This is a genomic window from Paenibacillus sp. MT86, assembly GCF_058792535.1.
Genome location: NZ_CM179499.1, coordinates 5385634 through 5443304, shown reverse-complemented (window position 1 = coordinate 5443304; position 57671 = coordinate 5385634). Strand labels below are relative to the sequence as shown.

Genomic DNA, 57671 nt, shown 5'->3' with positions numbered 1-57671 from the left:
GGATTTGTACGAGGACATTGCGGCAGAAGAGAAAGCGCGCGCTACATATCAATGGCTCATCGACATGACCGACGACGTGGATTTGCAGGACAGTCTCAAATTTTTGCGGGAACGGGAAATCATTCATTCCCTCCGCTTCCGGGAGGCCGTTGAGATTATCAAGGAAGATCGGGAAACGAAGAAAATATTCTAGGGTGCGTACATCGTTAGCCCCACCTGCAAGTGAATCGTTCATGACAGGCCCGGCCGATAGCGGCCGGGCCTGTTTATGGTTGAAGGAAGATATGGCGGCCGTTAGGTCCCGCGCAGCTCCTGGTCCGAATCATGATACGGCAGCCGGACCGTAAAGGTGGTACCCTCCCCCGGCTTGCTCTCTGCCTGAATCGTTCCTCCATGAGATACGATGAATTCCTTGGCAATCGCAAGACCTAGTCCCATGCCGCCTTGATGCCGCGCACGCGCTTCATCCGTGCGGTAGAAGCGGTCAAAGAGATAAGGAAGATGCTCTTCTTCAATCCCTGGGCCCGTATCCCGAATATCGATCCGAAGCATGCCGGATGGGGACTCCTCTAACAGCGAAACATGGACAAGCCCGCCATGGGGCGTATACCGGATCGCGTTGACGAACAGATTCAGGAATACTTGGGTGATTCGACTAGGATCAACGGGTACGGAGGTGCGTTCCGTAGCGCTCGTCAGTCGCAGGGCCAAGTTTTTGGCCTCCGCCTCAGGCTCTACCCGTTCCCGGATTTGACTCAGCAGAACCAGCATATCGGTTGGTTTTCGAACCAGCGGCAGCTGCTTCGCTTCGGCTAAAGATAATTGATGGAGGTCACCCACGAGCCGGGTTAAGCGAATCAATTCGTCCTGGATGGGAAGCAGCAGTTCGGGTTCGATCGGCTGCCGATTCTGTTGAAGCAGATCCAGCTTTCCCCTCACGATGGTCAGCGGTGTGCGAAGCTCATGGGCGACGTCAGCCACCAAATTGCGGCGGACCATTTCCGATTGTTCGAGCTTGGAAGACATTCCGTTAAAAGCGACGGCGACCCTCCCGTATTCGTCCTCCGAGGTGACGGGGGCCTTAATGCCGTACTCGCCTTGACCGAGGCGTTCGATGGCCGGGACGAGTTTGCGCAGGGGCGCCGTGAGCCTTCGCGATATCCAGTATGCCGCCCCGAGGGATAGCAGGACGAAGAGGATGGTGCCTCCGCACAGCAGAATGATGATGGATGTGGGCGTGCCGATCCGAAGCTTGGTCAGGTTTTGCCACGTCCGTATCATAATAATACAGCTCCGCGACCGCGTCGCCTTCAACATGCAACGTCCGCTTTACCCCCAGACGTTTGATCAGCTGCTCTACAGCCTCCCCCTCATGCAAGAGGGTCGTTTGTTCCCCTGATACCAGCAGGATGCTCTCCTGGCGGTCAGCCGAACGGGGACTGTCCGCTAACCATGCCTGATCCTGAACGGCACGAAAAGTATGCCCATTCTTTACGTAGTAGCCGACCAGCCGGTCCTGGAGCTGATCCAGCTCTTCTTCGCGCGAGGTTTGCAGCATGACATCCATGGAATCGCGGATCACGATATAAGTAAGAAGGACGAAGACGGTGCTGAAACCGATAATGAACGACGAGAGGACGATGAAGATTTTGCGGCCCACGCTCATGGCTGCTGCTCAAACCGGTAACCGAATCCATACACCGTTTTGATAAAAACGGGCTCGGCCGGGTCATCTTCGATTTTTTTGCGAATCCGGCTGACATGGGCGTCCGCGGTCCGTTCATCATTGTGGATATCATCCTCCATGGCCGCCTGAAGCAGCTGCAGACGGCTGTATACCACGCCAGGCCTGGATGCAAGGGTCAGGAGCAGCTTGAATTCGGTAGGCGTAAGCAAGATCTCCCGGTCGTGTTTCCATACCCGGCATTGGGTTTCCGAGATCGTTAAATCGCCGCGCTTAAGCATTTCTTCAGTAACCGATTCGCCTTCTATTCTGCGAAGGACCGACCGGATACGCGCAGCCAGCTCCCGCAGGGAGAAAGGCTTGGTCATGTAATCGTCTGCGCCTACCTCCAGCCCGATCAGCTTATCGGTTTCCTCAATCCGCGCGGTAACCATAATAATGCCGACACGGCTTGATTTTCTGAGCTCCCGGCATACTTCAATGCCGCTTAATTCCGGCAGCATCCAATCCAATACGACCAGCGACGGCTTGGCGTCTCTCGCTTTGGCCAAAGCCTCCGTGCCGGTCGAAGCGGTAATGATGTGAAATCCCTCCTGCCGAAGGAACGGTTCCATAAATTCAATGACTTTCCGTTCATCGTCCACAAGAAGCAAGGTATGTGCCATGCAAGCATCCTGCCTTTCCATTGATTCGTTAGGTTCAGCGGTAAATCCACCCCATTATATACGGTTTCCAGCCGCAATTGGAAAATTTCACGGAATCCGCAAGCCATCATCACAAGATCGCAACATTTCGATGATAGGATGATCGTATCTGCCGTTTGTTACCTCGGCATGGTACGCCGCTACGTTAATGATCTGGCGGCCGCGCCCGGAATTTGAACAATAACGCTTCGTTCCGGCGCTACCCTTCAACCGCCAGCGAGATCCAAACGAACAAGATATAGAACAGGATCGGTATCGCAAACCCCAGGGACAACAGGCACCATACGAGCGGTGTCCGAACCATCTCCTTCACCAGGGCGATCGGGCTTCGGACATATCGGCCCTTCTTAAGCCGGTTAACCATCCTCTTGAGAATGGCGGCTTGCTCTAGGGGATCATACCGTTCCAGCTCTTCCAGCAGTTCGGCTTCCAGCAGCCCGATGGCCGATGCTTCACCAGACTCCCTTGTTTCCGGCAAGTTCATCCTCTCCTTTCTTCGCACTTATTGTATATATAACAACGTTAAAGCCTCCTTGGTTACGCATGATGACATAGACAAAAAGCAGCAGTTATGGGGGAATGGGATTTGCAGATGTGATATGGTTCCTATATGATGAGGGGAGATTAGACTAGAATCAGATTATATGGAGCGAAGGGAAGGACAAAATTGGAAAAAACAGCTACGTTAATCAAGCCGGAAGCGATGATATTTGACATGGATGGAACGCTGTTTCAGACGGAGACCCTGCTGCTGCCCGCCTATCACAAATTGTTCGACATTTTGCGCGAAGAGGGGCACTACGAGGGAGAAACGCCGGATGAGGAGCTCATGCTTGGATGTCTGGGGATGCTGCTCGAGGACATTTGGAAGAAGGTCATACCGGATGCGACGCCGGCAGCCCATAACCGTGCAAACGAGCTGCTGCTGCAGCTGGAGCTCGAAGGTTTAAGCGATGAAGCAGCCGTTTTGTATCCTGAGGTGAAGGAGACGCTGGAGGAGCTTCATCGGCGCGGCGTCCGATTGTTTGTTGCCAGCAACGGACTGGAGGATTACGTGAAGGGCATCTCCCAAGCGAGGGGGCTTATGCCGCTTTTTGAAGGGGTCTACAGTGCCGGAGAGCACGGAACGGCTTCGAAGGTGGATTTGGTCAGATTGCTGCTGGATCAGCATGAAATCAAGGATGCCTGGATGGTAGGAGACCGGTCATCGGATGTGGAGGCAGGCAAAGAGAACGGACAAACCGTCATTGGCTGCCGCTATGCAGGTTTTGGCGAGGATCAGGAGCTGAAGGGATCGGACGTTGTCATCCATTCTTTTTCACAGCTGCTGAAGCTTCATGACCAAGCCGAGTAGATTGGATAGGAGTCACAAAGGCTGTTTCCAAGGGTAGCATGCAACCCTCTTGGAAACAGCCTTTGTGCGTTTTTTCGGATTCTAGTATTCGATTTTCCAGGGTTCGGCCTTAAGCATTCTTCGCGGATTTTTTTTGACTGTAGACCCACATGGCATATTCTAAGGGCTTCACCATGGATTCGCGGTAGGCAGCCATATCGCCGATCTGCGAGAATACTTCCCTTGATGGCTTAGGATTCACCTCCAGGAGAAGAACCCTTCCGGTTTTATCCACTGCCAGATCCAGCGCAAGCTCGCACAAGCCTCCATATTGACCGTCGAGAAATTGGGCTATGGCCACGCCGAGGGAATCGGCTTCCTCGCGGATGCTGGCGCGCTTTGCCGGATCTGCGATCCATTTGCTTAACAATTCTTCCATCATCGTCGCGCTTCCGCCGCCATGCAGGTTGGAGGTTACGCTCTTCGGCGCCCCGACGCGTCCCACGCAGCCGGTCACCTGCCATTGACCGGCTCCGTCTTTCTGCACGAGCATTCGGTAGTCATGCACTCTTCCGTCCGGCAGCTCCAGCTGTATTCCCTCTTGGACGAGATATCGGTCTTTATTGCCCCAGCCCGATAAATATTGCGCCAAATGGCCCGATGGCATCCGTTTCGGTTTAATGATGCTCCGATTGGAATTGCGTCCCCGGATTTCATACGTCCCCGTAACGCCCGGCACCTTCGCAATCCGCAGGATTCCGCGTCCGCCCGTTCCGTTGATCGGCTTAAAATAAACGACAGGGTGAACATGGAGCATCCGGTGAATGTCACTGGTGCTCGTAACGATCCGGGTGTCCGGCAGATGGGGACGGAAGCGTTTCTTGGTGGATAATACTTGATGAATCGTCCATTTGTTGCGTAAAGGTCTGTTCAGAAACAGTAAATGCCGATAGCGTGAACGAAAGCGCAGCAGCTGTTGAAAGCGGGGGCTCTTTTGAATGCGGCAGCGATCAAAGATCATATTGGGAAACGAGCGCCATCTGCGGCCCCATCTCCGGCGATCCGGATCGTATTCCATGGCGTTGATCAGGCCTTGCGCACTGTTAACGTCAGCGGGGGTGAAGACGTAAACGTCAAGGCCCATCGCTTTTCCTTCCCTGATCATATGCTCGTAGATATGCCGCTCCTCCAGCGTTTTCCGTTCATCCAAGTATAACGTCATAATACCTAAGACGGGTTTTGACACAGAAGTTCACCTTCTTGAACAGAGTCAGCACGAGATGCTGAAGAACTGTGGAATGGGTGCAGGGGAAGGGTTCCGCTCATAACGAGCGTAGGTTTGCCCGTCGGACCTTGCTCAAGCGCTATGGCCTGTAGCCCTGCATGAAAGCACATTTGCAAACTTGCCGAATGATCGGCGGCTACTTTGCATCGCAGCCGCCCGAATTTGGATAATTGTGAGCGGATCAGGGAAGAACCGATATGCCGGTTGCGGTATAGAGGGTGTACAGCAACCATGCAGGCACCTTCCCCATAATCCGCCGCAAAGCACACCCCCACAGGTATGCGGCCGACATCGCTTCGAACCGTAGCGGCCATGATCGAGGTACCGGGCTGCAGCAGCTCGTCATAGGATAGCAAGGCCAGGCGCTGGTAACCTTCGCGGGTTAGGCGTTTGTTGCTGTACCGCCGGAAGAATTCGCTGCACTGCTGTCTGGCATGCGGCCATTCTTCCGGGCTTGAGAGAGCTAGACATGAGATTTCCACACGATCCCCTCCTTTCATGTCTTTCTTAACCGTTGCTCTGGCTGATGCAGGGCCTACCTTTGATTGATCAGGTATTCGGAATATTGAAAAATCCGCTCCAGTGACTTTTTCCGGATCGCGGGTTCGTCAAATTTCATGGGTCTTGAATTGGCTTCGAAGAACCAGAGAACGCCTTCGCTATCAATTCCGAGGTCCATGGACATTTCGCCATGGATCTGACCAGAGCTCTTCTCAATCTGCCGTGCCATATGCACGGCTGCTTTTTTAACTTCGCTAAGGATGGCGTCAGACCGTTCCTGACCGAACACGATCGGCAGCAGCTTCTCCGGATCCTCAATCGTTCCTCCGCGAGGAACATGTGTGGTGATGCTTTTGGCGCCTGCCATTCGAGCTCCAATGCCTGTAACTGCCCAGGAGCCGTACTCGTTCTTTTGCACAAGTATGCGGAGGTCGAAGGCGCGACCGTGGACTTGGGCCAGCTCGATTCCTTGCTGGATCAGGTATGAGCTTCCTTTAGTCTCCTGATAAACACGGTTCCAAAGCCGCTCTAAGGAGGCTGCTTTGTAGGTGGTGCTGTTTTTGTTGTTCTGTATTTGTATGCGGTAGGGGAGCGATTTGTTTTTCTGATACCGCACCCTCATGATTCCTTGCCCGGCCTTGCCGTCCTCTGGTTTAAGATACAGGTAGGGCTTCCGCTTGATCATTTCATATAAAGTAGGGTAACCCTTCAATCGCTTTGTCAAGGGTGCCCACTTTTTGGTTAACCGTGATTTGTTCAGCCAAGCAAAGAGACGCCACTTATTGAAGAAGTGTGGGTTATAGATATCGATATGGGGATGTTTTTGGCATTCCTTGATTTTGCGTCGGACCCAGGGAAGGGCTTCATCCTCTCGGTAAGGGATCCGGTTATATATAACCTGGGGCAGAGGGCATAGCCTCTGCTCCCAGGAATGGTCGCTGTTCAGGATATAGCCTTTGACAGTACCCGTATCAAGCTTCAGATCACGTACGGTGACCACATAGACGATAAAGCCCATATCCTTTCCCGTTTTGATGATTTCCTGAAAGTTTTGCCGGTTGCCTCTGAACATCGTATGCGAGTCGTGCATGGTCAGGATGGCTACAACCGGTCTTCCATCACTCTCCACTCGGTTATTCACGAGTCATTCCCCCTGTGGAAGCCGCTGAGATACATACTGTGTTCAAATATATGCTCCACCGATGCTTTTCCTTCCCCTTTAAGAGAAGGGTGGTTGAATATCGATCGGCCCGGCTTCGAATTCGCTTCAAACATCCATATCCTCTCGTTATCATCTATTCCTATATCGAACCCGATTTCTCCTAACAGATGCGGATGATGATTCTCGATGGCCTCCGACATCGCGATGGCGGCGTCCTTGGCACGCTCCAGCACATCCCGAGCTTTGGAGCCGAAGGCCCGGCTGAGCGCCTGCTCCGGCGTCATCAAGGAGCCCCCGTTCTTGATATGCGTTGTGACGCTGCCCCGACCGGCTTTTTTGGCGCCGATACCAACCACGGACCACCGGTTTTTGCTGTTCTTATGCATATGAAATCTGAAGTCGATAGGGCAGCCATCGATTTCAATGAGGCGGATTCCTTGCTGGATAACATAGTTACGCAGCTTGGAGCCATGCTTGGCCTGTAGCATACGCATCAGACTGTTAAAGCTTGGGAACTTGAGAAGGGTGTTACCCCCGTTTCCGTGATATCGCGCAAAGTATCCTTTTTTGGGAAGATAGGTTAACCGGTAAATCCCGAGGCCTAAGCTTCCGGCTGAGGGCTTATAATATACAAAGTTATGGCGCTCCATCATATCCTTAATCCGCTCGGGACTAGGATTGTTATGCGTTTCCGGCAAATATTTGCCTGCCTGCACGTCGCCGTCCAGCTGGGAGTACACATCGGATTTATTGAAGAAGGCCCAGTTGAAAAATTTAATGTTGCGCTTCAGAAACCGATCTCTCAGTTGATTGGTAAAAGGGGAGAAGTCGGTTTTTCGGCTAGGCAGGCGATTATAGACGACATTAGGGAGCGGAACGGTTTTGCGGACAAAACCGCCGCCGGAACCGAGCATATAGGCATGCACCGTTTCGCGCTGCCAGTTGATATCCCGGGGGGCAAAGGCATATACAAACATTTTTTTGTTGCCCTCACGAAGAAGCTGACGAATATACGAGGTTCGGGCTCCAAAGGGGCTGGATGGATTATGCGGTCCGTCGGAGAGAACCCCAACCACGGGCCCCAGCTCGATTTCTCCTTCACGGGGGGAATGGATATAGACAGGGCCCTGTCTGGGAACGTGGATACCGTTGCGGACACCGTTGCTTAAATAGATGTGTTTCCCCGATCGATCGATCGGTTTTACAGCAGCGGACACCGTGTTGGTCCCGATGCGTAGCTTAATCGATTTCCTGCTTGATAGCCCCAGGCTCTTTAGAAGCGAACCGGATAAAAAGACGACTTTTTCGGGCTGCTGCGAGAAATGAATATTTCCGAAATTCAAACTCATGTATTTACCCTCCTAAGTTGTCGAAGCAATAAATAACGGGCGTATTGAATCGGATGTTCGACGGACAGCCGGGCTGCGTGACCATCTCCCGTTAGTGTAAATGCGCGGCGGCCCGGTTTGGAATTAACCTCCAGGATCCAGACCCGTCCCTTTGTATCCACGCCAAAATCGATTCCCAGCTCGCCAAGTCGGCCGAATCCTTCTTCGAGCAGAGATGGAAGCTGAGCGGACAGATCTCGGATGGTCTGAATGATCTTCATGGCCTTTTCTTCTCCGAAATCGGCCGTTAGATAGGGAAGGGCCGGAAATGCGGTGCCTCCCCCGTGAAGGTTCGAGGTCAGTCCTTGGCTTACGCCTTGCCGTGCAGCGATTCCTGTGATGGACCATCTGCCGCGGTCATTCTTTTGAACCAATGACCGAATATCAAACGGATCTCCGTTACGGTTATGAAGCTCCAGATAGGGTTGAATGATAAACCGGCGTCGACCGGTAAATCGACTCACCCATTCGTTCATCTCTTGTGCGGGAATAGTCTGCTGGAACATGCGATTGCTCCGGTTCCTTCCTTGCAGTCTGACACGCTGTTGATCTGTCAAAGCGAGGTACAAAGTATGACGACCCTGAGAGCCTCCGCTAGGCTTCATGAAAAGTCCGCTGCCAAAAGCCAGCAGGGCCCTGCTCAGTGATTCCGCTCCGGTATAACTTAAGGTTGCCGGCAGATATGGCCTTAAGGCGGAGGAGCGCTTTAATAGTTGATGCACTTTCTGCTTGCCGGGCAGACCGCGTGCCCACAGTCTTACGCCCTGCTGCAGCATTCGGTTCAGATACGCACCGGCGGCAGCCGTTTCCTCACCGTTTCGGTGCAGACATCGGTCATAGATGACGTCTGGAGGAGGAAAGGTGCCGAAACTCCAGCCTTTTCCAGGATTGAATTGATATCCTTGTATCCTGTCTATGGAGCTTTCAACACCAGAAGCAGGAGAGGCATCATCCGGACAAAAAACAAATACCTGCATGCCGAGTCCCTTGGCCTTCGAGCTAAGTTCACGGAGGAATTCCTTCTCTGCGAAGGGAGGGAAGCCCGGTTTGCGGCATACCATGACACCCAGGGTGCCTATCTTGTTTGACGACATAATGTTCTCCTTTTTTAGAACCCCGTCAAGTATTGACAGTACTGAACGAGCCGGACGGCTGACGGTCTTACTTTGGAGTCGGCATTCAGCGGTGCATTTTCACCTTTGGACGGCTTGGAGTTGACCTCCAGGAGCCAAATGCGGCCAGCCGTATCAATTGCCAAGTCAATGCCGAGCTCCCCGAAATGATAGGGAATGGCAGCCTCCAGTCCATGAGCAATATCGAGCGCCGCTTGATTCATTCGGGCGGGGGCTGTTTGTTTGGAGCTTAACGGAATACTGCTCATGGCAAGTGCGTCCTTGACGGAAGATAGCGTACCGCCTCTGGCAAGATTGGAAACAAAATGGTTTCCGCCGGCAATACGGGCCACGACCGAAGTCACTGCCCACTTGCCGTTTTTGTCTTTATGAACAAGCGCGCGAAAATCAACGTTTCGCCGGTTGATGCGGATCAAATCCAGCCCTTGCTGAATTTGATAACGCGTTTTTTTTATTTTCCCAGATAAGCTGCTGAACAGCTTTGGAAGTGAGGAGTAGGTATTCTTCTTGCTTCCTTCAAGAGAGGTGGTCATCGTTTGATATTTGCCGTTCTCTTGGCGGGATATCCGGATGATCCCTTTCCCCAGACTACCCCGCACCGGTTTCAGGAAGACCGTCCGATAAGTGGCGCACATTTTTTTGAGCGTCGGATAACCGCTGAGCAAATAGGATTCGGGCAAATATTTCTGCAGTTTCACATCAGGCCCGAGTGCCTCGAAGACATCCGATTTATCGAGAAATTTCTCGTTAAAGATTTGGGTGCCGAATCGCGATTTTACTTCTCTCATAAAATGCTGTACGCTAGGACTATTCTCCAGTTTGCGGGTAGACAGCCGGTTATTAATGACGTCCGGAGCTGGAACGCTGAGCTTTTTCCATCCCGCGTCATAAGCAATGGCTTCAAGTGTCGACGGGTTCGAACCGATCATGTCAGGTGTGAAAAAATATACATATGCGCCCTGTTTTTTGGCCGCGTTGACCATTTCCAGGCAGAAAGCTGAGATTGATCCGAAAGGTTTATCAGGTTCATCCGGTTGATATCGGCTGACCATGATCCCGATAAGCGGACCGAGCTTCAGCGTTCTTTCCGTTGGATAATATTTGACATTCATGACGGTACGAGGAAGAAGTCCCGAATGGCTGAATACCGAAGGGCTTAGGGCCAGCGAATTCGATTTTCCTCCTGAGATAACGCGGACTTCCTGCTTGAAGGAGCCAAAGGCAAGCTGTACCTTCGAATCTGTCGGGATACGGAGCTGTCTGATGAGCCGGTCACCAAGCTTGATATCGTTATCCGAAAGCTGGGCTGAGCGGATTAATTGAGTCGATATCTTGGATTTGGTGTTGGATTTGATCTTGGATTTGCGCATGATGGATCTCCTTCCGACAACAACTGGATACTTAAGTGAACAGACAAAAGACTTCATCTGATCATTGCATGTAATGCATCATATGAGGACATATATCCCTTGGTGATTGTACTGCTCGGGAAAAAGGAGTGCTGAAAATGCAGAACTGGCTGTTTATTTTGGTGAACGTGTGCGTTGCTGCTTTTGTTGGCGGCATCACGAACCACTTTGCAATAAAAATGCTGTTTCATCCCCGTGAAGAAAAAATCATCCTGGGCCGCCGCGTACCCTTCACGCCAGGGCTCATTCCAAAGCGCAAGGACGAAATAGCCGAGTCGTTGGGACGTGTGGTCTCGGATTACCTGGTGACAAGCGAGGGCTTGCAGGAGCTTATTCGAAAGCCGGTGTTTCGGGGTAAGATAGAGGACAGCCTCTATCGGAAGCTGGAGGAATGGAGCCAGTCGGAGCTGAGCTTCGGAGACTTGGCGCTTAAGGTATGGAGTTCCGAACAGTGGGAGCAATTGAAGGTCCGTGCCGAACAATCGGCCCGCCAGCTCACAGCCCGGGGTGCCGCAGCAGTATGGCACGGATACGGATTGGAGGCAAAGCCGCTGAAGGAGCTTGTTCCCGGTTGGTCCGAGGAAACGATCCAGGGCTGGAGCGGGGCTGCCGCCGATATTGTGCTGAAGGAGCTGAGGAGCACGCTGTTGTCCGCGAAGGGGCAGCTTATGCTATCGGATGTGGCTTCTTCACTCATCGATAAGGCAGGCGGATTTTTGGGGACGATGGCTTCGATCTTTGTGGATGAGGATAAACTGGTCCAGAAGCTGACGCCCATGCTGATTCAGCAGTTGGAGGGTGAGAAGATCCGCAAGACCATCACGGATATTATCTCAGGAAAGCTGTCGTATTACGGTGAGATGCCGCTGGGGAATATCATCGAACATGCCGCTGGTGAGCCGGGCCTCGCTTGGATCTCCCGCACATTGGATGACAAGCTTCCTTGGTCCAAGTGGATGAAGCAAATCGAGTCTCTTCGCGTAGGCGAGCTGATTGGACCGCGAATGCCTGCCATCGAAGCAGCTCTGCCTGGACTGCTCGATAAGGGACTGGGCTTCCTTGAGCGAAGCATCCCGGCGGCCATGAAGGCTGTAAACTTACCGCAGCTCGTTCAGGAGCAGGTGGAGAAGTTCCCGATTGAGCGGCTGGAAGAGATCATCCTGAGTGTGTCCGGCCGCGAATTCAGGGCCATCACCTGGCTTGGGGTGCTGCTGGGCGGAGTGATCGGATTGTTCCAATCCATGCTGACCATACTGTGGAGATAACAATTTTGATGGAGTAAGGATTAAGGCAAGAGGCGAATTCAAATACGGCGTTTAAGCCGAATATATTGGAGGAATTACGAATGAACATTTATGACAAGGCACATGATTTGGCAAAAGCGATGAAGGAAAGCAAGGAGGTAGAAGAAATTACCTCTGCTATGAAACTCGTGGATGCAGATCCGGAGAGCAGACGCATGCTGGATGACTTCCGACAGCGCCAGATGGAACTTCAACAGCGCATGATGTCCGGCGATATGCCGGCACAGGACGAAATGGAGAAGATGGAGAAGCAGTTTGAGGTGCTGAGCCTGAACCTGAACATCCGCCGCTTGTTCGACGCTGAGCGCCGTCTGAGTGTCATCATCGAAGACGTGAACAAGATTATATCGGATAGTCTTCAGCATCTGTATGGTCCAGCCCAACCCTAGACGTTCCCTTTTTTAAGGCTGCGGACAATAAACATCAACACAAATTCGGTACATTTTTAAAAACTTGTCTCATAAATTGCGCAAGCTCCTCATAGAGTAGAAATATAGATTTCAGAGAGTAGAGGAGCTGCGTTTACAATGAAAAAAAAGAAGAACAAGTTTAAACACACCGCTTACTTATTGGTTGCACTCGGCATGTTGATATACGCCCTTCCCAGCATTTCTTTCTCTGGCGGGTTCTCATGGGTTTCGCTGTTCGGTGCAGTCTGGGCAGGATTTGCCCTGCTTGTGATCGGTTCGCATCTCTATTACCTTATCGGTGTAGATGAAGCGAAACAGAAAGCGCTCGATGAGATCCGCAAGGAGAAATTGCGTCAATGGGAATTGAAATGGCCGGAGGAACAGAAGAGCCAAGAAGCCAATTAAGCGTTGGATCACAGCGAGAGCTGTGACGAACAAAAACCTCCCTTTAAGGGGTACGGTTGGATCGCCCATCCGTTAACCTTCAGGGGAGGTTTTTTTGTGTCTGACGGGTATGGGAGCTTCATAGGACGTGATATAATAGATACAGTATGGTACAGATAGTGTTCTGGGGGTGTAACAGTTGGACGTTCGAGATGATACGATTACCAAACACGAGCAATTGGTTCAGCATATTGAAAGTTTGAAGGTTGGAAGCAAAATCTCGGTACGACGGTTGGCCAAAGAGATGGGCGTCAGCGAGGGAACCGCTTATCGGGCGGTAAAGGAAGCGGAAAGCCTGGGCATCGTGGTCACGAAGGAACGGATCGGCACGGTTCGTGTGGAACGGAAGCCGCGTAACATATCCGAGCAGCTTACGTTTGCCGATGTCGTTGAAATTGTGGAAGGGCATGTGCTTGGCGGTGCGGAAGGGCTTAATAAAAGCCTGCATAAATACGTGATTGGCGCCATGAAAGTGGAGGCGATGATTCGATATATCGATGCCGGAAGCCTCATGATTGTCGGTAACCGCGAAGATGCCCATTCCCTGGCACTCGAGCAGGGGGCGGGCGTGTTGATTACGGGCGGTTTCGGAACCAGCCGGGAAGTGAAACAGCTGGCAGACCAGCTGCATCTGCCCATTATATCGTCCAGGCATGACACGTTTACCGTCGCCTCCATGATTAACCGCGCCATTTTTGACCGATTAATCAAGAAGAAAATTATGCTGGTGGAGGATATCGCTCATGATAAGCCGAAGAATCACCAGTTGAAAAACTCCGTCACCGTTCGGGAATTCAAACGGATTTCACAGGCGACCGGGCAAATCCGGTATCCGGTAACAGACGAATGGAACCGGGTCATCGGCATCGTCGGGGTTCGGGATGTGGAAGGGCTCGCCGAAACTCAGCCGATCGAGAAAGCGATGACCCGCAATCCGGTAACGGCAAGCATGAAAACGTCGCTCGCATCTGCGGCGCAGATTATGATGTGGGAAGGGATCGATTTTCTTCCGATTGTGGATCGGAACCGCAAGCTGCTTGCAACGGTTACTCGTAAAGAAGTGTTAGGAGCACTGCGGGATGCGCGAAACCAGCCTCAGCTTGGCGAGACGTTTGATCAGCTGATCTGGAATGGGATTGCAGAGGATCGGGATGAGGAAGGGCGTTTGTTCTTTCACGGTTTTATCACGCCCCAAATGGCTTCAGAACTTGGAACGATTTCGCAAGGGGTGCTCACGACCGTCATGAGCCAAGCTGCGGTTAAAGCGGCCAAGGATATTAGCGGCTGGGATCATGTGCTGGACCATCTGTCGACGTATTTCATCCGGCCCGTGCAGATCGAGGATCCGATCGTCATTATGCCAAAATTGCTGGAGATCAGCCGCCGTACCTGCAAGATGGAGATCGAGATCCAGCATCAGACAAACCTGATTGCAAAAGCGGTCATGACGATGCAGGCGATCGATCACGGCTAACGTTAAACTCCGGACAAAATAAAGGGGCATCCCGCAGGTCTTCATGGACCTTGCGGGATGCCCCTGTTCCGTTCAATTTATTTTAGCTGGCCGTTCTTGAATTCTTCAGTCTGCTGTAATAGGTGCGGCTTCTTATGCCGGCAAATATATTAAATGCGCCAAGCACCAAGAACACGGCTTCTACAATGACAGCCGGCGTGGAGCCGCTGAACAGAAACATGCAGACCAGCGAAAGGGAAACCAGCATAATGCCCATACAGAGGTTCATCATGGACATATAGATGCCGCGGTCCGCGGGATCCGCTACTCGGCGTGCGCGAATGCTATAGAGCGCGGCAGCTACGACGGACAGGACGAGGATAATGTACAGGATATAGTGGATGACGGTTATCATGGAATGGAAGGCTCCTTCATATTCGGTAACATGCTCGCAATGTGGTGTTCATGTGCTGCTTCGTGATCTAAAGATGACTTTTTGAACAAACTCTAAAAGCATGTTAGATTCGATCATTTACAATAGTATGTATTGTATCATGATCCGGTTGACTTTGCATCCACATGATCAACGCTAACCCAGATTTGCAGCACGCCTTCCATGACGAGCATGGTCTTGATTTGGACCTTGTAATCTTTCTCGCGGACGGTATAAATTTTGTCGCTGAGGAGTGAGCGCGTCAGCTTGCTGTCTGCGTCGATATCAAACACGTTGCGGCCGCGAAGGGCAGCCAGATCTTCGCTCATAAGCCTGACGAGCTCTTTGATGATGACGGGATCCAGCGGAACCCTGTCGTTTTGTTCGCTGCGGATCTTGATTTCCTTGATGACCGTGGATTGTTTATTGTATTTTTTTAACGACTCGATATCTTCTTCGTATTGCGTTATTTTGAGCTGCTGCTCCTGATTCGTTAACCATAATTTATTGTAGGCTGCATGATAAACCGAATTGTAGACGATGCTGCCGACAACCATTCCCAGCACGAAGATGGATGCGATCTGATAGAAGGGGCGGAAGCGGTGGGCTGGAGGTACGCGCATCATTCAGCTCCGGCTGAAGCACACCCATTTGACCAGCTCGCTGCCCATATGTGCTCCAAGAAATGCAAAACCCAGATATAAAACCTGCTTGATGGCAGGGGATAAATTCCCGTCAAGCACGTTGCTTTCAATGACCCGCATCGGATCAATGGTGCCCCCGATCGCGGCCGCAAGAGCCCATATTTTAATCCGGTCGGCCACTTCAACCATGGTCAGGGTCGGGGGCTGCAGGGACAGCACGGCGCCCACGCCTCCCACCATGGCTCCCCCCAGCACGATGCCGAAGGCTATAAAAAAGTCCAGGATCGCTTTGGATAAAAAAACGCTCATGCCCTCATGTCTCCTTTCTACTCTCGGTGGATGTTATGGCAAACGCCTGTCCACGTACTCCCTAGTTTCATTCTATGGGCGGGCCTAGCGGGATTATGATAAAATGGTATAAAGACTTTTTCAGATATTTCTGGATGGATTTCAAATATACATGTACCGGCGAAAGGAAGGCGTTACGATGAGCTCTTTCGTGCATTTGCACGTGCATAGTGAATACAGTTTGCTCGATGGAGCGGCACGTATCGGTGACCTGGTGCGGGAAGCGGCGGCGCTTGGCATGAAATCGCTGGCCCTGACGGATCATGGCGTGATGTATGGTGCCATTCCGTTCTATAAAGCCTGCCTGGCGCAAGGCATCAAACCGATTATCGGCTGCGAGGCCTATATCACGGCAGGCTCCCGCAAGGAGCGGGGAAGCCGCAAGGATCAGCCGATCTATCATTTGATTCTGCTTGCCAAGAATGAGACCGGCTATCGCAATTTGATGAAGCTGTGCTCGATCGGGCATTTGGAGGGGTACCATTACAGACCCCGAATCGATATGGAGGCGCTGGCCGCCCATCATGAAGGCATCATATGTCTCAGCGCTTGCTTGGGCGGCGAGGTTCCCCAGCATCTGCTTCACGGACGCGAAGCGGAAGCGAAAGCTGCCGCGCTTCGTTATCAGGCGATTTTTGGAGAAGACTACTATCTGGAGCTGCAGGATCACGGAATTCCGGAGCAGAAACGCGTGAATCCCCAGCTGATTCAGCTTAGCCGTGAGACCGGCATTCCGCTGGTTGCGACCAACGATGTGCATTATCTGACCGAGAGCGATGCCGAGGTACAGGACGTCCTGATCTGCATCGGCACGGGAAAGACGGTCGAAGATGAGGATAGGCTGCAGATCCAGACGAATCAGCTCTATTTGAAGAGCGGCAGCGACATGGAGCGATTATACCCCCATGTGCCTGAAGCTATATTGAATACGGCTAAGATTGCGGACCAATGCAACCTGGAGCTGGAATTCGGCAAGTCGATTTTGCCGGAATACAGCTCGCTCCCGGAAGGGAAGAATGCAGCCGAATACCTGCGGGAGCTCTGTTTGAACGGTCTGCAAGAACGTTACGGGAATACGGAGCGGTGGCAGGATGAAGCAGAGCGCAGCGAGCTGGAGCAGCGACTGAACTATGAGCTCGGCGTCATCGAGAACATGGGCTTCAGCGATTATTTCCTGATCGTATGGGACTTTATCGCCTATGCCCACCGGCAAGGCATCGCGGTTGGACCGGGCCGGGGTTCATCGGCGGGCAGCCTGGTGGCCTACACCCTTCAGATTACGAATGTGGACCCGATGAAATATAAATTGTTGTTTGAACGCTTCCTGAATCCGGAGCGGATAACGATGCCGGATATTGATATCGACTTCAGTGACGAGCGCCGGGAAGAGGTCATTGATTATGTGGTGGATAAATACGGGAAAGAGCATGTCGCCCAGATTATTACGTTCGGTACGATGGCGGCAAGGGCGGCCGTCCGAGATGTTGGACGTGCGCTGAATGTGCCGTTCGGGGATGTGGACAAGGCGGCCAAGCTGATCCCTAACCATCTGGGCATCAGCATCGCGGGAGCGATGGAGCAAAGCCCGCAGCTGAAGGAGCAGTACGAGACGAAGCCGAAGGTGCGCGAGCTGATCGATATGGCGATGAAGGTTGAGGGCATGCCCCGTCATGCTTCGACGCATGCAGCAGGCATTGTCATTTCCCGCGATCCGCTGACGGATGCGGTTCCGCTGCAGGAAGGGAGCGAGAAGACGGCGCTGACGCAGTATTCCATGGAGAATCTGGAGAGCGTGGGCCTGCTCAAGATGGATTTTTTGGGTCTGCGGACGTTATCCATCATAGAGCGTACCCTGAGATGGATTCAAGAATTGACCGGCAGAACACTCGATTTCGAACAAGTGCCGGATGACGATCATCTGACGTATGAGATGCTGGGACGCGGCGATACCACGGGCGTATTTCAGCTTGAATCCGCGGGCATCCGGCGGGTGCTGAAGGATCTGAAACCTTCGGTGTTTGAGGATATCGTATCCGTGAATGCCTTGTACCGTCCGGGTCCCATGGAGTTTATTCCGAAGTTCATTCAAGCCAAGCACGGCCGGATTGAGCCGGAGTATCCCCATTCGGACCTGATCCCGATATTAGGCGATACGTACGGCATTATCGTCTATCAGGAGCAGATCATGCAGATCGCTTCGACGATGGCCGGCTTCTCGCTCGGGGAAGCGGATTTGCTGCGAAGAGCGGTGTCGAAGAAGAAGCGCGAAGTACTGGACCGGGAGCGGAGCCATTTCGTTTCAGGCAGTCTCAAGCTCGGTTATAGCGAGGATGAGGCCAACCGCGTGTACGATATGATCGTCCGGTTCGCGAACTACGGATTTCCCCGTGCGCATGCCGCCGCTTACGGCGTGCTGGCCTTCCAGACGGCTTATCTTAAGGCGCACTATCCGGTTCCGTTCATGGCTTCCATGCTGACGGCCGTTATGGGCAGCCACCGGAAGGTGGCCGAATACGTGCTGGAGGCACGGCGCCTCGACATCGAGGTCATGCCGCCGGACGTCAACGAAAGCGGAACGTATTTTACCCCGGTCATGAGCGGTTCTGCTGCCGAGGGCGGTGATGATGAAGGCCAACGTCCGGCCGGAGGCGGAATCCGATTCGGGCTAGCCGCGATCAAGAACGTAGGCACGCAGGCAGTGGAGAATATCGTCGAGATCAGGCGTGAAAAGCCGTTTGAAAGCCTGCTCGATTTTTGCCGCCGGGTAGACCTCCGCGTATGCAACAAGCGCGTGATCGAGTCGCTTATCCAGGCAGGGGCTTTTGATTCCTTGCAGGGACACCGTTCCCAGCTGGTTGCCATGCTGGACGAAACGGTCGAAGCGGCCGTGAAGTGGAGAAAGGAACGGGATGATCTCCAGATTCAGCTCTTCGACTTCGTGGAAACCACGAATTGGGACATCGAATATCCGGACATCCCGCCATATACCACAAGTCAGCAGCTCGAATTCGAACGCGAGCTGCTGGGCATGTATTTGTCCGGCCATCCGCTGGACGGCTTCGAAGATGCGCTGACGGAGTCCGGAGCTGATCGGTTAATGGATCTCCATGAATCGGAAGATGAATCGATGGCTACGGTTGCCGGTATGGTGGTTACACTGAAGACCATTACGACGAAACAGGGAAAGGCGATGGCCTTCATGGAGTGCGAGGATCAAATTGAGCGCTGTGAGGTCGTTCTCTTTCCTGAAGTGTGGAAGCGAAGCGCGCATCTGATTGAAAAAGGCGCGCTGCTGGCGATCCGCGCGAAGGTTCAGCTGCAGGACGAAGGCTTTAAGCTGCTGGCCGAAGAAATCGCGCCGCTTGAGCCGCAAACCTTGAGTCAACTGGTTCACCGGAGCAAGGTTCGGGGAGCAGCGGGCGGCAGAGGAAGATCCGGCGGAGAGAATACCGGCCGTAGTGGTAAATCGGGCGCCGGCATCCAGCCGGTTTCGGCCGGTAATCCATCGACAGTCCAGACTCCGGAGCGGCTTGCCGCCCGGAGTGGACAGGATTCGACCTCTATCCGAAACGAGGCGTCGGGTGGCAGCCTATCGCCCGAGAAGGAATCTCGTACCGTCGTATCGAATCATAAGGCTGAGCAGCGTGTGTTTGTGAAAATAACGGCCGATGCGGAGCAATCGGAGCTGCTGGTGAAGCTGAAAGAGCTCCTGCAGCAGCATCCGGGGCATGTGCAAACGGTGCTGTTTTATGAGCGAAGCCAGAAGGTGCTTGCGCTTAGCGAAGCCTATCGAATCAAGCCTTCCACAGAGCTTTTTGCCGAAATGGAAAGCATGCTGGGCAAGGACACCGTTAAAGTGAAGTAACATGAAAATTTAAGAACGTTTCGCATCCCTCCCGCATACAATTAGGACACTACAGGTAATGTTGGCCGAGTACTCGCATGAAGAAGGCTCTTTCATGATAGAGAAGGATTGAAAGAGCGCGGCCAAAGACGCGGGGGGGATTTGTGATGTCAATGGACTTGGCAGAGAGCATGCTCAGCCGCAGAGGAGTCAGCGTAAGCTCCATCGCGGATATTGTGTTGAAGCTTCAACAGCGTTATCATCCGAAGTTAACCATCGAGCAGTGTGAAGAAAGCGTCCGGGCCGTTCTCGGCAAGCGCGAAGTGCAGTATACGCTGTATACAGGCATTGCGCTGGATGAGTTGGCCGAGAAGAAGCTGCTGCCGGAGCCGCTGCAATCGATTATGGAGCAAGACGAACCGCTTTACGGAGTGGATGAGACCATGGCGCTTGGCGTCACGAGCATTTATGGCATGATAGGACTGACCAGTTTCGGTTACCTGGACAAGGAAAAAATGGGTGTAATCGAGATATTAAATGAAAAGTCGGACGGGATCCATGTGTTTCTGGATGATCTCGTTGCAGGCATCGCCGCTGCCGCTTCCTCGCGCATCGCGCATAACAATCCTGATGCGGCGCATTATACCGCGGGTTCTGACTGATTTGCGCGAGCGGTGTCGAATGGCTGCCTGAGGGTATAGATTTGGCTTTCAGCCCCCTGCTCTCTTTGTTGAGGTAAAAACTGAAGTATGTTATCATTATCCATTATATCGGCTCAGGATATGCCTGTGGGACGAGATTAGGGGGATCTGAAAGGCATGTGGACGGTAATCTATATTGCGCCAACTGCAAAGGTGGCGGAAATGATCAAGACCAGGCTAACGGAAGAAGGTTTTTTGGTTCAAAGCCGTCCTGTGAATCTTTCCAAACAGCAGTTTGAGATTTTGGTACCCTCCGGAGAGCTAGAGGAAGTACAGGAAGTGTTGAATTCGATATTGCACCCCTAGTTTCATCTGGGTTACATAGCGAAGCTTAGCGTACGGATCGGCGATGTGCTATTGCGGCGGCCATTCAAATTTACGGCTGGAGAGGTGTAGTTGTGTTTAAAGACTTGTTTCAGAAAAAAAGGAAATACGCAACGATCCCATCGGAACGACTTGGGACAGCAGGGCAGCCTCAGGAAGGCGAACGCCCGAAACGGGAAATTCCGGAAGGTCTGATGAATAAGTGTGCTAAGTGCGGCACCATTCAATACAGCAAAGAGCTTGAGAAGAATCTGAAAGTGTGTCAGGAATGCGGACATCATATGCGCCTGAACGCGGTAGAACGGATTGCCATGACGCTGGATGAGACAGGCTTTGAAGAGTTTGATGCGGATATGATCTCGGTGGATCCGCTCAAGTTTCCGGGATATGCGGCCAAGCTCGAGCAGCAGAAGATGAAATCCGGTCTTCATGATGCGGTTATTACCGGTCAAGGGTCGATTCTCGGCCAGCCTGTTGTAGTAGCTGTCATGAGTTTTGATTTCTTCACGGGAAGCATGGGCTCCGTCGTCGGGGAAAAAATTACCCGAGCGATCGAGTTTGCGACGGACAAGCGTTTACCGCTCATTATTTTCTCCACCTCCGGCGGCGCCCGGATGCAGGAGAGCATTCTCAGTTTGATGCAGATGGCCAAAACAAGCGCAGCCTTGTCCAGGTTTAACGAGCTCGGCGGCCTCTATATTTCAGTGATAACGGATCCGACGACCGGCGGTGTATCCGCCAGCTTTGCGACGCTTGGCGATATCAATATTGCCGAGCCGGGAGCCGTATTCGGTTTTGCGGGCCGTATCGTTATTGAACAGACCATTCGCCAGAAGCTGCCGGATGATTTCCAGACAGCGGAGTTCAACTTGGCGCATGGTCAGCTTGACATGGTTATTCATCGGAAAGATATGCGCTCCATGCTTGGTAAGCTGCTGGAGATGCATACCGTGAAAGGGGGATTCTGATGTCAGGCGAATTGCCTTTTGAAATGCCACTTGCCGAAATGCGCAAGAAGATCGATGAATTGAAACAATTCGGACAGGAAAAAGGGATCGATTTCACGGATGAAATCGCCCGCCTGGAAGAACGATATAGTCGCTTGGAGGAAGAAATCTATTCTTCGATTTCGCCTTCCCAGAAAATGCATCTGGCCCGTCATCAGCAGCGACCGACGTCGCTTGATTTGATCCAGCTGATCTTTACGGATTTTATCGAGCTGCATGGAGATCGTCTCTACGGGGACGATCTTGCCGTTGTCGGTGGCTTGGCCAAACTTGACGGTGTTCCCGTCACGGTGGTCGGTCAGCAGCGCGGTAAGGATACGAAAGACAATATTGCGCGTTTCTTCGGAAGTCCGCATCCGGAAGGCTTCCGTAAAGCCCTGCGGCTTATGCAGCAGGCGAACAAGTTCAAGCGTCCTATTATCACGTTTATTGATACAAAAGGCGCATATCCGGGTAATACAGCAGAAGAAAGAGGTCAGTCCGAGGCGATTGCTCGTAATCTACGGGAAATGTCGTCCCTTGGGGTGCCTATTGTTTGTGTGGTCATCGGCGAAGGTGGAAGCGGCGGTGCTCTTGCGATGGCTGTAGGCAATCGTGTCCTGATGCTTGAGCATGCTATCTACTCTGCCATTTCACCGAACGGCGCCGCATCCATTCTGTGGAAGGACGCATCCAAAGCGGATCAGGCTGCGGAAGCCATGAAGATCACTGCTAAGGACCTGCTCGAGATGGAAGTCATTGAGGAAATTATACCGGAGCCTAAGGGCGGTGCGCACCGAAACTATGAAGAGACGGCCGCCGCGATTCAAAGCGCACTGATCAGCCAGCTGAAAGAACTATCCGTTATGGATGCCTGCGAGCTGAAGGAAGACCGGTACCGCAAATTCCGCAAGATCGGCGAATTCGATTTTGCGAAAGCGGAACAGGAAGACGTGATTATGTAAAAGTTCTGATGAGTATGTGACGATATGACAAAGTTCCTATACAAATTAGACTTTTTGTAGTAGATTTAGTTGTTGGAAAAAGAGATATAGAGAACCCTTTAATAAACGGAGGAAACCCAAATGCGCAAAACAAAAATTGTATGTACCATCGGTCCTTCCAGTGAATCGTTGGAAAACACCAAGAAGCTCATTATGGCCGGCATGAACGTGGCTCGTCTGAACTTCTCTCACGGCGACTTCGAGGAGCATGGCAACCGGATCAAGAACATCCGCCAAGCTTGCGAAGAGTTGAACAAAACGGTAGCGATCCTGCTTGACACCAAAGGACCGGAAATCCGTACAGGTAAACTTGAAGTGGAACCGATTGAGCTTGTACAAGATGAATATATCACCCTTACTACCGAGGAAATCCTTGGTGATAAGAATCGTTTGTCCATTACTTATAAAGAGTTGCCGCAAGATGTTCAAGTCGGATCCACGATCTTGATCGATGACGGTCTGATCGGTCTGACCGTGGTGGAGATTCAAGGCACCGAAATCAGATGCCGCATCGTCAATGGCGGAACCATTAAGAGCAAAAAAGGTGTAAACGTACCGGGAGTCGCGATTTCTCTCCCAGGCATTACGGAAAAAGACGCCAACGATATCATTTTCGGGATCGAACAGGGCATCGATTTTATTGCCGCTTCCTTCGTTCGTAAAGCAAGTGACGTGCTTGAAATTCGCGAATTGCTGAAGAAGCATAATGGCGAGCACATCCAAATCATCTCCAAAATCGAGAACCAGCAGGGCGTTGACAACCTGGATGAAATCCTCGAAGTATCCGACGGCTTGATGGTAGCCCGTGGCGACCTCGGCGTAGAGATTCCAGCAGAGGAAGTTCCATTGGTTCAAAAACGCATGATCGAAAAATGTAACCTGGCTGGCAAACCGGTCATTACGGCTACGCAAATGCTGGATTCCATGCAGCGCAACCCACGTCCTACCCGTGCGGAAGCAAGTGACGTTGCCAATGCGATTTTTGACGGTACCGATGCCATCATGCTGTCCGGCGAAACGGCTGCAGGTAAATACCCTGTAGAATCCGTATTGACTATGTCCCGTATCGCAGAGAAAGCGGAATCCGCGCTGAACTACCGTGAAATGTTCTTGAAGCAGCGTATTGCTCAAGATACCAGCGTTACCGAAGCAATCAGCCAATCCGTTGCGATCTCGGCACTTGACCTGAATGCCAAAGCCATCATTTCGTCCACGGAATCCGGTCAAACGGCTCGCATGGTATCCAAATACCGTCCAGAGGCTCCTATCGTCGCCGTCACGACTCAAGACAGAACGTTGAGACGTTTGGCACTGACTTGGGGCGTAACGCCGGTTAAAGGCGAACAGGCTTCTTCTACGGACGAGATGTTTGATTATGCGCTGCAAGGCGGCGTGAAATCCGGACTCGTGAAAGAAGGCGACCTTGTTGTGATTACGGCTGGCGTGCCGCTGGGACGTTCCGGTTCCACAAACCTGCTGAAAGTGGACCAAATTCCACAGCAGAAGTAGATTCATCATCAAGAATCCGCTGGATTCTGAATATAGCTGCATATAAGCAATGGACGACGTTTCTTGTCGGCCATTGCTTTTTGCATACATGAGGGGGAAGAAGACGTTGGCTAGTCCATCCGTACCGACGCGAAGCCGCTGGTTCTGGACATCCTTTCGGGTGCGCTACCAGGAAAGCGATCAAATGGGTGTCGTGTATCATGCGAACTATTTAAACTGGTTTGAGATCGGGCGTACCGAAATGATCCGTGAAATGGGATTTACGTATCGGGGAATGGAAGAAGAAGGCGTCCTGCTCCCTGTAGTGGATCTTGACATCAAGTACCGCCGGCCGGCGCGATATGATGATCTCGTGACAATATTTACAAGAATGACTGCTTTCTCCCCGCTGCGAATACACTATGAATACGAGGTCCGTCTGCTGAGTGAGCAGGAGCAGGCGGATTTGGGAGCGAGGGGTTGGCATACCGAGTCCGAGCTCCCCGGTGCCTTGTTAACGGCAGGAGCGACCCGGCATGTATGGCTGAACCGGGAGTGGAAGCCGGCCCGACTGGATAAATGCGCGCCAAAGCTGTATGATGCATTGAAGGATACCCTTTTGGGGAGGAAGGAGTAGCTTCATGTTCAAATGGATGCTGGCAGCGATTATTTTTGTGCCTACTATTGAGATATTCGGCTTTCAGTTTGTTGCGGACCGCGTAGGCGGCATGAATACATTGCTTTTGACACTGCTGACCTCCGCCGTCGGCGTGGCCATGATGAGATTCGAAGGCCGCAAAGCGATGGAAGACGCCAAGCAGAGAATGAATACAGGCATGGTTCCGGGTGCTTCCATGGCGGACGGCCTATGTATATTTGCGGGTGGAGTACTTCTCATTCTGCCGGGCTTTGTAACTGACATTATCGGCTTTACGTTGATATTTCCGTTGACCCGCCCGCTGTATCGGATTTTGCTGTTGAAATGGATGAAGAAAAATATGAAAAACGGCAAGATTACGATCTTTCGCAGATAATACAAGCAGACATTACCATAAGACCGGTCCCGGAAAGGGGCCGGTCTATTTTATGCAAGGGAGCAGCCTACTTCAATCTTTCCAAATACGATGTTCACATTAGCCCAATGATAAAATAAATCAAGCCGTTTCTTGACGTGGGCTACCTGAACCTGCCCCCGATAATGTAATTCCTCAGGTCCTTGAACACATGGGCCCGATGAAAAGCGTCCAGGATGACAAGCGACACGGGACCGATGATCAGTCCCAAAATCCCGAACAGCTTAAGCCCGACGAACATGCCCAGCAGGGCGGCAAGCGGATCCAGCCCGACGCTGCTGGCCAGCACCTTGGGCTCCATGATCTGACGGACGACCAGAATGATGCTGTACAGGACCGTCAGCCCGATGCCGAGTGTCAGGTCGTCGGACATAAAAGCATACAGCGACCACGGAATCAGGACGATGCCCACACCCAGGTACGGGAGCAGATCCACCAAGCCGATCAGAAGCCCGATGGAGAAGGCGGAATCCACGCCGAGCGCATAGAGCGTGATCGTGACGATGACGGCCGTAATGGATATGAGAATCAGCTGGGCTCTGGCAAATCCGAACAGCGCTTTTTTCAGATCCGAGAAGATATAGTTCATCGGTTTACGAATGACGTCGGGCAGGAGACGGAGCAGCGCGCGGTTATGACGTTCCCAGCTGTTGCTGAGAAAGAACGTGGATAGCAGCACGACAATGAAAATCGTCCCCAAATTCGGCAAATAATAAATAATTTGCAGGATACCGTTAAAAATACCGGTAACGAGGTCGGTCACGGCCGTGCCAATCGTCTGCGTCGTACGGGTGATGTTTTGGTTGATGGTATCGTGATAATTCGGGTTGTTCTGATAGAAACGGCTGATCTCATTGACGATATTCTGGAAGCTCTCATTCTGCGTCCAGGCCGTCAGCCATTCCACCCAGGCGTCAATGTGGAGATTAAAGGACTGGGACAGGGCAATCAGTTCCTTGACCAGCCTGCTGACGGCCGCGGTGAGAATCAACAGGGCAGCGCCGAAATACAGGAGCAGGGACAACGTGACGGCGATCCAGCGCGGCATTCTCAGACTCCGCTGGAGCAGGTTAACGCAAGGGTTCATCGCATAGGCGATGATCCAGGCCAGAAGGAAGGGATAAAGCAGCGGCAGCAGTACATATATCAAATAGGCGATCACGAAGATGGAAGACAGCACCCACACTCCCCGGCCCAAACGTTTAAGCATCAATCGTTCCAATGAATCACACTCCTTTGCAGCTGACTTGGAGGGACGAGCAGAAAGGCTCATTCTATACGTATGCAGGGAGTTTCAATATAAGGATAAAGAGTTCAAAAATGGTCGTCTTCATGATTCGACAATGAGAATTATCACAGGTATAATGGAATTGTAAGTGATTTCAAAAAAATGTTTATGGTATCGATAAAACAATTTGATGCGGCGAATGTCGCTGCTCATGTTCACATATCAGACAAAATCCAGTATGATATGAGAAGGTTTGTGACTAGGACCATAGCAATTTTTTTGCGCGTTTTTCTTTTTCATCTGACTTCATGAAAATGTTTTCATGATTGTCAAAATAGTTCAGTTTATCCCGATCATAAAGGAGAGATGTTGCATGACAGCTACCAAGGGTTTGGAAGGCATTGTAGCTACCACCTCCGCGATTAGTTCGATCGTCGATGGCGTTCTGACTTACCGTGGATATGATATTGACGATCTCGCAGAACATGCAAGTTTTGAAGAAGTAGCCTACCTGCTCTGGTTCGGAAAGCTTCCGAATGTAGAAGAGTTAAAGGCGCTTCAACAAGATTTGAGCAACTATGCCGCCATTCCGGATGAGCTTATCCAGCAGATCAAACTGTATCCGAAGGACGGCAATACGATGGCTGCGCTTCGTTCGGCTGTATCCGCGCTCGCTCTGTACGACGCCGAAGGCGACGATATGAGCCGTGAAGCGAACGAGAAGAAAGCGGTTAAACTTCAAGCTCAGCTTCCGACGATCATCGCTGCCATTGCCCGCGTTCGTCAGGGCAAAGAGCCGGTGGCTCCGAAAGCAGGCGCCTCCATCGCGGAAAACTTCCTGTATATGCTCAGAGGCGAGGATCCTGACCAGACTTCCATTAAGGCACTGGATCAGGCTCTCGTATTGCATGCGGACCACGAGCTTAACGCATCCACGTTTGCGGCCCGCGTGACCGTAGCCACGCTGTCCGACATTTATTCCGGTGTTACTTCCGCCATTGGCGCGCTGAAAGGCCCTCTGCACGGCGGCGCGAACGAAGCCGTCATGAAGATGCTGAACGAAGTCGGTTCGATTGATCGGGCTCAGGCGTACATTCAAGAGAAGCTGGACAACCGTGAAAAAATTATGGGCTTTGGACACCGCGTATACAAAAACGGCGATCCGCGCGCGAAACATCTCCAAAAAATGTCCCGCGAGCTTGGCGAAATGAAAGGCGATACCACGCTGTACGATATGTCGGTGCTGATCGACGAAACGGTTACCAACCAAAAAGGCCTGAAGCCGAACGTCGATTTCTATTCCGCCTCCGTCTATACGCAGCTTGGCATTGAGCACGAATTGTTCACGCCGATTTTCGCGATCAGCCGCGTATCCGGATGGACCGCGCATATTCTTGAGCAGTATGAAGGCAACCGTATTATCCGCCCGCGCGCAGAGTATACGGGGATGACCGATCAAAAATATGTGCCGATAGAACTTCGCTAAGTGGCTAGCAATCATGTACAATAGGCTAGAGGACCGCTTAAACGCGAGTGAATCGCGGGTGGCGGATTTCTCTATGCCTATTGCACATAGTATCGCATTGAAATGGCTAGAGAAAAGAACCATATTCGAAGGAGGAACTCATACTCATGAAATTGGAAAAATTCGCATTGCCGACTGAAGGCGAGAAAATCACGATTGATAACGGAACCCTGCAGGTGCCTAACAACCCTGTTATTCCTTTTATTGAAGGCGACGGCACAGGCCGTGACATCTGGAAAGCTTCCAAGCGCGTCCTGGATGCAGCTGTAGAAAAAGCGTACAACGGTTCCAAGAAAATTGCCTGGTATGAAGTATTTGCCGGTGAGAAGGCATACAATACATACGGTGAGTGGCTCCCGAACGATACGCTTGAAGCGATTCGCGAGTACATCGTTGCAATTAAAGGACCTCTTACAACGCCAATCGGCGGCGGTATCCGTTCCCTGAACGTTGCCCTTCGCCAAGAGCTGGATCTGTATACCTGCTTGCGTCCTGTCCGTTATTTCAATGGCGTACCGTCTCCGGTAAAACGTCCTGAGCTGGTCGACATGGTTATTTTCCGCGAGAACACGGAAGACATCTATGCAGGCATCGAATACAAAGAAGGCTCCGACGAAGTGAAGAAAGTGATCAAGTTCCTTCAAGACGAAATGGGAGCAAACAAAATCCGCTTCCCGGAAACTTCCGGTATCGGCATCAAGCCGGTGTCCTCCGAAGGTTCCAAGCGTCTTGTACGCGCAGCGGTTGAATATGCGATCAAGCATGGCCGCAAATCCGTAACGCTCGTTCACAAAGGCAACATCATGAAATTTACGGAAGGTGCCTTCAAAAACTGGGGTTACGAAGTGGCTGAAGCTGAATTCGGCGATAAAGTGTTCACTTGGGCCCAGTACGATATCATCAAGGACAAGGACGGCGTAGATGCAGCTAACGCTGCTCAAAAAGCGGCTGAAGAAGCCGGCAAAATCATCGTTAAGGATGCGATTGCCGACATCGCGCTGCAGCAGGTTCTGACTCGCCCAACCGACTTTGACGTCATTGCGACATTGAACCTGAACGGCGACTACCTGTCTGACGCTCTGGCTGCGCAAGTTGGCGGTATCGGTATCGCTCCGGGCGCTAACATCAACTACGTAACAGGACATGCGATTTTCGAAGCGACTCATGGTACGGCTCCGAAATATGCAGACAAGGACGTAGTTAACCCTGGTTCCGTTATCCTCTCCGGCGTTATGCTGCTTGAGCACCTCGGATGGCAGGAAGCGGCTGACCTGATCTACAAAGGCATGGAAACATCCATCAACAACAAAACCGTGACTTACGACTTCGCCCGCCTGATGGAAGGCGCTACTGAAGTGAAATGCTCCGAGTTCGCAGACGAAATCATTAAAAACCTGTAAGGAGGAGATTCATCGTGGCAATTACTCGTAAAAAGATTACGGTAGTAGGTGCTGGCTTCACAGGTGCGACTACCGCCCTGATGCTGGCTCAAAAAGAACTGGGTGATGTGGTGCTGCTGGATATCCCGCAGCTCGAGAACCCTACCAAAGGTAAAGCGCTGGATATGCTCGAAGCAAGTCCCGTCCAGGGATTTGACAGCAACATAGTCGGTACATCCAACTATGAAGATGCAGCTGATTCCGATATCGTAATCATTACAGCAGGCGTAGCCCGCAAGCCGGGCATGAGCCGCGATGACCTCGTCAACACCAATGCAGGAATCGTGAAGTCCGTATGCGAGAACGTGAAGACTCATGCACCGAACTCCACGGTCATCATCCTGAGCAACCCGGTGGATGCCATGACCTATGTGGCGTACAACACGCTCGGATTTCCCAAGAACCGCGTCATCGGTCAATCCGGCGTATTGGATACGGCACGCTATTGCACCTTTATCGCGCAAGAGTTGAACGTATCCGTTGAGGATGTCCGCGGTTTCGTTCTGGGCGGCCATGGCGATGACATGGTTCCTCTCGTTCGTTACTCCAGCGTGGGCGGCATTCCGATCGAAACGCTGATTCCGGCTGAACGCATTGAAGCGATCGTGCAGCGCACCCGGGTCGGCGGCGGCGAAATCGTCAATTTGCTGGGGAACGGCAGCGCCTACTACGCGCCTGCTGCTTCCTTGGTCCAAATGACGGAAGCGATTCTGAAGGACAAGAAACGGATTATTCCGGTTATTGCCCTTCTGGAAGGCGAGTACGGTTATGACAACCTGTTCATGGGCGTGCCGGCCATTCTCGGCGGAGACGGCATCGAGCGCATTTTCGAGCTTGAGCTGACCGCCGAAGAGAAGGCGGCGCTGGATAAGTCGGCGGAATCCGTGCGCAACGTGACTTCGGTCGTGAACCTGTAATTTGAATCAGGATTCACAAAATCGTCTAATAATGCAATCCCGTCCCGTTATTCGGGGCGGGATTGCTTTTCTTTGGATGATCTGTCCAGTATAATAGGAGACGATGAATTCGATGTAACATAAATCACACTAACGACTTTGGAGGAATTGTTTATGTGGAACGTGACATTTTTTCTGCATATGGTCGGTACGGCCGCGCTAGGGTTTTACTTGATCCTGCCGTTTGTTGTCGGCGGTATTCAGAAGCTGTCTCTGGGCGCTCAAGAAGGAGCCGTGAATACGATTCGGGTTGCGAACCGTTTTGCGCAGTACGGCTTGGTCATTCAGCTGTTGACTGGCGGATACATGATGTCCCAGGGCGAGTATTCGGTTCCTTGGATGATCATTGTAACGGTGTTGCTGCTGGCGATGTTTGCGATTGGAGGCATTATGAGCAAGCCGCTCAAGAATGCGCTTGCAGGCATCCGCGAGAAGCGTGAAGTGAAGGAAGAAACAAGCAAGCTCGGCACGCTTAGCGCATTGCTCGCCTTGCTGCTTCTGGTTATGATCTTCTTCATGGTATTCAATCATATCATCTAAGAACAGCTACATACGAAGAGAAGCCGTCCGTTCATTCGGGCGGTTTTTTTTGATATTACAGCAATTAGATATTCTGGGGGTTCCCGCAAAACGGCGGACTGGACTTTGAGCGCAAGGCCCCGTCAAGAGGGGGATTTTGTTACGGGAAAAGCACCGTGCTTACGTTTGATCCCGTTCATTATGGGTAAAAACAATAGCGAAGGGCTTTTTATGAGAATAAGAAGCCGCGTCGAACGCATCCTATGAGAGGTAGTTTGAGATACTGACCTGAAAGGAGAAATGTTCATATGCCACAAGATCAACAGAAGCAGACATTGCCGCCCCAGCATCAGGATCACAGACCCGGAACCGAATCGGAGATGCACCCGAAGCCGGAGTTTGAAAGTAACGAGTACAAAGCAGCCGGTAAGCTAAAAGGAAAGGTAGCGCTGATTACCGGGGGTGACAGCGGGATCGGCCGTGCGGTTGCGGTCTACTATGCCAAGGAGGGCGCGGATGTATCCATTGTGTATCTGAACGAGCACAAGGATGCTGAAGAGACCAAGCGACAGGTAGAGCAGGAAGGGCGTAAATGCCTGCTGATCGCCGGCGACGTCGGCGACGATGCGTTTTGCCGCGATGCAGTCACCGAAACCGTAGAGAAGCTTGGGAAGCTCGATATTCTTGTCAACAACGCAGCCGAACAGCATCCGCAGAAGAAAATCGAGGACATTACAAAAGAACAATTGGAGCGGACATTCCGCACGAATATTTTCGGGATGTTCTATTTGACGCAGGCGGCGATGCCGCATCTGTCCAAGGGAAGCTCCATTATTAACACGACCTCCATCACGGCTTACCGGGGAAGCCCGCAGCTGCTGGATTATGCATCAACCAAGGGTGCCATCGTGGCCTTTACGCGTTCCTTGTCGATGAACGTGGTCGGTCAAGGAATCCGGGTAAATGCCGTTGCGCCGGGACCCATCTGGACGCCGCTGATTCCTTCGACGTTCCCGGCGGATCAGGTAGCCGAGTTTGGGGCGACCCAGCCGATGAAACGTCCGGGTCAACCGGAAGAATTGGCTCCTGCTTATGTATATCTGGCATCAACGGACTCCTCCTACGTGAGCGGTCAAGTGATTCATGTGAACGGCGGCGAAGTGATTAACGGTTAAAGCGTTGATTCCTTTTGCGCCTAGTAAACATACTCGATGACAGAATAGAGCGGACATCATGGGCTTCAGCCCGGATGTCCGCTCTTTTATCATGGGAGAGGGTTAGGTGAGATTACAGGCATACGGAGAATCAGATGGTTCTAAACCCGTTCGGAAGCCGTCCGGTATCGCGGATCGCCCGGATTTGAGCCAGCGTCAAACGGCGGTTCGAACTAATAATGGACTCTGGCTCTTCACCGCCGATGATATCGTCAAGATCGCCGATGTTGGTGCTGCCGCGGAATACTCTGAATCTGCCCCTGAAATTCGGCTCCGAGAACAGGACCAGGGTTGCGTTAGCGTTGGGGGAGAAGAATCTTAAGCTTTCAATGTCGCCAAAAGCTCTCTCGAGATTCCGGATCCCTACATTTCCACGCACCACAAATCGCCGTCCTCTGTAAAACTCATTTCTGAACAGGGCAAGTCTTGGAAAAACAACCTGGGAGACTGTAACTTTTCTCATCATAGCAATCACCTCCTTTCCTTAACCAATATATGAGAGATTCATAGATTGGTATGGTCATTATGACCGGCAATTCAACACATTTTCTCGTCTCTTTCATTTTTTCAAGTAAACCCTTTCATGTGCGGAATGATATGATATGATAACAATATTGGCAGTTTATAATGATTCTTTTTTGCTATGAGGATTGGGTCATGAAAGAGAGGAGTTTACTGACGCTATGAAGTTATTTGAAGAGAGCATGTATCGACTGATTGTAGAAACCTCCACGAATTTGCCCGGAGACGTGCGAAGAGCAGTCAACCGTGGACGAGCGTCCGAGGATGCGGCAACGCGAGCGGGGCTGGCACTGGCAACGATCGCTCAAAATATCGAGATGGCCGAGCAGGAAGTATCGCCGATCTGCCAGGATACGGGCATGCCGACGTTTATCGTGCATACACCCGTGGGTGCGAATCACATCGAAATGAAGAAGGCGATCTATGCGGCGGTAGTTCGCGCCACGAAGGATGGCAAGCTGCGTCCCAACTCGGTGGATTCGTTGACAGGCGCCAACAGCGGGGATAATCTCGGACCTGGTTCGCCCGTCATCCATTTCGAGCAATGGGAGCAGGATAAGGTGGACGTCCGTCTCATCCTGAAAGGGGGCGGCTGCGAGAACAAAAACATCCAGTACAGCCTTCCCGCAGAGCTTGAAGGATTGGGAAAAGCGGGACGTGACCTGGACGGAATCCGCAAGTGCATCATGCATGCCGTGTATCAAGCCCAGGGGCAGGGCTGCAGCGCCGGATTTATCGGCGTAGGTATCGGAGGCGACCGCACGACCGGATACGAGCTTGCGAAGCATCAGCTGTTCCGGCATGTGGAGGATGTGAATCCGAATGAGGATCTGGCGAAGCTCGAAGATTACATATTGGAAAATGCAAACAAGCTGGGGATCGGCACGATGGGCTTTGGCGGAGAAGTCACGCTGCTCGGCTGCAAGGTCGGTGCGATGAACCGCCTGCCGGCAAGCTTTTTTGTATCGGTGGCCTATAACTGCTGGGCGTTCCGCCGTCAGGGCGTACGGATTGAGCCGGAAACCGGGGAGATCGCGGATTGGCTGTATGAAGCAGGCAGCGAGGTGCAGATGAATGCAAACTCCGAAACGGCAGCGTCCCGAGTTGAAAAATCAGCGCCAAGTGATTCCCAAGGACGTGAAGTAGTGCTTCAGACGCCGATCAGCGAGGAGCAGATCCGTTCCCTGCGCGTCGGGGATGTGGTAGTGATCCGAGGCGAGATGCATACCGGACGGGATGCGCTTCATAAATACCTGATGGATCACGATGCCCCTATCGATCTGAACGGAGCCGTGATTTATCACTGCGGTCCGGTTATGATGCAGGATGAAGAGGGATGGCATGTCAAGGCGGCAGGCCCGACGACCAGCATTCGGGAAGAACCGTACCAAGGCGATATTTTGAAAAAATTCGGCATTCGCGCGGTTATCGGAAAAGGCGGCATGGGGCCGAAGACGCTTCAAGCCTTGCAGGAGCATGGCGGCGTGTATCTGAATGCCATCGGCGGGGCTGCCCAGTATTATGCGAGATGCATCAAAAAAGTAAACGGCGTGGATTTCATGGAGTTCGGCATTCCGGAAGCGATGTGGCATTTGGAGGTCGACGGCTTTGCCGCCATCGTTACCATGGATTCGCACGGAAACAGTCTGCATGCCGATGTGAGCAAGGATTCCGCACAGAAGCTGGCGATGTTTAAAGAGCCGGTGTTCTCCTGATTCAAATCACGATGAGTAAGCATCGATTGGCCATCACGTGCCGGTCGGTGCTTTTTTGTTGAGCGCAAGCCGGGAGCCTTATTTCGAATTTTCGTTGCGGTTCGGATCGCCCCGGTTTATGATGAAAGTCAAATACGTCAATTCAGTCATAGGAGGAAACTGTTGAGAAGTTTTGGACTGGCCTTTGCATCTTGGTTTGAAAAGTACACCTTTCTCTTGATTCCCGGGTCGCTGGTGCTAGGCTGGCTGCTCTCGGACGTGCTGCTGGACCTTGTTCACTGGATTCCTTATCTATTCGGTTATATTACGCTGGTCATGGCGCTTGGCTGCGGCATCCGCCATCTGCAAGGGGTGCTGAAACGCCCGTTTGCCGTCATGCTGACGCTGTTTCTCGCCCATGCGGCCGCACCGGTGCTCGCCTATGGATTGGGCTCGGCCGTATTCGGCGCGGACTCGGACTATACGATAGGCTTGCTGCTGTTCGCGATCATTCCGCTCGGGATATCCTCGGTGATGTGGGTCGGAAGCTCCGGCGGCAGCGTTCCGTTCATCTTGGCGGTGGTGGTGCTGGACACCATACTCAGTCCCTTGGTCGTGCCGGCTCTGATGGATATGTTTATCGGAGATGCACTGGTTGCATGGAATGCGTCCGAGCTGATACTTGATTTGCTGACTATGGTGGTATTGCCCACTCTGATCGGGGTGATGCTGTATGAGGTATCCAAAGGACGGATCAAGGAGTGGTCGGCTCCCGTGACGCAGCCGATATCGAAGCTGTTTTTCATGCTTGTGGTGATGCTGAACGCGGCTGCTATCGCTCCCCATGCCGCAGGCATGAAGGAGGAAATGCTGGTGGTCATCCCGGTTGTCGTTGCCCTGATCGTGATCTGTTATTTACTCGGCTACTTTGGCTCCTATGCGATGCCGGGACGGACACAGGACATGCAAATTACGTTTACCTACGCGTCCGGCATGAGGAATATATCCCTCGGGATGGTGCTGGCGACATCGTATTTTTCGCCCCAGGCGTCCATTCCGGTCGTGCTGGGCATTATGTTTCAACAGCCGGCCGCAACGGTCATTCACGCACTGTTCCACCGAAGACGGACACGGGCGATAAGTTATCCCAAATGATCATGAAGCAGAAAGAGGAGAGACCATGAAGCAGTATCGCAACCGTTTGACTCTGATTATGCTTACTTTAATCGGGTTATCCATGCTTGCGGCAGGCCTGGCTATGGTGACGGTGTTCAAACAGTCCCATATCCAGCTGCTGGAGGATAATATGGTCCGGGAGATTCGGCTCCTGCAGACCATGATGGAGTTCCCGGATACGGACGGCGCGGAAGCCGTTTCGTATTATACCGACAGGTCCTTGCAGCTGGAGGAGCTGTCCGATGCGAGAGTGACGTTCATACTGAAGGACGGCAGGGTGATCGGGGATTCGGAAAGCGACCCGTTGACCATGGATAATCATGCTTATCGCGAGGAGATGCTTCAAGCGGTCAAAGAAGGCCGCGGGAGTACCATTCGCCGCAGCGATACGCTTCAGCAGGATATGCTGTATGTCGCTCTCCCGGTCAAGGCCGGGGAGAATTTCGATGGATTCGTTCGGTTGTCCGTCAGCCTGAAGGAAGTCGATCAGGGAGTCAAGCAAGGCTGGACCGTCATGGGGATCGGCCTGCTGGTGTTATTTCTGATTGCTGCCTTGGTGAGCTACCGCGTCGCTCAAGGGTTGACGTCGCCGCTTGAGAAGATTACGCGCGTAGCTAGACGGATCTCGCGTCTGGAATACGATGCGAGAGTGAAGATTCACCGTAAGGACGAGATCGGTCAATTGGCGCAAGCCATCAATGGAATGGCAGACAGCCTTCAAACCCAGCTGCGGACGATACGGGATAACGAAGACTTGCTGCAAAGCGTCCTCAACAATATGACAGGGGGCATCGTCTTGGTTAGCGGAGCCGGCCAAATCATCCTTGTAAACCGGGCCGCTGAGAAAATGCTCGGCATTAACGCCGAGGTGATTACCGGGAAATCGTACCGCGAGCTGAAGCAGCATTATGAATTGACCAAACTGATGGAGGAAGGCCTTGGAAGCCAAGCGGACTTCCATGAGGAACGCAACGTGTATTATCCGGTGGAATCGATTATCCGCATTGACGGAGTGACGATGATGCAAGAGGAAGAGCAGGAGCCTTATCGGCGCGGCATGCTCTTCCTGCTGCAGGACGTTAGCGATATCCGCAGGCTCGAACGCATGCGAAGCGAATTCGTTGCCAATGTGTCTCATGAGCTGAAGACCCCGCTGGCTGCGGTGAAAGGGTTTGCCGAAACGCTGCTCGGCGGCGGAGTTACCGACGAGAAGACGTCACGTTCTTTCCTCCAGATCATCTATGACGAATCCGAACGGCTGAACCGTCTGATCGGTGACATTCTGGAGCTGTCCAAGATCGAATCGAAGCGGATTCAGATGGATTACTCGCCGATTCATCTGTCGGCGTTCTTCGATACGATATCCGAAATGATGCGCACGGTAGCGGAGAAGAAGCGGATCGGCCTGGAGCTCGACGTTCCGGAGGAGTTGTTTATGGAAGGCGATGAGGATAAGCTTCGCCAGATATTTATGAATCTTCTCTCGAATGCCATCAGTTACACGCAGGAGGGCGGACGAGTAAAATTAACGGCGCGTGAAAAGCATAATAACGGGAGTGCCGATGATTTCGTGGAATTCGTGGTCAAGGATTCCGGGATTGGCATTCCGAAGAAGGATCTACCCCGCATTTTTGAACGATTTTACCGGGTGGATAAAGCGCGTTCGCGCGGATCCGGCGGAACGGGGCTCGGCCTATCGATCGTTAAGCATCTGGTGGATCTTCACCACGGAACCATCAAGGTGGAAAGCGAGCTGGGCATCGGAAGCTCCTTCATCATCGAGCTTCCGATCCTGCAGGAAACCCACGATACAGGGAGTTAACACTCCGTTAACATTCTGTTGATATACTTGCATGAGCAGTCCAATTAACAAGATAAGGGCGGGGGTACCATTGACGCAACGCATGCTTGTCATCGAAGATGAGCCGACACTTTCGCGGCTGTTGTCTTACAATTTGACGCAGGAAGGCTTTCAAGTCGAAGTAGAGGAACACGGTACGGCAGGTTACGAGAAAGCGTCACAACATGAATACGATTTGATCCTGCTGGATGTTATGCTGCCTGGCATGAACGGCTTTCAGATCTTAGAGAAACTACGCAGTAACGGAATTACGACGCCGATCATCATTTTGACCGCGAAGAACGCCGAAGAGGAAGTTGTTCAAGGTTTGAAGATGGGGGCGGATGACTATATTACCAAGCCGTTTGGCGTGTCCGAGCTACTGGCTCGCGTATCGGCCGTCATGCGCCGGGTGTCCGGCCATGCTGACGAGGTAAAGACGACGGACAATCAAGGCAACGTCATTTCGCTAGGACAGCTGGAAATCTATCCTGAGAAATACGAGGTGCGGCTTGGCGGTCAGAGCATTAATCTCCGTCCGAAAGAATTCGAGGTGCTTCTCTATCTGGCCAAGAAACCGGGCGTGGTGTTAACAAGGGACGATCTGATGAACGTGGTCTGGGGCTTCGATTATATCGGCGGACAGCGAACCGTCGACGTTCACGTGAGCTCCCTGCGCAAGAAGCTTGAACTTGATCCTGAGTCCGTACACATCGACTCCATCCGCGGAGTTGGTTATAAACTTGTGGTAAATCCCATTAAAGGCTCCCATCATTCGATTTGAAATGATGCGGAGTATTTTTTTTGGGTCTTTGGGCAGGACCTAAGCATGTCCAATGCCTCATATTCTTGCCAACATCCCTCCTTCGTTTACACTCCCTTAATCATTCCGGAATATTCCCATAACACTTGTCCGTTAAGATGCGTCTAAAGGACCAGATCAATCAAGGGGTGAGGGCGCATGACACTGCTTCAATGCCAACCGAATCAGACAGAGAGAACCGAAGCGGAAGTAGAGGCGGCAATGGATGGCCAATCAGCAAGCAAACCTGAAGCAGGCGCATTATATCGGCAGTACATAAGAAAGGTCCCTATTATCCGAAAATCCGAAACCTGCCTCGACGTGCTGAATGTTTTTACGAAGGATCAGCATATCCCTTGCGTTATTTATTGCGATGAGGCAGACAGGCCGTCGGGGCTGATCATGCGGGATGTTTTTTACCGGCGAATGATGGGCCGGTTTGCCGTTGACCTGTATTATTCCAGGCCGGCCTTCCAGTTTGGGGACCATCAACCGATGAAGGTCGATGTGACCGAGAAGGTAGGAACACTGCTGCAATTGGCCCTGCAGCGCCCGGATTCGAAATTTTATGATTGCGTCCTGATGACGGAGGCTGACCGCCTGCTGGGCGTGCTTACCGTACGGGATTTAATGAGTCTGTCAAGCGGTCTCCAAACGGAAGCGGAAGAGAAGCGGGAGCTGATTCTTCAGGAAAGCTTCCGGCATACCGGGAACATCCAATCCTCGTTGACCGAGGTTCGAGCGGCGGCAGCCAGAACGAATGCGGAATGTATACGGATGAGGGAATGGTCCCAGACGGGTAAGAAGAAGCTTGACCATGTCCGAACCTCTTATCTTGGCCTTGTGGAGGATATGACGAAGCGTGAAGGGCAGGCCGCCGAGCTCGCTGCGGATGCCAGCCGCATTTCCTCGATAACCGGCATGATTACCGAGCTGGCCAATCAAAGCAGTTTGCTGGCAATGAATGCTTCGATTGAAGCTGCGCATGCCGGAGAGCATGGGCGGGGATTTCAAGTGGTCGCGGCAGAGGTGCAGTCGCTGGCCAAACAAACGCGTAAGCTGTCAGGGGATATCGCCCAGCTGCTGGAGCACATCCAGCGGCTGGCGGGAGATACAGCCGTTGGCGCCGTATCTTCGCTGAAGGAAATCCAGTCCTGTGAGGGGTATGTAACGGAAGGCGCCGATATGTTTAACGAAATGGAGACCGCCGTCGAGAAGGTTCAGAAGTCGGGGAATCAGGTTTATCAACTGGCGGAGGAAACCGTTAGGCGCGTGGAGCGGGTGAAGGATGAGCTCGCAGGATTAAACGGATCGTTAGAAGAAAAGCCGAGCCTATGAATCTAGTTTTATCAAAATATTTTACACTGCGTTTACATTTCTCAGAAACTGTTATTACATTACGGGATTATTATCAATATTGTAAGTAGGAAGTTAGAGACAACAACCATTTTGAAGGAGTGGATTCGTTTGTTTAAAAGAAGGGGTCGTAAACCAGCAGGTATTCTCGTACTGGTATTGATGCTGAGCACGCTTTTGGCGGCATGCGGCGGAGGAACAACTTCCGGCGGTGCTTCCGGAGAAAATACAGACAACGGTTCAGCACAGCAAAATGAAGGAAGTACAACAACAGCTTTGTCGGGAACGATTGAAATTGACGGTTCCAGTACATTGCATCCATTGACCGAAGCCATTGCCGAAGAGTTCGGCGCAGCTAACCCGGATGTCCGCATTCCGATCGGAACAGGCGGAACAGGTGGCGGTTTCAAACGCTTTAACAATGGAGAGATTCCAATCTCCAATGCATCCCGTCCAATTAAAGACAGTGAAGCTGAAGAAGCAAAATCCAAGGGCATTTCCTATCATGAGGTTCTGGTAGCTTATGACGGACTATCCGTTGTTGTTAACCCGAGCAATGAATTCGTAGATAAATTGACAGTAGATGAGCTGAAGAAAATTTACGAGCCGAACAGCACCGTAAAAACATGGGCTGACGTTCGCGAAGGATGGCCGGCTGAGGAAATCAAAATTTACTCTCCTGGTACAGACCACGGTACATTCGACTACTTCACAGAAGCGATTAACGGTGAAGCACAAGCAAGCAGAAACGACAGCCAAATCACGTTCAGTGCCGATACCAACGCAGTCGTACAAGGAGTTGCTGGCGACAAAAACTCCATCGGATACTTCGGATTCTCCTTCTATGAAGAGAACCAAGACAAGTTGAAGCTGGTTCCGATCGATAACGGTACAGCTACCGTAGCTCCAAGCATGGAAACGATCAAGGATAACAGTTATGCTCCATTGTCCCGTCCGCTGCTGCTCTACGTAAACGATAAAGAGCTTGAGCGCCCGGAAGTGAGTGCATTCATGACCTTCTACCTTGATAATGCCGCTAGTCTTGCTGGCGAAGTCGGTTTCGTACCGCTTCAAGACGAACAGTATCAAGAAGAAAAAGACAAGTTGGCAAAATAATAAAGATTTCATGCCCGAAGGGAATCCTTCGGGCAACCCATAGAAAGGGAAGAGGAGAATGAACAAAACTTCACCCGTGGCGGCAAACACTAAAAGCATGACATTCCGTCGAAGCAAAACGCGCATCTCAGACAAAATCATTCCAATCCTGCTCGGCTTGTGTGCCATGCTTTCGGTGTTTACCACCATCGGTATTGTATATACGCTTCTACAGGAATCCGTGATCTTCTTCAAGGAAGTGCCGGTATGGTCCTTCTTGACCGGAACGACATGGAGTCCGATTCTCCCTCCAAAAGAATTCGGCGTGCTGCCCCTGCTGGGCGGCACATTGCTGATTACAGGCATTGCGATCATTTTCGCAGTGCCTATCGGCTTGGCATGCGCTATTTATCTCAATGAATACGCTCCTGCCCGGGTTCGGGGGGTTGTAAAGCCAGTGCTTGAAGTGTTGGCTGGTGTACCAACGATTGTTTACGGATATTTTGCGCTTGAAACCGTAACGCCATTCCTTCAAAAGATTTTTCCCGATATGGGGATATTCAATGCGCTTAGCGCGGGGCTCGTGGTCGGCATCATGGTCCTGCCGATGATTTCGTCTTTAAGCGAAGACGCGATGCGTGCTGTTCCCAAGAGTCTTCGTCATGGGGCATACGCGCTGGGTGCTACCCGATTCGAGGTTGCGCTGAAGATCGTGCTTCCAGCCGCTCTGTCCGGGGTCGTGTCCTCATTCGTATTGGCATTCTCGCGCGCGATCGGCGAAACGATGATCGTGACGGTGGCTGCAGGCGCCACGCCGCAGCTGACGCTGAATCCGCTGGAAAGCATTCAGACGATGACTTCGTATATCGTTCAGGTAAGCATGGGAGACGTTCCGCGAGGAACGATTGAATACGGCACGATTTTTGCAGTAGGTTTGACCTTGTTTGTCATCACCTTCTTGCTTAATATATTGGCGCAGTGGGTCGCTCGCCGCTTCAGGGAGGAATACTAGATGGAACAATTGAATCTGGGGGACAGCAAAGGAATCAACCGGAGACGCCGTAGTGACCAGACGCTGCATATGATTTTCCTGGCTTGTACCAGCATCGGTATTCTTGTTTTGATGGCTTTGATCGTGACGATCGTGATGGATGGCGTTCATCGGCTCTCGCCTGATCTGTTCACCAACTTTCCGTCGCGCATCGCGGATAAAGCAGGACTGAAATCGCCGATTGTCGGCACGATTTATTTGCTTTTGCTCATGGCTCCACTGTCCTTCGTACTGGGCGTGGGCGCGGCCATCTTTCTCGAAGAGTATGCGGGCCGCAGCCGCTGGGTTCGGCTCATTCAGCTGAATATCAGTACGCTTGCAGGGGTTCCTTCTATTATATACGGTATCCTGGGGCTGGCGATTTTCGTGCGCGGAATGAATCTTGGCCGCAGCCTGTTGTCCGGGGTATTAACGATGACGCTGCTCGTGCTGCCGATTATCATCGTTGCGGCGCAGGAGGCGCTTCGCGCCGTGCCTAAGAACCGGCGTGACGCTTCATACGCGCTGGGCGCAACGAAGTGGCAAACGGTATCCAGCGCCGTGCTGCCGTCAGCGATTCCTGGAATTATGACCGGGGTTATCCTGGCCTTGTCTCGTGCGATCGGCGAAACCGCACCGCTTATCATGATTGGTGCTTTAACGTACGTGGCCTTCTTGCCGGAAAATCTGCTCGATTCGTTTACTGTCATGCCGATCCAGATCTTTAACTGGGTATCCAGACCAAGTGAGGCATTCCACGAACTGGCAGCTTCGGGTATCATCCTGCTGCTCATCATGCTGTTCATCATGAACATCGCAGCCGTGTGGATTCGGAACAAGTATTCGAAGAACATCTAAGAGACGCATAGCAGATCTAATCGTGAAAAAGGAGACATGAATAAGATATGGAATCCATCATACAGATAAAAAAATTGAATTTATACTACGATACGTACCATGCGCTTAAAAACGTCGATCTGGACATTCCGGAGAAAACGGTGACGGCATTCATCGGACCGTCGGGCTGCGGTAAGTCAACGCTGCTGCGTACGCTGAATCGGATGAACGACATGATCCCTTCCACCCGAATCGAAGGCAGCGTGCAAATCGGCGGGACGGAAATCTACAGCGAGGAGGTCCACGTCGAGGCCTTGCGCAAGCAGGTAGGGATGGTGTTCCAGCAGCCGAATCCGTTCCCTAAATCGATCTATGACAACATCGCTTACGGGCCGCGCCTGCACGGCATCCGCAATAAAGCGGAGCTTGACCAAATCGTGGAGCAAAGCTTGAAGCAGGCTGTGCTGTGGGACGAAGTCAAAGATTATCTTAAGCGTTCTGCGCTGAGCCTGTCCGGCGGTCAGCAGCAGCGCCTGTGCATTGCCCGGGCCCTTGCCGTACAGCCGGATATCCTGCTCATGGATGAAGCCACGTCCGCGCTGGACCCGATCTCGACGCTGAAGATCGAAGAGCTGGTGCAGGAGCTGAAGAGCAAATACACCATCGTCATGGTTACGCACAACATGCATCAGGCTGCACGCGTATCCGGGCAGACGGTATTTTTCCTGAATGGCGAAGTGGTTGAATCCGCAAACACGGATACGCTGTTCTCGACGCCGTCGGATGCACGTACCGAGGATTATATCTCAGGCCGTTTCGGTTAAGGCCGTTATTACGACAATGATCTTTCTTAAAAGTAGATAGGAGGAGCATCATACATGATCCGGAGAATTGAGTTTGATCAGCAGCTTGATGAGCTGAGAAGTTTGCTGCAGGATATGGGCAAGCATATGGAGGAGGCGCTGGCAAACAGCGTGGAGTCCCTCCAGACCTTGGATGCGGAGAAAGCGCAGGCGGTTATCAAGAACGATGTGCAGTTAAACAACATGGAAGAGCAAATCATGGACATCGGCTCCCGCCTGATCGTGACCCAGCAGCCTGTGGCAAAGGATTTGCGCCGAATATTGGTTGCTTTCCGGATTGCAAGCGATTTGGAGCGTATGGGAGACTTGGCGCGGGATGTCGCTAAAGTTACGATCCGTCTGCAAGGCCAGAAACTGATCAAGCCTTTGGTGGATCTTCCGCGGATGTCGGATATGGTGCGTGCGATGGTTTCGGAATCCATCGAATCCTATCTGACGGAAAATACGGATCTGGCTTATAAAATGGCACAGGATGATGATCAGGTCGATCACTTGTACAGCGTCATTCTGCAGGACCTGTATTCGCATCTGACATCCGATCCGGATTCGGCCAATCAAGCGATGCTGCTGATCATGGTGGGACGCTACATCGAACGGATCGCCGACCATGCAACCAACATCGGCGAGAGCACGGTGTACCTCGTAACGGGTCATCGTCCCGACCTCAATCAATAGCAAAATGTTAGTCAAACGCTGGCGAAAGCCGGCGTTTTTTTTTGCGAGCATTTAGAAAACTCCAGCGAAGCGAGGCCATTCTTTCATCGCATTTATATGTTTTGGGGCCCCCGCAAAGTATTTGGAATAAGCATCGAAGCACAGGCTCCACTTTGTGGGGCTATTTTGCGGGAAAACAGGAATTCACCGTTAATCGAACGGATTGTTCGGATTTGGCGTTAACCTATGTTATCATGTGGAAAGGAAGTAATATTGGTGCGAGGTGTTCTATGGACAAGCTGATTCTGATTGATGGAAATAATATCATTTACCGGGCATTCTTTGCGATGCCGCCGCTGACCAATGCCAGCGGACAACAGACGAATGCGGTTTACGGCTTTACGACGATGCTGCTTCGCTTGATCGAGGAGCATAAACCGACGCATATGATGGTGGCATTCGATGCCGGCAAGGAAACGTTCCGCCATGCGGATTTTCAGGAGTACAAGGGCGGCCGACAAAAGACCCCGCCGGAGCTCTCAGGACAATTCCCGCTGCTGAAGGAGCTGCTGAAAGGCCTGGGCGTCTCCCAATTCGAAATCGGCGGTTATGAGGCCGACGACATTATCGGTACGATTACCCGCCAGGCTGACGAAGCCGGCCGCAAGGTGATGGTCGTCTCCGGGGACAAGGACATGCTGCAGCTGGCTTCGGAGCATACCACGATCGCGATGGTCCGCAAAGGCGTCACCGAAATCGAGTATTACGGACCGGAACAGATTAAGGAGCGGTATAACCTGACGCCTGATCAGATTATCGACCTTAAGGGATTGATGGGCGATGCTTCCGATAACATTCCCGGCGTTCCGGGAGTAGGGGAGAAGACCGCGCTGAAGCTGCTTCATGAATTCGGATCCGTTGAAGCGGTGGTGTCCCGGACCGATGAGCTGAAGGGCAAGATGAAAGAGAAGATCGAGGAGCATGCGGATTCCGCCATACTCAGCAAGAAGCTGGCTACGATCTTCCGCGAAGTGCCGCTGGAACAGTCGCTGGATGAAATGGCATTTACGGGCCTGAATGAAGAGACGGCTGGTCCCGCACTGGCAAAGCTCGAGTTTAAATCGCTTATCGAACGGTTGAACCTGAGTACAAGCGGTGCCGCTGGTGATGCGGCGGAGTCGAAGCCTGAAGCGAAGATTGACGTGACCCTTGTGGACGAGAAGGGCATTGCCGAGGTTGCGGATCATCTGGCACAAGTGACCGTGCTCCATGTGGAAACGCATGGGGACAACCCCCATCATGCGGACGTGATCGGGCTGGCACTCGCGACGGAGGAGCGGCAGTACTTCATTCCGTTTGACGTGCTGAAGTCGGAAGAGGCGGAGCCTGTCCGTGCTTGGCTTGCCGATAGCGAGATCCAAAAACGCGGGTATGACCTGCACCGTATTGACCTGGCGCTGCATTGGCAGGGCATCGCTTTTGCCGGCGCGGCATTCGACGTTCACCTGGCAGCTTACCTGCTGGATCCTACGGAATCGAATCAAACTCTTAGCGGTCTGGCCTCCAAGTACGGTCTGGCCTATCTTCAAGCCGATGAGGACGTGTTCGGTAAAGGGGCCAAGTACAAGGTTCCCGATGTGGAGAAGCTCAGCGAGCACATGGCCAGAAAATGCCTGGCCGTATCCGAACTGGTTCCCATTCAGGAGAAGGAGCTGGCTGCGAATGAAATGCTCCCGCTGTTCCATGATCTGGAGATGCCTCTTTCCCGCATTCTGGCCGATATGGAGAAGCAGGGAATCGCCGTGAATGCGGAGGATTTGAAGGAGCTGGGACGCGAGTTCGAAGGGCAGATCGCGAAGCTCGTTCAGGAGATTTACGAGATCGCCGGAACGGAATTCAATCTCAATTCGCCTAAACAGCTCGGCGAAATTCTGTTTGTGAAGCTGGAGCTGCCGGTCATCAAGAAGACCAAAACCGGTTATTCCACCGATGCCGAGGTGCTCGAAAAGCTGGCGCCTTATCACGATATCGTCCGCTTGATTTTGCAGTACCGTACATTGGCCAAGCTGCAATCCACTTACGTGGAAGGACTGCTGAAGGAGATTTCATCCGTAACCGGCAAAGTGCATACCTACTATCGTCAGACCATTGCCGCTACCGGCCGTCTGAGCAGCCAATACCCGAATTTGCAGAACATTCCGATCCGTCTGGAGGAAGGGCGCAAGCTGCGCAAGGTTTTCGTTCCGTCGGAACCGGGCTGGAGCATTCTGGCAGCGGACTACTCCCAAATCGAGCTTCGCGTGCTTGCGCATATCTCGGACGACGAACGGCTGAAGGAAGCCTTCGTCCACGACATGGACATCCACACCAAGACGGCGATGGACGTGTTTGGAGTCGGCATGGATGAGGTGGACTCCAATATGCGCCGGTCCGCCAAGGCGGTTAACTTCGGCATCGTGTATGGGATCAGCGACTATGGCCTGTCCCAGAACCTGAACATTACGCGGAAGGAAGCGGCAGCGTTTATCGACCAGTATTTCGAGGTGTTCCAGGGCGTGCGGCGCTATATGGACGTGATCGTCAAGCAGGCGAAGCAAGACGGGTATGTGAAGACCTTGCTCGAACGCAGACGGTATCTGCCGGAGATTAACGCCAGCAACTTCAACCTGCGCTCTTTTGCGGAGCGGACGGCGATGAATACGCCGATTCAGGGAACGGCCGCGGACATCATCAAGCTGGCCATGGTCCATATGGACAAGGCGCTCCATGAGCGCCAATTGAAGAGCCGCATGCTGCTCCAGGTGCACGATGAATTGGTGTTCGAGGTACCGGAGGATGAGCTGGAGGTCATGAAGGAATTGGTGCCGGACGTGATGAGTCAGGCGCTGAAGCTGTCCGTGCCGCTGAAATCGGAAGTCAGCTATGGGGAGAACTGGTACGAGGCAAAGTAAAAGCTGCACGGCGTGCTGGCGGATAGGGTTCATTAAGGGGGATCATGGGGTGAAGAGGGAGGCGGTTATGCACCATACCTTTCCACAAAACCATGGTCCCGCTATGTCCCAACTTCCGGTATAATGGGGGATGAGGTGAAGTCATTATGCCGGAATTGCCGGAAGTAGAAACCGTGAAACGAACACTGAACCAATTGATTAAAGGTAAGCATATAGATCATGTATCCGTGAACCTGCCGCGGATTATCCAGCGTCCTGACGATATCGAGGCATTTGCTTTTATGTTAAAGGGCCATACCGTGGAAGGTGTGGAGCGACGCGGGAAGTTTTTGCGGATCTTGCTGGACGGGCTGGTGCTCGTTTCGCATCTTCGGATGGAGGGGCGTTACGGGGTGTACCGAGCCGAGGAGCCGGTGGAGAAGCATACCCATGTCATCTTCCATTTCTCGGACGGGACGGAGCTGCGGTACAAGGACGTGCGCCAATTCGGAACGATGCATCTATTTGCGCCTGGGGAAGAGTTCCAGCATGCTCCCCTTGCCAAGCTTGGTTATGAGCCGCTGGATGACACGTTTACGTTCGGAACCTTCAAGACAGTCATCGGCACCAAGAAAACGAAGATCAAGGCGGTGCTGCTGAATCAGGCATATGTGGTCGGCATCGGCAATATATATGTTGATGAGGCCTTGTTCCGGGCCAAGATTCATCCGGAGCGGAACGCGAACAGCCTGAAGGATGCCGAACTTAAGCGATTGTATCATGCGATCGTGGATACGTTGTCCGAAGCCGTCGACGCGGGCGGATCTTCCATCAAGTCCTATGTCAACGGGCAGGGCGAGATGGGGATGTTCCAGAACAGCCATCAGATTTACGGTCGGAAGGACAAGCCATGCCATGCGTGCGGCGGCCCGATTCATAAGATCGTGGTCGGCGGACGGGGGACCCATTACTGCCCGAAGTGTCAGCCGGTCAAGAAGTAATTGAATAGGCGTGCACCCATTCCTGCTCCCCCACATATAATGTGGAACATATGTGGAGCGCATCGGCAGCTCTTCTTCATGAATGAGCAGCTTGATGTGGAGCTTTGGAGGAGGGAAAAGGGTGCTCAGTCATATTTTCTCGTCTGCCCTGCTGGCCATGGCGTTAAGTCTGGACGGATTTGGGGCAGGGGTTACATACGGTCTGCGCAAAACAAGGATACCGCTGCTGTCTGTATTGATCATCTCGCTGTGTTCCGGTTTGGTGCTTGGCGTCTCCATGCAGGCAGGCGCGCTGCTGCAGCGGTTCTTATCCCCGTCTGCGGCATCCGTGATCGGAGCTGCCATTTTGATACTGCTGGGCCTATGGTCTTTATATCAGCAGGTTCGGAGAAGCAGCGAGCCTGAAGTGCAGCCGGCATCCGGGGTGGATTCTTCCGCATCGCTTACGGAAACGCCGGGAGCCATTCATCAAGGGACACCGCAACGTGAAGTTACCACGGCAGGCCAAGAGCAGCTTCAGCGAGCGGTATTCTCCCTTGAAATACCGAAGATCGGCGTCGTCATTCAAATTCTCCGCAGCCCGACGAAAGCGGATCTGGACGACTCCGGCAGCATCTCACCATGGGAGGCGATGTGGCTGGGGATCGCGCTATCGCTCGATGCGTTCGGAGCCGGGCTCGGCGCAGCGATGCTGGGTTTCTCGCCGCTAGGCACCGCAGCCGTGGTTTCCTTGTTCAGCGGGATATTTCTGGTGCTGGGCATGCGGGTCGGCCTCCGTTTTGCGGCCAAGGGAGGCATGCGTTTTATCTCGTATTTGCCTGCTTTTTTATTAGTTGTCATGGGTATAATGAAGCTGTTATGAGGTGAAGTCATGAATATCGGTTTAACCGGAGGAATTGCAACAGGCAAAAGCACCGTGTCCTCCATGTTGGCCATGAAGGGAGCGCTTCTCGTCGATGCGGATATCATCGCCCGGGAAGTGATGCTCCCGGGTCATCCGGTGCTGGGTAAAGTGACCGAACATTTTGGACAAGCGATCCTGTTTGAAGACGGTACGTTGAATCGAAAGAAGCTCGGGGAGATGATTTTCCATCATCCGGAGCAGAGAGCGGCATTGAATGAGATTACACATCCGGCAATCCGGCAGGAAATACGGGAACGGACGGAGGCGTATGAACGGCAGCATCCCGACCGGCTCGTGGTAGCGGATATTCCATTGCTTCTGGAGGCAAGGGAAGACTATCCTTATCTGAAGCAGATCGCTGTTGTCTATGTCCCGCGCGAGCTGCAGCTTGCGCGTTTGATGGAGCGGGACGCTCTTACCCGGGAAGCGGCAGAGGCGCGTCTTAGCAGCCAGATGGACATTGAGGAGAAGAAGCTCCGAGCGGATATCCTGATCGATAACAGCGGCACGTTGGCCGAAACGCAGCAGCAGGTGGACAACCTGTGGAACAGGTTGGTTCAGTTATGAAGTGGCTTCGTAAAAAAAGGGTGCTGCTCCTGCTGTTCGTTTCTTTTGTAGCGCTGCTGTTCCTAAGTTCCAATTGGATGACCCTGCTGTATCCGATCCATTATAAGGATGAGATCCGCAAACATGCCGCTTATTATGAGGTCGATCCGTTTCTGGTGGCCTCGATCATCCGGGTGGAAACGAATTTCAAGCCGGGCAAGGAATCCAAGAAGGGGGCGCTGGGCATTATGCAGCTGATGCCGGATACGGCGAACTGGGCGATGGAAATGGCCAAGCTCCCGTCGGTGAACCTGCTGAGCGTAAAGAATGAAGTGGATGCGAACATCCAGCTGGGCACCTGGTACATTCAGAATCTGCACAAGGAAATGGACGGCAATCCGATTGCCGCCATCGCCGCTTATAACGCGGGCCCGGGGAACGTCAAGAATTGGATCAACAAGGGCATGTGGGACGGAACCTATGAGAACGTGAAGAGTATACCCATCGGGGAAACCCGGCATTATGTACAGCGCGTGATTTATTATTATAATCAATATACGGATGTGTATAAGGGCGGCTTCTAAAGAAAAAAAGAGCGCTGGACAGGCTCTTACATCGAGCCGCCAACACTCCTTTTTTTAAGGAAGAATCAATTATTGACCGGAGAATTGACCAGCCAATTGTTGCTCGGCCAGGGTTACAAGACGCTTTGTGATGTATCCCCCGATCGAACCGTTCTCATAGGAAGTCATGTTACCTTGGTATCCGTCTTGTGGAATGGAGATACCAAGTTCTTGAGCTACCTCGTACTTCAGTTGCTCAAGAGCAGCGTTTGCGCGAGGAACAACCAGGTTGTTGGAGTTGTTGGAGTTGTTGGAGTTGTTGTTGCTTTGTGCCATGTTAAGTTCACCTCCTTGGGTTGGTAAAAGTATTATGTCTCGGGTCTCGCATTTTCATAACATAAAAGACAAAAGTTTTGCTGGTAAATTTTTCTGACGCCCATTAAGGGCGAATCACGCTGAATACAAAGGAAGTGAAGACAACTTATGAAGTGTCCATATTGCAGTTATGCCGGAACGAAAGTGCTGGATTCCAGGCCTGCCAACGAGAATAAATCCATCCGCCGCCGCAGGGAATGCGAGCAGTGCAGCAAGAGATTCACAACCTTTGAAATGGTGGAGGAAACGCCGCTGATCGTCGTGAAAAAGGACGGAAGCCGCGAAGAGTTCAGCCGGGAGAAGGTGCTCCGCGGTTTGATAAGGGCATGCGAGAAGCGTCCGGTATCCGTGGACCAGCTGGATATGATCGTATCGGATGTCGAGAAGGCGCTGCGCAATACCGCGGCGGCGGAAGTGGAGAGCCGCCAGATCGGGGAGCTTCTGATGGAACGGTTATATCCGGTCGACGAGGTGGCTTACGTTCGGTTTGCGTCCGTATACCGGCAGTTCAAGGATATCAATATGTTCATGAAGGAACTGAAAAGTCTGCTGTCCAAGGATACGGACGTGCAGGAGCTGTAAGAGCGCCACGGTTCTTAAACGACCCTGGTGCTCTTCCGGCGCTCTCATGGCGCCAAATTCTCAACATCGATAAGTGACATTATATAGAGAAGGAAAAAAGGCACTGCGCATTATCAAAAAAGTTCTGAAAAAGTGTTGACATGCCTGCTGATTTTTTATATGATATAGAAGTCGCTTACGGGGCCTTAGCTCAGCTGGGAGTACGTCGTTGTCGGAAACATTGCCCCAAGAATGATTGTAAATCGAATACCAGCGTTTCATGTAATTCGTTTCCTTGAAAGGAATTATATGGGCCTTTAGCTCAGCTGGGAGAGCGCTTGCATGGCATGCAAGAGGTCAGCGGTTCGATCCCGCTAAGGTCCACCAAACAACTACGACGAAACGGCAGAGATGCCGTTTTTTTGTATCTAGAATTAGTTGTTGGATGGCAGAGAGTGTATGTCTCCAGCGCCAGTAGTGTTTCTGCAACTATTCGTTGACCCTGTGGCTTCTAATTGGAGTCATCGTGCTGGTTTTAAATGCTAAATCAAAGCAATCCAATCATGTGGAGTGCCTAATATTGATGGTACGAAATGAGATATGACAGTACTGCTCAAATCTAAAGTAAAGGAGACCTTGCATATAGCGAGGTCTCCTTTTCTAACCCTTGTACAACGACGTCTGCCAAGTAAGCGTGAAACAACAAAGCATCCTAACAGTCCCAACTGAACAGCAAACTTTGGTAGATTAATAGAGCTTAAAGGGCGACTAACTCTGCGAGCTTGGCCGCGACGTCTGCCATGGGCTCTTCTGCAGTGTTCAATCCGCTTCGTGATCCGAGCAAGGGACTGACTTCGCGGAGAGCTTCATATGTTGTATCATGCACAATCGGAACGAGCCGATCACCTGCAAGGAGTGCCGAAAGTTCTTTGTCGGCGATGCCCTCTGTTGGGAGGCGGCGTAGCAATGCAGGAGTCACAAGCACAATTCCAACTCGCGAGTTGGCCAAGCCTTTGTCAATAGCGCGAAGCAGCGGCACACCAAGGCCAATGTCTTTCTCGCTAAACCAGACGGAGACACCGTGTGACTCTAGCAGATCGTGCAACTCCTTGGCGGCTCCCTTCCTGTTGTCCCACGCATGGCAAAGGAAGACGTCACGAAGGTCAGGTTGTTTTGCTAGGGTTTCGACGCTGTTGCGGATTGGTGTTAATGACCGAATTTCTTCGGACGTGTACAATAGAGCCGAACCTGCTCCTGACCAGCGCGGCTTTGAACTGCGGACGGAACCGCCGCCGCTGCTTCTGCCGCCCCCACTTGTCAGGGAAGTGGAGTAAGGCGAGGGCGAGTATGAGCTGTAGCCGCCACCACTACTATAGCGGCGATAACTCCCTCTGCATGCTGGGCAGTTGGCTGCGGCACTCGCCGAACGATGTCCTTCTACTGGGGCTGTACATCTAGCCATGTCTCTACTTCCTCTAAATAACTTGAATATTAAAACTATTGTATCATGTTTCCGTAGATGTATCCTACCTCCAGTCCCTCATTCCAGTTGCTTATTTCATTCCAGCAAATTCAACCAAAACGATGAGAATATCTTGAAACAACGCCCCAAGAAATCTACTACACACAAACTTCCAAGGAAGCGTTTTTCATGAACAAACCTATCCATGTATATCAACTCGAAAATCGACCCTGCGACCGAGCGGCATCTGCTCTCCCTCATGCAGCGGCATCTCAAATTGAACCTCGAATATGGCAACTGTCAAACTGATGTCAGCCGCCGCGCTGAGATCGGTATGAAGGTGGTACTAGTTGGTGGCTTCTAACCTTGGGGCAATCTTGTGCTCTGGTAGGCTTAGGCATCGTGCATCCGGTGCTGTTTGGGGAACCATTTCTCATATCCACACCCAAGCCAGTTGATAGTCAACGACTTTCACTTTTTCTCATCCCCACTCTCAATCTTGCATTATCGTAAGATTACCTCACTTCCCTGTGTACTAATGTGATATAATGGAAAGAGTAGTTTTGTCCGCCACTGTCAATAGGAGGACTTCATATGGTGATCAGCTACGATAAGTTGTGGAAACTGTTGATCGATAAGAAGATGAATAAGACCGATCTGAAAGATCAGGCAGGGCTTACCTTCAACATCTTGGCTCGACTTGGGAAGCGACAGCCTGTCAATTTGGAGAGTCTCTATAAAATCTGCAAGTGTCTCAATTGTAATATCGGCGACATTGTCGAATTTGAATTTGAGTAAACAGGCTTACCCACGACGAGGGGAGGAATGGGCGTATGGGAAAGGGATCGTTATCGGAGGAAGATATTAAAGCCCAGTATATTACGCCAGCGATTACGGATGCGGGCTGGGATCTGAAACGACAAGTTCGGATGGAATATGCATTTACGGCGGGTAGGATCATACTGCGTGGCAGCATGACGGCTCGCGGTCGGAAGAAGCGTGCCGATTACGTGCTCTTTTATAAAACGAACTTTCCGCTTGCTATCATTGAAGCCAAGGACAACCGACAACCGGTAGGTGCAGGCTTGCAGCAAGCCATTGAGTATGCCAAGGCACTGGACATCAGTTATGTCTACGCATCCAATGGCGATGCTTTCGTCGAGCAGAATCTCATTACAGGTGAAGTGCGCGAATTGCCCCTCCATGCCTTCCCCTCCCCGGATGAGTTGTATAGCCGTTATTTACGCGATAAGAACATTAGTGCGGCGGAAGAGCAAGTGATGCTGGAGCCGTATTACTATGTACCGCAATATAAAACGCCAAGGTACTACCAGCGCATTGCGATCAATCGGACGGTCGATGCAGTGGCACGGGGTCAACAGCGCATCTTACTCGTGAGCGCCACCGGAACGGGTAAGACGTACATGACGTTTCAAATGATTTATCGGCTCTGGAAATCGGGGTTAAAGAAGAAGATCCTATTTCTTGCCGACCGCAATGTATTGGTAGACCAGACCATGTCTGGGGACTTTAAGCCTTTTGGCGGCAAGATGACCAAGGTGCAGAATAAGAATCTGGATAGTTCCTACGAGATTTACCTCGCGCTGTACCAGCAATTGACTGGCGAAGATGGCGAGGAAACGTTCCGACAGTTCCAGCCGAGCTTTTTCGATCTCATCGTCATTGATGAGTGTCATCGGGGTAGCGCCAAGGAAGAGTCTGCATGGCGAAAGATTCTCGACTACTTTTCATCCGCTACCCATATCGGTTGTACCGCCACGCCTATCGAGACGCAGGATGCGTCAAGCTTCTCATACTTTGGCGAGCCGATCTATGAATACTCGCTCAAGCAAGGCATTGACGATGGCTTCCTCGCTCCTTATAAAGTAATTCGTATCGGATTGGATAAAGACTTGGAAGGCTATCGACCCGAAGCCGGGAAAATCGATACATATGGCAATGAAATTGAGGATCGCGAGTACAATGTGAAGGACTTTGACCGCACCTTGGTCATCGATGATCGCACCAGGGTCGTCGTAGCCAAAATCACCGAGTTTTTGCAGAAGACGGATCGCATGAGTAAGACGATTGTGTTCTGTATCGACATTGAGCATGCGGAGCGGATGAGACAAGCGCTGATCCAAGCGAATCAAGACTTGTATGCCCAGAATCATCGGTACATTATGCGAATTACGGGTGACAACGATGAAGGCAAAGCGCAGCTTGAAAACTTCATTGATGAGGAGAGCCCCTATCCTGTCATCGCGGTCACGAGCAAGCTCATGACTACTGGGGTAGACGCGAAAATGTGCAAGCTGATCGTGCTGGAAAATAACATTAACAGCATGACCGAGTTTAAGCAGATCATCGGTCGGGGTACCCGGCTCCTTGAAGAGTACGGCAAAACGTACTTTACCATCATGGACTTCCGGAACTCCAGTCGCCTGTTCGCCGATCCCGCCTTTGACGGTCGACCGGAGGTGGTCATTGATCTGGATCAGGATGATCCGGTTGATGATCCGGAAGCTGGCTACCCCGAACCAGAAGGTGGAGATGAAGGCACACGGGAAAACACGCCGGGATATGGCTCCGGGTCAGGGAATAGCACTGACGATGGCGAACAAGAGAAGCCCCGCAAATATTACATCGGAGACGTGGCGGTAACGGTGCTTTCCGAGCGCGTGCAATATGTGGGGCAAGATGGTAAGCTCATCACGGAGAGCCTGATCGACTACACGAAGAAGAACATCTTGCAGCATTATGCGCGGCTGGACGACTTCCTGCGCTCATGGAGCCAAGCCGATAAAAAACAAGCCATCATCGACGAACTTCAAGAGCGCGGCGTATGGCTTGATGCGGTCAGAGCAGAACTTGGCGATAACGAATTGGATGATTTCGACCTCATTTGCCACCTTGCCTACGACAAACCGCCGCTCACCAAGAAAGAGCGAGCCGAACAAGTGAAGAAGCGGCATTATCTGTACCAGTACTCCGATATCGCGCAGCAAGTTATTGAAGGACTCCTGAATAAGTACGCCAATGACGGAATTAAAGAAATCGAGGACACCAAGGTGCTCATGCTCAAGGAATTCGCCCAGATGGGTAGCCCGATGAAAATCGTCAAAGCGTTTGGGGGTAAAGAGGCTTACCTGAAAGCCGTTCAAGAATTGAAGAACGAAATTTACTATGCATAAACCACATCGAAGATAAGGCAGGTACGAACGATGACCATACGAAATATTGTGAAACGAATTCAAGATGTCATGAGGAATGACTCAGGGGTCAATGGCGATGCCCAAAGAATCGAGCAGATCGTTTGGATGCTGTTCTTAAAAATCTACGATGCCAAGGAAGAAACGTGGGAGCTTGTTGTCGATGATTATAAATCGATCATACCAGCAGGACTGCAGTGGCGAGATTGGGCAGTAGATCATAAAGACGGACAAGCGTTGACCGGGGACGCGCTATTGGAATTTGTCAACAACAGGTTATTTCCTGCACTTAAAAATATTGAGATCGATGAGGATACGCCGATGCGGCAACTCATCGTAAAATCTGCGTTTGAAGACGCGAACAACTATCAAAAGGACGGTGTACTCTTACGGCAAGTGATCAATATTATCGACGAAATTGACTTCACCGAGTATAAGGAGCGCCACGAATTTGGAGCGATCTACGAATCCTTCCTGAAGGATCTGCAAAGCGCTGGAAACGCCGGAGAATTCTATACGCCCCGAGCTGTTACCGACTTTATGGTAGAGGTGATTAAGCCTGTACTCGGTGAGAAAATTGGTGACTTTGCTTGCGGTACCGGGGGCTTCTTGACCTCGGCATTGAATGCGCTGGAGCCACAAGTCGGCAACTCGCTCGAAAATCGGGAAATGTATAACCAGTCGGTGTACGGTATCGAGAAGAAATCCTTGCCCCATCTACTGTGCGTCACCAATATGCTCATTCACGATCTGGATGACCCCGACATCCTCCACGGCAATGCGCTGGAGATGGATTACAAAGAGATGCGGAAGCTGGAACCTTTCAACGTCATCTTGATGAATCCTCCTTATGGCGGAAGCGAGAAGGAAAGCGTGAAAGCCAATTTCCCGACAGAGCTTCGTAGTTCGGAAACGGCCGACCTTTTTATGAATGTGATTATGTACCGCTTAAAGCGAGACGGTAGGGCAGCGGTCATTATTCCCGATGGCTTTTTGTTTGGGACGGACAATGCGAAGTTCAACATAAAGAAGAAATTGTTCAGCGAGTTTAACGTCCATACAGTGGTCAGAATGCCGCATAGCGTGTTTGCCCCGTATACGTCGATTCGAACGAACATCTTGTTCTTTGATCACACGAAACCGACTGAGGATACTTGGTTTTACCGACTCGATATGCCCGAGGGGGTAAAGAATTTCTCGAAGACGCGTCCGATGAAATTGGAGCATTTCGCCGATGCCCTAGCATGGTGGGATAACCGGGAAGAGATCGAAGTCGATGGTCATCCGAAAGCGAAACGGTACACCATCCAAGAGATCGTAGACCGAAGCTACAACATTGACCTTTGTGGCTTTCCTCATGAGGAAGAAGTCATCCTTGAACCTATGGCGCTGATTCAGGAATACCAGGAGAAACGGGCATCTCTGAACGCAGAAATCGATCATGTACTCGAGCAAATCACATCCATGCTTGGGGGTAAATGAGATGAACGGACAAGACTTGAAGAACAGCATCCTACAGCTTGCGATCCAAGGCAAGCTCGTTGAACAGCGGCAAGAAGAAGGAACGGCAAAAGAACTTTTGGAACAAATTCGAGCAGAAAAGGAACGGTTTGTGAAGGAAGGCAAGATTAAACGAGAGAAGCCTTTGCCGGAGATATCAGAAGATGAGATGCCGTTCGACATTCCTGAAAGTTGGGAATGGACTAGGCTGGGGGACGTACTCGAGATTGCACGAGGGGGTTCCCCAAGACCAATTAAAGCATATATAACTAACTCCGCTGACGGTATCAATTGGATTAAGATTGGAGATACGGATAAGGGCGGGAAATATATTAACAGCACTAACGAAAAAATCATAAAAGAAGGAATGAACAAAAGCAGATATGTAAGAAAAGGGGATTTTCTCTTAAGCAATTCAATGAGTTTTGGCAGACCATATATATTGAATATTGATGGTTGCATCCATGACGGTTGGCTGGTTTTAAGCCAGATGGTAGAGATTTTTAACAGGGACTATTTGTATTATCTACTAAGTTCGACAATGGTATTTAATCAATTTCAATCCAGAGTAGCGGGTGCAGTTGTTAATAACTTAAACTCAGATAAAGTAAGAATTACGCTGGTTCCCCTCCCCCCACTCGAAGAACAAAAGCGCATCGTAGCCAAGATTGAGGAACTTCTACCATTCGTGGAACAATACGATGACGCCCATGCCAAGGTGGAGGAACTCAACAAGAAATTCCCGGAGGATATGCAAAAATCGCTATTGCAATATGCCATCCAAGGCAAACTCGTTGAACAGCGGAAGGAGG

General features: G+C 51.8%; 56 protein-coding genes and 1 tRNA gene (2 of these 57 only partly in view). 40 read left to right on the top strand and 17 right to left on the bottom strand.

The window, feature by feature from the left end:
• Positions 1-193, top strand: the end of a protein-coding gene (locus AC3RCL_RS24445) for a manganese catalase family protein (RefSeq protein ID WP_096776327.1). Its footprint begins 377 nt before the window's first position; only the last 193 of its 570 coding nucleotides appear in the window; its start codon lies beyond the left edge, outside the window; it ends in the stop codon at positions 191-193.
• Positions 194-294: 101 nt separating this feature from the next.
• Here the strand turns inward: AC3RCL_RS24445 and AC3RCL_RS24440 are convergent, their stop codons facing one another.
• The 4 genes from AC3RCL_RS24440 to AC3RCL_RS24425 all read right to left on the bottom strand — a co-directional run bounded on the left by AC3RCL_RS24440 (position 295) and on the right by AC3RCL_RS24425 (position 2872).
• Complete coding sequence (locus AC3RCL_RS24440; RefSeq protein WP_492536461.1) at positions 295-1116, bottom strand: HAMP domain-containing sensor histidine kinase; 822 nt, start codon at positions 1114-1116, stop codon at positions 295-297.
• A complete protein-coding gene (locus tag AC3RCL_RS24435) occupies positions 1082-1666 on the bottom strand; it encodes a hypothetical protein (protein WP_492532525.1) in 585 nt (194 codons plus the stop codon). Before AC3RCL_RS24435 ends, AC3RCL_RS24440 begins: the two co-directional genes overlap by 35 nt.
• Positions 1663-2349: a response regulator gene (locus AC3RCL_RS24430; RefSeq protein ID WP_492532523.1), complete on the bottom strand. Its 687-nt coding sequence runs from the start codon at positions 2347-2349 to the stop codon at positions 1663-1665. Before AC3RCL_RS24430 ends, AC3RCL_RS24435 begins: the two co-directional genes overlap by 4 nt.
• A gap of 238 nt (positions 2350-2587) precedes the next feature.
• Positions 2588-2872: a hypothetical protein gene (locus tag AC3RCL_RS24425; protein WP_492532521.1), complete on the bottom strand. Its 285-nt coding sequence runs from the start codon at positions 2870-2872 to the stop codon at positions 2588-2590.
• 183 nt (positions 2873-3055) lie between these two features.
• Here AC3RCL_RS24425 and AC3RCL_RS24420 point away from each other — a divergent pair, with 183 nt between their 5' ends.
• Positions 3056-3742: an HAD family hydrolase gene (locus AC3RCL_RS24420; protein WP_009595725.1), complete on the top strand. Its 687-nt coding sequence runs from the start codon at positions 3056-3058 to the stop codon at positions 3740-3742.
• Between the two features lie 109 nt (positions 3743-3851).
• Here AC3RCL_RS24420 and AC3RCL_RS24415 read toward each other — a convergent pair whose 3' ends face one another.
• Genes AC3RCL_RS24415 through AC3RCL_RS24390 form a run of 6 tightly spaced genes read right to left on the bottom strand, consistent with a single transcriptional unit; the run spans position 3852 to position 10560 of the window.
• Entirely contained in the window at positions 3852-4967 is a 1116-nt protein-coding gene (locus tag AC3RCL_RS24415; RefSeq protein ID WP_492532518.1) for a YheC/YheD family endospore coat-associated protein, read from the bottom strand.
• A complete protein-coding gene (locus tag AC3RCL_RS24410) occupies positions 4949-5488 on the bottom strand; it encodes a GNAT family N-acetyltransferase (protein ID WP_492532516.1) in 540 nt (179 codons plus the stop codon). The genes AC3RCL_RS24415 and AC3RCL_RS24410 overlap by 19 nt, the downstream gene beginning before the upstream one ends.
• Positions 5489-5541: 53 nt before the next feature.
• Positions 5542-6648, bottom strand: coding sequence for a YheC/YheD family endospore coat-associated protein (locus tag AC3RCL_RS24405; protein WP_194544205.1), 1107 nt, complete (start codon positions 6646-6648; stop codon positions 5542-5544).
• Positions 6645-8018 carry a YheC/YheD family endospore coat-associated protein gene (locus AC3RCL_RS24400; protein ID WP_071218051.1) on the bottom strand — a complete coding sequence of 458 codons (1374 nt, stop codon included), beginning with the start codon at positions 8016-8018 and terminating at the stop codon, positions 6645-6647. Before AC3RCL_RS24400 ends, AC3RCL_RS24405 begins: the two co-directional genes overlap by 4 nt.
• Positions 8015-9151 carry a YheC/YheD family endospore coat-associated protein gene (locus AC3RCL_RS24395; RefSeq protein ID WP_426199229.1) on the bottom strand — a complete coding sequence of 379 codons (1137 nt, stop codon included), beginning with the start codon at positions 9149-9151 and terminating at the stop codon, positions 8015-8017. The genes AC3RCL_RS24400 and AC3RCL_RS24395 overlap by 4 nt, the downstream gene beginning before the upstream one ends.
• A gap of 14 nt (positions 9152-9165) precedes the next feature.
• Positions 9166-10560, bottom strand: a complete 1395-nt coding sequence (locus AC3RCL_RS24390; protein WP_194544203.1) for a YheC/YheD family endospore coat-associated protein — start codon at positions 10558-10560, stop codon at positions 9166-9168.
• Positions 10561-10697: 137 nt separating this feature from the next.
• Between AC3RCL_RS24390 and AC3RCL_RS24385 the strand changes: the two genes are divergently transcribed.
• From AC3RCL_RS24385 to AC3RCL_RS24370, 4 genes are all read left to right on the top strand, one after another.
• Positions 10698-11864 carry a DUF445 domain-containing protein gene (locus AC3RCL_RS24385; protein WP_220684123.1) on the top strand — a complete coding sequence of 389 codons (1167 nt, stop codon included), beginning with the start codon at positions 10698-10700 and terminating at the stop codon, positions 11862-11864.
• An 80-nt stretch (positions 11865-11944) separates the two neighbouring features.
• Positions 11945-12292: a YlbF/YmcA family competence regulator gene (locus AC3RCL_RS24380; RefSeq protein ID WP_071218055.1), complete on the top strand. Its 348-nt coding sequence runs from the start codon at positions 11945-11947 to the stop codon at positions 12290-12292.
• A gap of 138 nt (positions 12293-12430) precedes the next feature.
• A complete protein-coding gene (locus tag AC3RCL_RS24375) occupies positions 12431-12718 on the top strand; it encodes a hypothetical protein (RefSeq protein ID WP_076324342.1) in 288 nt (95 codons plus the stop codon).
• 178 nt (positions 12719-12896) lie between these two features.
• Positions 12897-14231 (top strand): DRTGG domain-containing protein, encoded by a 1335-nt coding sequence (locus AC3RCL_RS24370; protein WP_426199234.1) that lies wholly within the window; start codon positions 12897-12899, stop codon positions 14229-14231.
• Between the two features lie 82 nt (positions 14232-14313).
• Here AC3RCL_RS24370 and AC3RCL_RS24365 read toward each other — a convergent pair whose 3' ends face one another.
• The 3 genes from AC3RCL_RS24365 to AC3RCL_RS24355 all read right to left on the bottom strand — a co-directional run bounded on the left by AC3RCL_RS24365 (position 14314) and on the right by AC3RCL_RS24355 (position 15596).
• On the bottom strand, positions 14314-14625 hold the full coding sequence (locus AC3RCL_RS24365) for a YtpI family protein (protein ID WP_194544200.1): 312 nt from the start codon (positions 14623-14625) through the stop codon (positions 14314-14316).
• A 137-nt stretch (positions 14626-14762) separates the two neighbouring features.
• Complete coding sequence (locus AC3RCL_RS24360) at positions 14763-15266, bottom strand: sporulation membrane protein YtrI (RefSeq protein ID WP_113057501.1); 504 nt, start codon at positions 15264-15266, stop codon at positions 14763-14765.
• A gap of 3 nt (positions 15267-15269) precedes the next feature.
• Positions 15270-15596 (bottom strand): YtrH family sporulation protein, encoded by a 327-nt coding sequence (locus AC3RCL_RS24355; RefSeq protein ID WP_071218060.1) that lies wholly within the window; start codon positions 15594-15596, stop codon positions 15270-15272.
• A 178-nt stretch (positions 15597-15774) separates the two neighbouring features.
• On the opposite strand from AC3RCL_RS24355, the gene AC3RCL_RS24350 reads away from it, so the two are divergent.
• The 8 genes from AC3RCL_RS24350 to AC3RCL_RS24315 all read left to right on the top strand — a co-directional run bounded on the left by AC3RCL_RS24350 (position 15775) and on the right by AC3RCL_RS24315 (position 25016).
• The gene (locus AC3RCL_RS24350; protein WP_426199238.1) at positions 15775-19500 is read left to right on the top strand and encodes a DNA polymerase III subunit alpha; all 3726 of its coding nucleotides are present in this window, start codon (positions 15775-15777) and stop codon (positions 19498-19500) included.
• A 146-nt stretch (positions 19501-19646) separates the two neighbouring features.
• Positions 19647-20141, top strand: a complete 495-nt coding sequence (locus tag AC3RCL_RS24345) for a phosphatidylglycerophosphatase A family protein (protein WP_194544198.1) — start codon at positions 19647-19649, stop codon at positions 20139-20141.
• A gap of 156 nt (positions 20142-20297) precedes the next feature.
• A complete protein-coding gene (locus tag AC3RCL_RS24340) occupies positions 20298-20486 on the top strand; it encodes a hypothetical protein (RefSeq protein WP_006212044.1) in 189 nt (62 codons plus the stop codon).
• Between the two features lie 92 nt (positions 20487-20578).
• On the top strand, positions 20579-21472 hold the full coding sequence (gene accD / locus AC3RCL_RS24335; RefSeq protein WP_071218063.1) for an acetyl-CoA carboxylase, carboxyltransferase subunit beta: 894 nt from the start codon (positions 20579-20581) through the stop codon (positions 21470-21472).
• Positions 21472-22455 carry an acetyl-CoA carboxylase carboxyltransferase subunit alpha gene (locus tag AC3RCL_RS24330; RefSeq protein WP_194544197.1) on the top strand — a complete coding sequence of 328 codons (984 nt, stop codon included), beginning with the start codon at positions 21472-21474 and terminating at the stop codon, positions 22453-22455. Before accD ends, AC3RCL_RS24330 begins: the two co-directional genes overlap by 1 nt.
• Before the next feature lie 120 nt (positions 22456-22575).
• Positions 22576-24003: a pyruvate kinase gene (gene pyk, locus AC3RCL_RS24325; protein WP_492532509.1), complete on the top strand. Its 1428-nt coding sequence runs from the start codon at positions 22576-22578 to the stop codon at positions 24001-24003.
• 106 nt (positions 24004-24109) lie between these two features.
• Entirely contained in the window at positions 24110-24619 is a 510-nt protein-coding gene (locus tag AC3RCL_RS24320) for an acyl-CoA thioesterase (protein ID WP_036659790.1), read from the top strand.
• A 4-nt stretch (positions 24620-24623) separates the two neighbouring features.
• Positions 24624-25016 (top strand): FxsA family protein, encoded by a 393-nt coding sequence (locus AC3RCL_RS24315; protein WP_009595058.1) that lies wholly within the window; start codon positions 24624-24626, stop codon positions 25014-25016.
• Positions 25017-25158: 142 nt separating this feature from the next.
• Here AC3RCL_RS24315 and ytvI read toward each other — a convergent pair whose 3' ends face one another.
• Positions 25159-26277, bottom strand: coding sequence for a sporulation integral membrane protein YtvI (gene ytvI / locus AC3RCL_RS24310; protein ID WP_015736985.1), 1119 nt, complete (start codon positions 26275-26277; stop codon positions 25159-25161).
• A 379-nt stretch (positions 26278-26656) separates the two neighbouring features.
• Between ytvI and citZ the strand changes: the two genes are divergently transcribed.
• From citZ to AC3RCL_RS24285, 5 genes are all read left to right on the top strand, one after another.
• Positions 26657-27769 carry a citrate synthase gene (gene citZ, locus AC3RCL_RS24305; RefSeq protein ID WP_009595070.1) on the top strand — a complete coding sequence of 371 codons (1113 nt, stop codon included), beginning with the start codon at positions 26657-26659 and terminating at the stop codon, positions 27767-27769.
• A gap of 146 nt (positions 27770-27915) precedes the next feature.
• Entirely contained in the window at positions 27916-29208 is a 1293-nt protein-coding gene (icd, locus tag AC3RCL_RS24300) for an NADP-dependent isocitrate dehydrogenase (RefSeq protein ID WP_009595069.1), read from the top strand.
• A gap of 14 nt (positions 29209-29222) precedes the next feature.
• Positions 29223-30164: a malate dehydrogenase gene (mdh, locus tag AC3RCL_RS24295; RefSeq protein ID WP_492532505.1), complete on the top strand. Its 942-nt coding sequence runs from the start codon at positions 29223-29225 to the stop codon at positions 30162-30164.
• 153 nt (positions 30165-30317) lie between these two features.
• Positions 30318-30743 carry a hypothetical protein gene (locus AC3RCL_RS24290; RefSeq protein ID WP_009595065.1) on the top strand — a complete coding sequence of 142 codons (426 nt, stop codon included), beginning with the start codon at positions 30318-30320 and terminating at the stop codon, positions 30741-30743.
• A gap of 287 nt (positions 30744-31030) precedes the next feature.
• Positions 31031-31897, top strand: coding sequence for an SDR family oxidoreductase (locus AC3RCL_RS24285; protein ID WP_015736983.1), 867 nt, complete (start codon positions 31031-31033; stop codon positions 31895-31897).
• Between the two features lie 130 nt (positions 31898-32027).
• Here the strand turns inward: AC3RCL_RS24285 and AC3RCL_RS24280 are convergent, their stop codons facing one another.
• Complete coding sequence (locus tag AC3RCL_RS24280) at positions 32028-32402, bottom strand: hypothetical protein (RefSeq protein ID WP_036673584.1); 375 nt, start codon at positions 32400-32402, stop codon at positions 32028-32030.
• 217 nt (positions 32403-32619) lie between these two features.
• Between AC3RCL_RS24280 and AC3RCL_RS24275 the strand changes: the two genes are divergently transcribed.
• The 15 genes from AC3RCL_RS24275 to AC3RCL_RS24205 all read left to right on the top strand — a co-directional run bounded on the left by AC3RCL_RS24275 (position 32620) and on the right by AC3RCL_RS24205 (position 49770).
• Entirely contained in the window at positions 32620-34173 is a 1554-nt protein-coding gene (locus AC3RCL_RS24275) for a fumarate hydratase (RefSeq protein ID WP_492532502.1), read from the top strand.
• Positions 34174-34335: 162 nt separating this feature from the next.
• Positions 34336-35307, top strand: coding sequence for a bile acid:sodium symporter family protein (locus tag AC3RCL_RS24270; protein WP_277746729.1), 972 nt, complete (start codon positions 34336-34338; stop codon positions 35305-35307).
• A 25-nt stretch (positions 35308-35332) separates the two neighbouring features.
• Positions 35333-37150: a two-component system histidine kinase PnpS gene (gene pnpS, locus AC3RCL_RS24265; RefSeq protein ID WP_192570845.1), complete on the top strand. Its 1818-nt coding sequence runs from the start codon at positions 35333-35335 to the stop codon at positions 37148-37150.
• Between the two features lie 70 nt (positions 37151-37220).
• Positions 37221-37952: a response regulator transcription factor gene (locus AC3RCL_RS24260; RefSeq protein WP_015736978.1), complete on the top strand. Its 732-nt coding sequence runs from the start codon at positions 37221-37223 to the stop codon at positions 37950-37952.
• A gap of 177 nt (positions 37953-38129) precedes the next feature.
• The gene (locus tag AC3RCL_RS24255) at positions 38130-39308 is read left to right on the top strand and encodes a methyl-accepting chemotaxis protein (RefSeq protein ID WP_486049411.1); all 1179 of its coding nucleotides are present in this window, start codon (positions 38130-38132) and stop codon (positions 39306-39308) included.
• Positions 39309-39437: 129 nt separating this feature from the next.
• The gene (locus tag AC3RCL_RS24250; RefSeq protein WP_009594622.1) at positions 39438-40442 is read left to right on the top strand and encodes a PstS family phosphate ABC transporter substrate-binding protein; all 1005 of its coding nucleotides are present in this window, start codon (positions 39438-39440) and stop codon (positions 40440-40442) included.
• 97 nt (positions 40443-40539) lie between these two features.
• Positions 40540-41433 carry a phosphate ABC transporter permease subunit PstC gene (gene pstC / locus AC3RCL_RS24245; RefSeq protein WP_009594642.1) on the top strand — a complete coding sequence of 298 codons (894 nt, stop codon included), beginning with the start codon at positions 40540-40542 and terminating at the stop codon, positions 41431-41433.
• A complete protein-coding gene (gene pstA / locus AC3RCL_RS24240; RefSeq protein ID WP_096776306.1) occupies positions 41434-42309 on the top strand; it encodes a phosphate ABC transporter permease PstA in 876 nt (291 codons plus the stop codon).
• A 47-nt stretch (positions 42310-42356) separates the two neighbouring features.
• On the top strand, positions 42357-43112 hold the full coding sequence (gene pstB / locus AC3RCL_RS24235) for a phosphate ABC transporter ATP-binding protein PstB (protein WP_009594645.1): 756 nt from the start codon (positions 42357-42359) through the stop codon (positions 43110-43112).
• Between the two features lie 54 nt (positions 43113-43166).
• On the top strand, positions 43167-43826 hold the full coding sequence (phoU, locus tag AC3RCL_RS24230) for a phosphate signaling complex protein PhoU (protein ID WP_015736975.1): 660 nt from the start codon (positions 43167-43169) through the stop codon (positions 43824-43826).
• A 269-nt stretch (positions 43827-44095) separates the two neighbouring features.
• Positions 44096-46756: a DNA polymerase I gene (gene polA, locus AC3RCL_RS24225; RefSeq protein ID WP_486049406.1), complete on the top strand. Its 2661-nt coding sequence runs from the start codon at positions 44096-44098 to the stop codon at positions 46754-46756.
• Positions 46757-46902: 146 nt separating this feature from the next.
• Positions 46903-47736 carry a DNA-formamidopyrimidine glycosylase gene (gene mutM / locus AC3RCL_RS24220; RefSeq protein WP_213579542.1) on the top strand — a complete coding sequence of 278 codons (834 nt, stop codon included), beginning with the start codon at positions 46903-46905 and terminating at the stop codon, positions 47734-47736.
• A 121-nt stretch (positions 47737-47857) separates the two neighbouring features.
• The gene (locus AC3RCL_RS24215) at positions 47858-48598 is read left to right on the top strand and encodes an MntP/YtaF family protein (RefSeq protein WP_492532496.1); all 741 of its coding nucleotides are present in this window, start codon (positions 47858-47860) and stop codon (positions 48596-48598) included.
• A gap of 9 nt (positions 48599-48607) precedes the next feature.
• Positions 48608-49207, top strand: coding sequence for a dephospho-CoA kinase (gene coaE / locus AC3RCL_RS24210; RefSeq protein WP_492532494.1), 600 nt, complete (start codon positions 48608-48610; stop codon positions 49205-49207).
• Complete coding sequence (locus AC3RCL_RS24205) at positions 49204-49770, top strand: lytic transglycosylase domain-containing protein (protein ID WP_015736970.1); 567 nt, start codon at positions 49204-49206, stop codon at positions 49768-49770. The genes coaE and AC3RCL_RS24205 overlap by 4 nt, the downstream gene beginning before the upstream one ends.
• A 69-nt stretch (positions 49771-49839) precedes the next feature.
• On the opposite strand, the gene AC3RCL_RS24200 is transcribed toward AC3RCL_RS24205, so the two are convergent.
• Complete coding sequence (locus AC3RCL_RS24200; protein WP_492532492.1) at positions 49840-50085, bottom strand: alpha/beta-type small acid-soluble spore protein; 246 nt, start codon at positions 50083-50085, stop codon at positions 49840-49842.
• A gap of 147 nt (positions 50086-50232) precedes the next feature.
• Here AC3RCL_RS24200 and nrdR point away from each other — a divergent pair, with 147 nt between their 5' ends.
• Both nrdR and AC3RCL_RS24190 read left to right on the top strand, forming a co-directional pair.
• Positions 50233-50706: a transcriptional regulator NrdR gene (nrdR, locus tag AC3RCL_RS24195; protein ID WP_006212015.1), complete on the top strand. Its 474-nt coding sequence runs from the start codon at positions 50233-50235 to the stop codon at positions 50704-50706.
• Positions 50707-50996: 290 nt separating this feature from the next.
• Positions 50997-51072 (top strand) — tRNA-Ala (locus AC3RCL_RS24190).
• A gap of 370 nt (positions 51073-51442) precedes the next feature.
• Here the strand turns inward: AC3RCL_RS24190 and AC3RCL_RS24185 are convergent.
• Positions 51443-51922, bottom strand: coding sequence for a toll/interleukin-1 receptor domain-containing protein (locus AC3RCL_RS24185; RefSeq protein WP_492532489.1), 480 nt, complete (start codon positions 51920-51922; stop codon positions 51443-51445).
• Positions 51923-52741: 819 nt separating this feature from the next.
• Here AC3RCL_RS24185 and AC3RCL_RS24180 point away from each other — a divergent pair.
• The 4 genes in view from AC3RCL_RS24180 to AC3RCL_RS24165 are tightly spaced (at most 35 nt apart) and all read left to right on the top strand, a layout consistent with a single transcriptional unit that may run on beyond the window.
• Positions 52742-52945 (top strand): helix-turn-helix domain-containing protein, encoded by a 204-nt coding sequence (locus AC3RCL_RS24180; RefSeq protein WP_280207871.1) that lies wholly within the window; start codon positions 52742-52744, stop codon positions 52943-52945.
• Between the two features lie 35 nt (positions 52946-52980).
• Positions 52981-55341, top strand: coding sequence for an EcoAI/FtnUII family type I restriction enzme subunit R (gene hsdR, locus AC3RCL_RS24175; RefSeq protein WP_492532486.1), 2361 nt, complete (start codon positions 52981-52983; stop codon positions 55339-55341).
• 30 nt (positions 55342-55371) lie between these two features.
• Positions 55372-56841, top strand: a complete 1470-nt coding sequence (locus tag AC3RCL_RS24170) for a class I SAM-dependent DNA methyltransferase (RefSeq protein WP_492532484.1) — start codon at positions 55372-55374, stop codon at positions 56839-56841.
• A 1-nt stretch (position 56842) separates the two neighbouring features.
• Positions 56843-57671, top strand: the 5' portion of a protein-coding gene (locus tag AC3RCL_RS24165) for a restriction endonuclease subunit S (protein WP_492532482.1). 620 nt of this gene lie beyond the right edge of the window; the window shows 829 of its 1449 coding nt (coding positions 1-829); its start codon is at positions 56843-56845; its stop codon lies off the right edge, out of view.

What these genes read in the sequence shown, in the direction of transcription:
- nrdR (WP_006212015.1), top strand. Translation starts at nt 50,233, where the DNA reads ATGAAGTGTCCATATTGCAGTTATGCCGGAACGAAAGTGCTGGATTCC.
- pyk (WP_492532509.1), top strand. Translation starts at nt 22,576, where the DNA reads ATGCGCAAAACAAAAATTGTATGTACCATCGGTCCTTCCAGTGAATCG.
- AC3RCL_RS24435 (WP_492532525.1), bottom strand. Translation starts at nt 1,666, where the DNA reads ATGAGCGTGGGCCGCAAAATCTTCATCGTCCTCTCGTCGTTCATTATC.
- AC3RCL_RS24395 (WP_426199229.1), bottom strand. Translation starts at nt 9,151, where the DNA reads ATGTCGTCAAACAAGATAGGCACCCTGGGTGTCATGGTATGCCGCAAA.
- coaE (WP_492532494.1), top strand. Translation starts at nt 48,608, where the DNA reads ATGAATATCGGTTTAACCGGAGGAATTGCAACAGGCAAAAGCACCGTG.
- AC3RCL_RS24425 (WP_492532521.1), bottom strand. Translation starts at nt 2,872, where the DNA reads ATGAACTTGCCGGAAACAAGGGAGTCTGGTGAAGCATCGGCCATCGGG.
- AC3RCL_RS24340 (WP_006212044.1), top strand. Translation starts at nt 20,298, where the DNA reads ATGTGGACGGTAATCTATATTGCGCCAACTGCAAAGGTGGCGGAAATG.
- AC3RCL_RS24430 (WP_492532523.1), bottom strand. Translation starts at nt 2,349, where the DNA reads ATGGCACATACCTTGCTTCTTGTGGACGATGAACGGAAAGTCATTGAA.
- AC3RCL_RS24315 (WP_009595058.1), top strand. Translation starts at nt 24,624, where the DNA reads ATGTTCAAATGGATGCTGGCAGCGATTATTTTTGTGCCTACTATTGAG.
- citZ (WP_009595070.1), top strand. Translation starts at nt 26,657, where the DNA reads ATGACAGCTACCAAGGGTTTGGAAGGCATTGTAGCTACCACCTCCGCG.
- pstA (WP_096776306.1), top strand. Translation starts at nt 41,434, where the DNA reads ATGGAACAATTGAATCTGGGGGACAGCAAAGGAATCAACCGGAGACGC.
- AC3RCL_RS24355 (WP_071218060.1), bottom strand. Translation starts at nt 15,596, where the DNA reads ATGAGCGTTTTTTTATCCAAAGCGATCCTGGACTTTTTTATAGCCTTC.
- AC3RCL_RS24205 (WP_015736970.1), top strand. Translation starts at nt 49,204, where the DNA reads ATGAAGTGGCTTCGTAAAAAAAGGGTGCTGCTCCTGCTGTTCGTTTCT.
- pnpS (WP_192570845.1), top strand. Translation starts at nt 35,333, where the DNA reads ATGAAGCAGTATCGCAACCGTTTGACTCTGATTATGCTTACTTTAATC.
- AC3RCL_RS24180 (WP_280207871.1), top strand. Translation starts at nt 52,742, where the DNA reads ATGGTGATCAGCTACGATAAGTTGTGGAAACTGTTGATCGATAAGAAG.
- pstB (WP_009594645.1), top strand. Translation starts at nt 42,357, where the DNA reads ATGGAATCCATCATACAGATAAAAAAATTGAATTTATACTACGATACG.
- AC3RCL_RS24280 (WP_036673584.1), bottom strand. Translation starts at nt 32,402, where the DNA reads ATGATGAGAAAAGTTACAGTCTCCCAGGTTGTTTTTCCAAGACTTGCC.
- icd (WP_009595069.1), top strand. Translation starts at nt 27,916, where the DNA reads ATGAAATTGGAAAAATTCGCATTGCCGACTGAAGGCGAGAAAATCACG.
- AC3RCL_RS24170 (WP_492532484.1), top strand. Translation starts at nt 55,372, where the DNA reads ATGACCATACGAAATATTGTGAAACGAATTCAAGATGTCATGAGGAAT.
- AC3RCL_RS24350 (WP_426199238.1), top strand. Translation starts at nt 15,775, where the DNA reads ATGAGCTCTTTCGTGCATTTGCACGTGCATAGTGAATACAGTTTGCTC.
- AC3RCL_RS24330 (WP_194544197.1), top strand. Translation starts at nt 21,472, where the DNA reads ATGTCAGGCGAATTGCCTTTTGAAATGCCACTTGCCGAAATGCGCAAG.
- AC3RCL_RS24275 (WP_492532502.1), top strand. Translation starts at nt 32,620, where the DNA reads ATGAAGTTATTTGAAGAGAGCATGTATCGACTGATTGTAGAAACCTCC.
- AC3RCL_RS24400 (WP_071218051.1), bottom strand. Translation starts at nt 8,018, where the DNA reads ATGAGTTTGAATTTCGGAAATATTCATTTCTCGCAGCAGCCCGAAAAA.
- AC3RCL_RS24285 (WP_015736983.1), top strand. Translation starts at nt 31,031, where the DNA reads ATGCCACAAGATCAACAGAAGCAGACATTGCCGCCCCAGCATCAGGAT.
- AC3RCL_RS24380 (WP_071218055.1), top strand. Translation starts at nt 11,945, where the DNA reads ATGAACATTTATGACAAGGCACATGATTTGGCAAAAGCGATGAAGGAA.
- AC3RCL_RS24385 (WP_220684123.1), top strand. Translation starts at nt 10,698, where the DNA reads ATGCAGAACTGGCTGTTTATTTTGGTGAACGTGTGCGTTGCTGCTTTT.
- pstC (WP_009594642.1), top strand. Translation starts at nt 40,540, where the DNA reads ATGACATTCCGTCGAAGCAAAACGCGCATCTCAGACAAAATCATTCCA.
- AC3RCL_RS24200 (WP_492532492.1), bottom strand. Translation starts at nt 50,085, where the DNA reads ATGGCACAAAGCAACAACAACTCCAACAACTCCAACAACTCCAACAAC.
- AC3RCL_RS24255 (WP_486049411.1), top strand. Translation starts at nt 38,130, where the DNA reads ATGACACTGCTTCAATGCCAACCGAATCAGACAGAGAGAACCGAAGCG.
- AC3RCL_RS24365 (WP_194544200.1), bottom strand. Translation starts at nt 14,625, where the DNA reads ATGATAACCGTCATCCACTATATCCTGTACATTATCCTCGTCCTGTCC.
- AC3RCL_RS24390 (WP_194544203.1), bottom strand. Translation starts at nt 10,560, where the DNA reads ATGCGCAAATCCAAGATCAAATCCAACACCAAATCCAAGATATCGACT.
- mutM (WP_213579542.1), top strand. Translation starts at nt 46,903, where the DNA reads ATGCCGGAATTGCCGGAAGTAGAAACCGTGAAACGAACACTGAACCAA.
- AC3RCL_RS24360 (WP_113057501.1), bottom strand. Translation starts at nt 15,266, where the DNA reads ATGCGCGTACCTCCAGCCCACCGCTTCCGCCCCTTCTATCAGATCGCA.
- hsdR (WP_492532486.1), top strand. Translation starts at nt 52,981, where the DNA reads ATGGGAAAGGGATCGTTATCGGAGGAAGATATTAAAGCCCAGTATATT.
- AC3RCL_RS24290 (WP_009595065.1), top strand. Translation starts at nt 30,318, where the DNA reads ATGTGGAACGTGACATTTTTTCTGCATATGGTCGGTACGGCCGCGCTA.
- AC3RCL_RS24375 (WP_076324342.1), top strand. Translation starts at nt 12,431, where the DNA reads ATGAAAAAAAAGAAGAACAAGTTTAAACACACCGCTTACTTATTGGTT.
- phoU (WP_015736975.1), top strand. Translation starts at nt 43,167, where the DNA reads ATGATCCGGAGAATTGAGTTTGATCAGCAGCTTGATGAGCTGAGAAGT.
- AC3RCL_RS24345 (WP_194544198.1), top strand. Translation starts at nt 19,647, where the DNA reads ATGTCAATGGACTTGGCAGAGAGCATGCTCAGCCGCAGAGGAGTCAGC.
- polA (WP_486049406.1), top strand. Translation starts at nt 44,096, where the DNA reads ATGGACAAGCTGATTCTGATTGATGGAAATAATATCATTTACCGGGCA.